Origin of the sequence: Bacillus sp. L75 (genome assembly GCF_003676355.1) — a bacterium.
In the GTDB taxonomy this organism is placed as follows: domain Bacteria; phylum Bacillota; class Bacilli; order Bacillales; family Bacillaceae; genus Bacillus; species Bacillus velezensis.
Genome location: NZ_ML064903.1, coordinates 115,343 through 173,013, shown reverse-complemented (window position 1 = coordinate 173,013; position 57,671 = coordinate 115,343). Strand labels below are relative to the sequence as shown.

Annotated in this window: 54 protein-coding genes, 3 tRNA genes, 1 riboswitch and 2 other annotated features (1 of these 60 cut by a window edge); of the genes, 4 read left to right on the top strand and 53 right to left on the bottom strand. The window is 47.2% G+C overall.

What is annotated here, in order from left to right:
* From D5S11_RS07010 to D5S11_RS06950, 13 genes are all read right to left on the bottom strand, one after another.
* On the bottom strand, nt 1-316 hold the beginning of the coding sequence (locus D5S11_RS07010) for a M50 family metallopeptidase (protein WP_020956150.1). The gene continues 551 nt to the left of window position 1, outside the view; 316 of the gene's 867 nt are visible here — the first part of the coding sequence; the start codon lies at nt 314-316; its stop codon lies off the left edge, out of view.
* The gene (locus D5S11_RS07005) at nt 309-1,112 is read right to left on the bottom strand and encodes a M23 family metallopeptidase (RefSeq protein WP_007408168.1); all 804 of its coding nucleotides are present in this window, start codon (nt 1,110-1,112) and stop codon (nt 309-311) included. Before D5S11_RS07005 ends, D5S11_RS07010 begins: the two co-directional genes overlap by 8 nt.
* Nucleotides 1,113-1,239: 127 nt before the next feature.
* Nucleotides 1,240-2,043, bottom strand: a complete 804-nt coding sequence (gene minD / locus D5S11_RS07000; RefSeq protein WP_003152655.1) for a septum site-determining protein MinD — start codon at nt 2,041-2,043, stop codon at nt 1,240-1,242.
* Between the two features lie 2 nt (nt 2,044-2,045).
* Nucleotides 2,046-2,726, bottom strand: coding sequence for a septum site-determining protein MinC (gene minC / locus D5S11_RS06995; RefSeq protein WP_003152653.1), 681 nt, complete (start codon nt 2,724-2,726; stop codon nt 2,046-2,048).
* Between the two features lie 53 nt (nt 2,727-2,779).
* Entirely contained in the window at nt 2,780-3,298 is a 519-nt protein-coding gene (gene mreD / locus D5S11_RS06990) for a rod shape-determining protein MreD (protein WP_007408167.1), read from the bottom strand.
* Nucleotides 3,295-4,158: a rod shape-determining protein MreC gene (gene mreC / locus D5S11_RS06985; RefSeq protein ID WP_007408166.1), complete on the bottom strand. Its 864-nt coding sequence runs from the start codon at nt 4,156-4,158 to the stop codon at nt 3,295-3,297. The genes mreD and mreC overlap by 4 nt, the downstream gene beginning before the upstream one ends.
* A gap of 30 nt (nt 4,159-4,188) precedes the next feature.
* Entirely contained in the window at nt 4,189-5,202 is a 1,014-nt protein-coding gene (gene mreB / locus D5S11_RS06980; RefSeq protein ID WP_003152647.1) for a cell shape-determining protein MreB, read from the bottom strand.
* A gap of 91 nt (nt 5,203-5,293) precedes the next feature.
* The gene (radC, locus tag D5S11_RS06975; RefSeq protein ID WP_007408165.1) at nt 5,294-5,989 is read right to left on the bottom strand and encodes a RadC family protein; all 696 of its coding nucleotides are present in this window, start codon (nt 5,987-5,989) and stop codon (nt 5,294-5,296) included.
* 31 nt (nt 5,990-6,020) lie between these two features.
* The gene (locus D5S11_RS06970; protein ID WP_007408164.1) at nt 6,021-6,590 is read right to left on the bottom strand and encodes a Maf family protein; all 570 of its coding nucleotides are present in this window, start codon (nt 6,588-6,590) and stop codon (nt 6,021-6,023) included.
* Nucleotides 6,591-6,730: 140 nt separating this feature from the next.
* Nucleotides 6,731-7,732, bottom strand: a complete 1,002-nt coding sequence (locus D5S11_RS06965) for an SPOR domain-containing protein (RefSeq protein WP_039254352.1) — start codon at nt 7,730-7,732, stop codon at nt 6,731-6,733.
* A gap of 125 nt (nt 7,733-7,857) precedes the next feature.
* Nucleotides 7,858-8,610: a prepilin peptidase gene (locus tag D5S11_RS06960; protein ID WP_007408162.1), complete on the bottom strand. Its 753-nt coding sequence runs from the start codon at nt 8,608-8,610 to the stop codon at nt 7,858-7,860.
* A gap of 140 nt (nt 8,611-8,750) precedes the next feature.
* Nucleotides 8,751-10,043, bottom strand: a complete 1,293-nt coding sequence (locus D5S11_RS06955) for a bifunctional folylpolyglutamate synthase/dihydrofolate synthase (RefSeq protein WP_047935993.1) — start codon at nt 10,041-10,043, stop codon at nt 8,751-8,753.
* 58 nt (nt 10,044-10,101) lie between these two features.
* Nucleotides 10,102-12,744, bottom strand: a complete 2,643-nt coding sequence (locus D5S11_RS06950) for a valine--tRNA ligase (RefSeq protein WP_047935994.1) — start codon at nt 12,742-12,744, stop codon at nt 10,102-10,104.
* Between the two features lie 58 nt (nt 12,745-12,802).
* Nucleotides 12,803-13,024 (bottom strand) — a binding site (T-box leader).
* Between the two features lie 172 nt (nt 13,025-13,196).
* On the opposite strand from D5S11_RS06950, the gene D5S11_RS06945 reads away from it, so the two are divergent.
* Nucleotides 13,197-13,388, top strand: coding sequence for a hypothetical protein (locus D5S11_RS06945; RefSeq protein ID WP_003152639.1), 192 nt, complete (start codon nt 13,197-13,199; stop codon nt 13,386-13,388).
* A gap of 14 nt (nt 13,389-13,402) precedes the next feature.
* Here D5S11_RS06945 and ysxE read toward each other — a convergent pair whose 3' ends face one another.
* The 8 genes from ysxE to hemA all read right to left on the bottom strand — a co-directional run bounded on the left by ysxE (nt 13,403) and on the right by hemA (nt 22,684).
* Entirely contained in the window at nt 13,403-14,425 is a 1,023-nt protein-coding gene (gene ysxE, locus D5S11_RS06940) for a spore coat protein YsxE (RefSeq protein WP_012118110.1), read from the bottom strand.
* A 33-nt stretch (nt 14,426-14,458) separates the two neighbouring features.
* On the bottom strand, nt 14,459-16,303 hold the full coding sequence (locus D5S11_RS06935) for a LysM peptidoglycan-binding domain-containing protein (RefSeq protein ID WP_128424606.1): 1,845 nt from the start codon (nt 16,301-16,303) through the stop codon (nt 14,459-14,461).
* Nucleotides 16,304-16,435: 132 nt separating this feature from the next.
* Nucleotides 16,436-17,725: a glutamate-1-semialdehyde 2,1-aminomutase gene (gene hemL, locus D5S11_RS06930; protein ID WP_021494394.1), complete on the bottom strand. Its 1,290-nt coding sequence runs from the start codon at nt 17,723-17,725 to the stop codon at nt 16,436-16,438.
* A gap of 28 nt (nt 17,726-17,753) precedes the next feature.
* Nucleotides 17,754-18,728: a porphobilinogen synthase gene (hemB, locus tag D5S11_RS06925; RefSeq protein ID WP_015240312.1), complete on the bottom strand. Its 975-nt coding sequence runs from the start codon at nt 18,726-18,728 to the stop codon at nt 17,754-17,756.
* 5 nt (nt 18,729-18,733) lie between these two features.
* Nucleotides 18,734-19,513 (bottom strand): uroporphyrinogen-III synthase, encoded by a 780-nt coding sequence (locus D5S11_RS06920; RefSeq protein WP_020956156.1) that lies wholly within the window; start codon nt 19,511-19,513, stop codon nt 18,734-18,736.
* The gene (hemC, locus tag D5S11_RS06915) at nt 19,503-20,444 is read right to left on the bottom strand and encodes a hydroxymethylbilane synthase (RefSeq protein WP_007408155.1); all 942 of its coding nucleotides are present in this window, start codon (nt 20,442-20,444) and stop codon (nt 19,503-19,505) included. Before hemC ends, D5S11_RS06920 begins: the two co-directional genes overlap by 11 nt.
* A gap of 34 nt (nt 20,445-20,478) precedes the next feature.
* Nucleotides 20,479-21,309 carry a cytochrome c biogenesis protein gene (locus D5S11_RS06910; RefSeq protein WP_015417935.1) on the bottom strand — a complete coding sequence of 277 codons (831 nt, stop codon included), beginning with the start codon at nt 21,307-21,309 and terminating at the stop codon, nt 20,479-20,481.
* 7 nt (nt 21,310-21,316) lie between these two features.
* Entirely contained in the window at nt 21,317-22,684 is a 1,368-nt protein-coding gene (gene hemA / locus D5S11_RS06905) for a glutamyl-tRNA reductase (RefSeq protein WP_003152628.1), read from the bottom strand.
* A 194-nt stretch (nt 22,685-22,878) separates the two neighbouring features.
* Here hemA and D5S11_RS06900 point away from each other — a divergent pair, with 194 nt between their 5' ends.
* Nucleotides 22,879-23,370 (top strand): hypothetical protein, encoded by a 492-nt coding sequence (locus D5S11_RS06900; protein WP_020956158.1) that lies wholly within the window; start codon nt 22,879-22,881, stop codon nt 23,368-23,370.
* Between the two features lie 32 nt (nt 23,371-23,402).
* Here the strand turns inward: D5S11_RS06900 and yihA are convergent, their stop codons facing one another.
* From yihA to ilvB, 13 genes are all read right to left on the bottom strand, one after another.
* On the bottom strand, nt 23,403-23,990 hold the full coding sequence (yihA, locus tag D5S11_RS06895; protein WP_003152626.1) for a ribosome biogenesis GTP-binding protein YihA/YsxC: 588 nt from the start codon (nt 23,988-23,990) through the stop codon (nt 23,403-23,405).
* The gene (lon, locus tag D5S11_RS06890; RefSeq protein ID WP_007612896.1) at nt 23,987-26,311 is read right to left on the bottom strand and encodes an endopeptidase La; all 2,325 of its coding nucleotides are present in this window, start codon (nt 26,309-26,311) and stop codon (nt 23,987-23,989) included. The genes yihA and lon overlap by 4 nt, the downstream gene beginning before the upstream one ends.
* Nucleotides 26,312-26,509: 198 nt before the next feature.
* On the bottom strand, nt 26,510-28,168 hold the full coding sequence (lonB, locus tag D5S11_RS06885; protein ID WP_012118116.1) for an ATP-dependent protease LonB: 1,659 nt from the start codon (nt 28,166-28,168) through the stop codon (nt 26,510-26,512).
* 149 nt (nt 28,169-28,317) lie between these two features.
* Nucleotides 28,318-29,580 carry an ATP-dependent protease ATP-binding subunit ClpX gene (gene clpX, locus D5S11_RS06880; protein WP_007408149.1) on the bottom strand — a complete coding sequence of 421 codons (1,263 nt, stop codon included), beginning with the start codon at nt 29,578-29,580 and terminating at the stop codon, nt 28,318-28,320.
* A gap of 271 nt (nt 29,581-29,851) precedes the next feature.
* Nucleotides 29,852-31,126, bottom strand: coding sequence for a trigger factor (gene tig, locus D5S11_RS06875; RefSeq protein ID WP_003152618.1), 1,275 nt, complete (start codon nt 31,124-31,126; stop codon nt 29,852-29,854).
* A gap of 216 nt (nt 31,127-31,342) precedes the next feature.
* Nucleotides 31,343-32,347, bottom strand: coding sequence for a DNA damage checkpoint antagonist DdcA (gene ddcA, locus D5S11_RS06870; RefSeq protein WP_059368019.1), 1,005 nt, complete (start codon nt 32,345-32,347; stop codon nt 31,343-31,345).
* Nucleotides 32,348-32,464: 117 nt separating this feature from the next.
* On the bottom strand, nt 32,465-33,064 hold the full coding sequence (gene leuD, locus D5S11_RS06865) for a 3-isopropylmalate dehydratase small subunit (protein ID WP_007408146.1): 600 nt from the start codon (nt 33,062-33,064) through the stop codon (nt 32,465-32,467).
* Between the two features lie 15 nt (nt 33,065-33,079).
* Entirely contained in the window at nt 33,080-34,498 is a 1,419-nt protein-coding gene (gene leuC, locus D5S11_RS06860; protein WP_007408145.1) for a 3-isopropylmalate dehydratase large subunit, read from the bottom strand.
* 49 nt (nt 34,499-34,547) lie between these two features.
* A complete protein-coding gene (gene leuB / locus D5S11_RS06855; protein WP_085342234.1) occupies nt 34,548-35,645 on the bottom strand; it encodes a 3-isopropylmalate dehydrogenase in 1,098 nt (365 codons plus the stop codon).
* Nucleotides 35,646-35,665: 20 nt separating this feature from the next.
* Nucleotides 35,666-37,222 (bottom strand): 2-isopropylmalate synthase, encoded by a 1,557-nt coding sequence (locus tag D5S11_RS06850; RefSeq protein WP_108724800.1) that lies wholly within the window; start codon nt 37,220-37,222, stop codon nt 35,666-35,668.
* A complete protein-coding gene (gene ilvC / locus D5S11_RS06845) occupies nt 37,209-38,237 on the bottom strand; it encodes a ketol-acid reductoisomerase (protein ID WP_007408142.1) in 1,029 nt (342 codons plus the stop codon). The genes D5S11_RS06850 and ilvC overlap by 14 nt, the downstream gene beginning before the upstream one ends.
* A gap of 22 nt (nt 38,238-38,259) precedes the next feature.
* Nucleotides 38,260-38,778 carry an acetolactate synthase small subunit gene (ilvN, locus tag D5S11_RS06840; protein ID WP_025285067.1) on the bottom strand — a complete coding sequence of 173 codons (519 nt, stop codon included), beginning with the start codon at nt 38,776-38,778 and terminating at the stop codon, nt 38,260-38,262.
* The gene (gene ilvB / locus D5S11_RS06835; RefSeq protein WP_032866714.1) at nt 38,775-40,499 is read right to left on the bottom strand and encodes an acetolactate synthase large subunit; all 1,725 of its coding nucleotides are present in this window, start codon (nt 40,497-40,499) and stop codon (nt 38,775-38,777) included. Before ilvB ends, ilvN begins: the two co-directional genes overlap by 4 nt.
* Before the next feature lie 119 nt (nt 40,500-40,618).
* Nucleotides 40,619-40,870, bottom strand: a binding site (T-box leader).
* Between the two features lie 422 nt (nt 40,871-41,292).
* Here ilvB and D5S11_RS06825 point away from each other — a divergent pair.
* Nucleotides 41,293-41,643, top strand: a complete 351-nt coding sequence (locus D5S11_RS06825; protein WP_164833840.1) for a DNA helicase — start codon at nt 41,293-41,295, stop codon at nt 41,641-41,643.
* A 39-nt stretch (nt 41,644-41,682) separates the two neighbouring features.
* Here the strand turns inward: D5S11_RS06825 and D5S11_RS06820 are convergent, their stop codons facing one another.
* The 15 genes from D5S11_RS06820 to sdhC all read right to left on the bottom strand — a co-directional run bounded on the left by D5S11_RS06820 (nt 41,683) and on the right by sdhC (nt 51,331).
* A complete protein-coding gene (locus tag D5S11_RS06820; protein ID WP_007408136.1) occupies nt 41,683-41,868 on the bottom strand; it encodes a hypothetical protein in 186 nt (61 codons plus the stop codon).
* Between the two features lie 249 nt (nt 41,869-42,117).
* A tRNA-Arg gene (locus tag D5S11_RS06815) sits at nt 42,118-42,191 on the bottom strand.
* A 124-nt stretch (nt 42,192-42,315) separates the two neighbouring features.
* A tRNA-Arg gene (locus tag D5S11_RS06810) sits at nt 42,316-42,389 on the bottom strand.
* 124 nt (nt 42,390-42,513) lie between these two features.
* Nucleotides 42,514-42,587 (bottom strand) — tRNA-Arg (locus D5S11_RS06805).
* Nucleotides 42,588-42,700: 113 nt separating this feature from the next.
* A complete protein-coding gene (locus D5S11_RS06800; protein ID WP_007408135.1) occupies nt 42,701-43,210 on the bottom strand; it encodes a YfcE family phosphodiesterase in 510 nt (169 codons plus the stop codon).
* Between the two features lie 15 nt (nt 43,211-43,225).
* On the bottom strand, nt 43,226-43,822 hold the full coding sequence (locus tag D5S11_RS06795) for an XTP/dITP diphosphatase (RefSeq protein ID WP_096335143.1): 597 nt from the start codon (nt 43,820-43,822) through the stop codon (nt 43,226-43,228).
* An 11-nt stretch (nt 43,823-43,833) separates the two neighbouring features.
* Entirely contained in the window at nt 43,834-44,571 is a 738-nt protein-coding gene (gene rph / locus D5S11_RS06790) for a ribonuclease PH (protein WP_007408134.1), read from the bottom strand.
* A 109-nt stretch (nt 44,572-44,680) separates the two neighbouring features.
* Nucleotides 44,681-45,766, bottom strand: coding sequence for a GerMN domain-containing protein (locus tag D5S11_RS06785; protein ID WP_012118124.1), 1,086 nt, complete (start codon nt 45,764-45,766; stop codon nt 44,681-44,683).
* A gap of 106 nt (nt 45,767-45,872) precedes the next feature.
* Complete coding sequence (racE, locus tag D5S11_RS06780; RefSeq protein ID WP_108724798.1) at nt 45,873-46,691, bottom strand: glutamate racemase; 819 nt, start codon at nt 46,689-46,691, stop codon at nt 45,873-45,875.
* 7 nt (nt 46,692-46,698) lie between these two features.
* A complete protein-coding gene (locus D5S11_RS06775) occupies nt 46,699-47,139 on the bottom strand; it encodes a MarR family winged helix-turn-helix transcriptional regulator (protein WP_108724797.1) in 441 nt (146 codons plus the stop codon).
* A gap of 186 nt (nt 47,140-47,325) precedes the next feature.
* Nucleotides 47,326-47,550, bottom strand: coding sequence for a spore germination transcription factor GerE (gene gerE, locus D5S11_RS06770; RefSeq protein WP_003152579.1), 225 nt, complete (start codon nt 47,548-47,550; stop codon nt 47,326-47,328).
* Nucleotides 47,551-47,670: 120 nt separating this feature from the next.
* The gene (locus D5S11_RS06765) at nt 47,671-48,108 is read right to left on the bottom strand and encodes an acyl-CoA thioesterase (RefSeq protein WP_007408130.1); all 438 of its coding nucleotides are present in this window, start codon (nt 48,106-48,108) and stop codon (nt 47,671-47,673) included.
* A 59-nt stretch (nt 48,109-48,167) separates the two neighbouring features.
* Nucleotides 48,168-48,926, bottom strand: coding sequence for a succinate dehydrogenase iron-sulfur subunit (gene sdhB / locus D5S11_RS06760; protein WP_003152575.1), 759 nt, complete (start codon nt 48,924-48,926; stop codon nt 48,168-48,170).
* 2 nt (nt 48,927-48,928) lie between these two features.
* Nucleotides 48,929-50,689, bottom strand: coding sequence for a succinate dehydrogenase flavoprotein subunit (gene sdhA / locus D5S11_RS06755; RefSeq protein WP_007408129.1), 1,761 nt, complete (start codon nt 50,687-50,689; stop codon nt 48,929-48,931).
* Between the two features lie 33 nt (nt 50,690-50,722).
* Nucleotides 50,723-51,331, bottom strand: a complete 609-nt coding sequence (gene sdhC, locus D5S11_RS06750; RefSeq protein WP_003152571.1) for a succinate dehydrogenase cytochrome B558 — start codon at nt 51,329-51,331, stop codon at nt 50,723-50,725.
* A 296-nt stretch (nt 51,332-51,627) separates the two neighbouring features.
* On the opposite strand from sdhC, the gene D5S11_RS06745 reads away from it, so the two are divergent.
* A complete protein-coding gene (locus D5S11_RS06745) occupies nt 51,628-52,074 on the top strand; it encodes a YslB family protein (protein WP_007612940.1) in 447 nt (148 codons plus the stop codon).
* 46 nt (nt 52,075-52,120) lie between these two features.
* Here the strand turns inward: D5S11_RS06745 and D5S11_RS06740 are convergent, their stop codons facing one another.
* From D5S11_RS06740 to D5S11_RS06720, 4 genes are all read right to left on the bottom strand, one after another.
* A complete protein-coding gene (locus tag D5S11_RS06740) occupies nt 52,121-53,350 on the bottom strand; it encodes an aspartate kinase (RefSeq protein ID WP_007408127.1) in 1,230 nt (409 codons plus the stop codon).
* Nucleotides 53,351-53,475: 125 nt separating this feature from the next.
* Nucleotides 53,476-53,655: riboswitch (Lysine riboswitch) on the bottom strand.
* Between the two features lie 61 nt (nt 53,656-53,716).
* On the bottom strand, nt 53,717-55,489 hold the full coding sequence (gene uvrC, locus D5S11_RS06730) for an excinuclease ABC subunit UvrC (protein ID WP_032866574.1): 1,773 nt from the start codon (nt 55,487-55,489) through the stop codon (nt 53,717-53,719).
* 142 nt (nt 55,490-55,631) lie between these two features.
* Nucleotides 55,632-55,946, bottom strand: coding sequence for a thioredoxin (trxA, locus tag D5S11_RS06725; protein WP_003152560.1), 315 nt, complete (start codon nt 55,944-55,946; stop codon nt 55,632-55,634).
* A gap of 152 nt (nt 55,947-56,098) precedes the next feature.
* On the bottom strand, nt 56,099-57,589 hold the full coding sequence (locus D5S11_RS06720) for an alpha-N-arabinofuranosidase (RefSeq protein ID WP_020954259.1): 1,491 nt from the start codon (nt 57,587-57,589) through the stop codon (nt 56,099-56,101).
* Between the last annotated feature and the right edge of the window lie 82 nt (nt 57,590-57,671).

Here is a 57,671-nt window from a genome sequence, read left to right as displayed (position 1 = left end):
TGAAAAAGAGCCAGGCTGCCGCCTGAAGCCACACATGCTGAAGCGGGCCCGCCAGAATGACCGCGAATTCCTCTTTAAGCGGCCGGTTTCCGTGCTCCTCCACCTCAACCGTCCCGCCGAAAGGGAGCAGAAAGATGCGTTTAATGCGCCACGAAAAAAACACAGCCAGAGCAGCATGCCCCAGCTCATGAACGGATACGACCAGCAAAAGACACAGCAGCGCTTTGATGTGCCCCGTCATAAGACCAAGCCCCATGATAATCCAAAGAAAAGGATGGACATGAATTTTAAAAAGGAGGATGAGCCATTTATTCATCAAATGTGATCACCTGGATCGGATCTATGAATTTATCGCCATCCTGGATCGCGAAATAGTACTGGCCTTTACTTTTATCGTTGAGCTTGATCGAACCGATCTTTTTCCCTTTATCGACAAAGTCGTACAATGAAACATTAACATCTTTTAGCCGGCCGTAAATGCTGCTGGTATTGTCGGCGTGCTGCACCTTCACCGTCAGTCCTGTTTTTTTATCTTTGCTCACTTCCATAATGTAGCCTTCTTTTACGCTGTCAATGGCTTCGCTGGCGGTTTCGACGACGACGCCTTCTCCGTTATTTTGAAAGTCCTGCTGGATTTTCCCCGCGGCAGGAACGGCCATATCCTGACTGACCGCCACCTGACCGTCCTTCTTTTTCGTTCCCGGCGTAAGAAAAGCGAGTGGGTTTCCGAAGGAAGATACGAACCAATTGCTTACGGCAGCAAACTGAAATTCTTTTTGAAAGGTTTGTGCGATCGCCGGTTTGATCTGACTCAGCGGCTGTTTGTCAGTTTTATAGGCAATAGCGGAGATCAGTACGAGACAGGCGGCCAGCAGGCATTTTAAAATAATAGAATGAGCACTGATCAATGGATGCCGTCCGTTAAATTCGGGCGGGTGTTCCGTTTGATATTCGTAGTCCGGTAGAAGCTTGTGCTTTTCCTGCTCCTTGACCGTCTGCCACGCGGGAAAATTCTGCGTTTGGGCGTTTTGAACGAAAGTCCGTTTTGATTCAGGCCGCTGTTTTCTTCTTTTGGCCAGTCTTTTTCTAATTTCATCAGCTCTGTGACTCATCGCCATCATCCTTTGCAATCGTTGGGTTTGTACATCCTATGTCTTGTCCATTGCAAATATGCGCTCTTGAAAAACAAAAAAGACCTGATAAGCTGGGCTTCATCAGATCTTTGTATTCTGGTATATATTATGAACGCACGCCGAAAAATGACTTGATTTTCGCCATCATCCCTTTTTGCTGCTCTTCAAGCACCTGCAAAGGAACGGATTCTCCTAAAATGCGCCGGGCGATATTGCGGTACGCAATGCTGGCGCGGTTTTTGGAATTCATGGCAATCGGTTCGCCGATATTTGAAGCCCTGATCACTTCATCATCGTCAGCAACGATTCCGAGGAGATCAATAGACAGATGATGAACAACTTCATCCACATCCATCGTGTCACCGTTTTTCACCAGATGATTTCTGATGCGGTTCACGATAAGGCGCGGCGGTTCGATATCTTCCTGCTCCAAAAGTCCGATAATGCGGTCAGCGTCCCGCACCGCTGATATTTCCGGCGTCGTCACAACAATCGCCTTATCAGCTCCGGAGACGGCATTTTTATAGCCTTGTTCAATTCCGGCCGGACAATCAATAATGACATAATCAAATTCCTGCTTAAGCTCCTGCACAAGCGATTTGATCTGCTCAGGGACAACAGCCGTCTTGTCGCTTGTCTGGGCAGCCGGCATTAAATGAAGCAGATCATCAAAACGTTTGTCTTTGACAAGCGCCTGATGCGTCTTGCATCTGCCTTCAATTACATCTACTAAGTCGTAAATAATTCTGTTTTCAAGACCCATTACGACATCAAGGTTGCGCAGTCCGATATCTGTGTCCACCAAACAGACGCGCTTCCCTAAAATGGCTAAGGCGGTACCGAGGTTTGCAGATGTTGTTGTTTTACCTACTCCGCCTTTTCCCGAAGTTATTACGATAGCCTCACCCAATTTCACATTCCTCCCTCAAGCCTTGTTAGATCAGGTCTTAAATGAGCCAATTGCTGAAGGCGTTCAATGACCATATTTCCGTCAGTATCTAAATAAGCACATTCCATGTCGTTCCCTTTTTGAATGTGGTCTGGGGAGCGATTTAACACGTGATTGATCCTCAATTGTGTCGGCATCATTTCTGATGCGGCGATCACAGCCCGGTTATTTCCGTTATAACCCGCGTGGGCAATCCCTTTTAATGAACCGAGAACAAATATATTTCCTCCGGCTCTGATCGTACCGCCGGGATTCACATCTCCGATTAAAAGCAAATCTCCCGTCACGTGAAGCACCTGGCCCGAACGGACGATTTTGGAAACAGAAACAATTTCCTGCTCCTCTTTCATCCGCTGCGCTTCTTCTTTGGCGATGACTTCACTGTCAATTGAATGCACGACTAAATCTTTCTTTGACGCGATCAGATCAGTCAGCTGCTCTGCCTGTTCCTGATACAGATACCGATGCCCGAGTTTAATATGAACACTGATTTTTTGGCCTTTGCCATCAGTATATTGTTCAATCGACAGCATGTTTTGAAGACCATCGAGAAGCTCATCAAAAGAACACGCATCATCCAGATGCAATGTTAAGCCGTTTTTTGTTCCTTTTATTGTTACATATTGCTGCTTTTTGGTCTTCATCAATGTTCACCTCAACAACATACTCTTTTCGTCAAAAAAAGATAAAATCCTTTTTACTCATCTCTTAATTCTTTCTTCAGACTTATATAAAACAGCCTGAAGGGCAGGACTAATATAACGGCTCCCGCAATATTCAGCAAAGCGGTCGGCAAGAACCTCTGAATGACAAAATCGTTAAATGTCATTGTGCCGCTGCGGATTAACGTCTGAATGCCGTAGACGTAAAATTCAAGCACACATACGCTCAGCACCGCGACCAGAATGACCATCAGGGCGTTTGTCTGCAGCACTTTAAACGCTTTGGCCGCCAGATAGCATAAACCGGCAAAACCAAACATATAAACGCCTAAAACACCCGTATAATTGATGTCATAAAGAAATCCGAAAATCAAACCGTAGATCACCGCATGCTTTTGGTTGATATAAGCGGACATAAAAATCAGCGCAAGCAAAAGAAAATGCGGAACGACCTGCTGCTCGACGGAAACGAAAGGAAAACGCACCAGATCGGTATAGATGCTTTCCGCACAAAAGACCAAAATCATAATCAAAGGGAGAAGGAAACGTTTCACGATCCTTCCTCCCCTGTTGCTACGCTTCGGTTCACGACGATGACATGGTCAAGATCGTACAAGTCGGCAGCCGGTTTCACGTAAGCGATTTTCGTCAGGCCGTAAGCATCTGATTCTACATCGGTCACTTCCCCGACCGTCAGCCCTTGAGGAAATACGCCGCCCGTTCCGGATGTCTCCACGAGGTCGCCTTTTTTCACTTCACGTTTTTCATCCGGCTCAAGGATGGTCATTTTCAGAGTCTGTTTCTTTTTATCATACCCTTCAATTAAACCGTAGCCTTTGCTTCCCTTTTTGCCGGAGATTTTGGTGGCCACTCTGTTATTGCGGTCAACATCGCTCAGCAGCTGAACGGCGGATGTGAAACTGTTGAGTCCGCTGCTTTTGATCTTCCCGACCAGCGCACCCTTTTCGTTCGTGACAGCCATGTCTTTGGCCACTTTCTGCTTCGTTCCCTTATTGATCATGATCTGCTTGTACCATTGATCAGGGTTTCTGGCGATAACGGTCGCTAAAATCGGATCATAGTCGGAAATTGATTTGACATGCCCGAGTTCATCACGCAGCTTCTTGTTTTCATCTTTGAGTTCTTGGAGCTTCGCTTCATATTGTGTCTGTCCGTCCAGCTTTTGTCTTAAGCGTTCGTTTTCTTTGTACGTGTTTTTCAGGTCTTTTATGTCCCCGAAGAACCCTGCAAAATATTCGGCAGGCGTGTGAAAAATGTTTTGAAATACTCCCGTCGTATCACCGATCAGCTTTTCAGGCCAGGTGGTATTACGGCCGTTCTTCAGCGAGAATCCAATCATAGCCACCAATATGATAATACACAGAAGTAATAGCATTAACCGTTTGTTCGGCATCGTGATACACCTCTTCTATTTAACTCCTGATTATCTTGTTTTTCCTTTGAAAAGATGGATGTGCTCCAGTGCTTTTCCAGTGCCGATCGCAACACAATCCAGCGGATCTTCAGCGATAAGAACAGGCATTTTCGTTTCGTCGCTGATGACTTTGTCGAGATTGCGGAGCAGGGCGCCTCCCCCTGTTAATACAATACCTCTGTCCATAATATCAGCGGCCAGCTCAGGCGGTGTTTTTTCAAGCGTGCTCTTCACCGCGTCAACGATTGAGAGAACTGTATCACGCAGTGCATTTGCAATTTCCGTTCCCGTAATTTCGATCGTTTTCGGCAGACCTGTCAGAAGATCGCGGCCGCGGATTTCCATTGACGCATTTTCTTCACCGGTTTCTGCTGAACCGATTTCCATTTTAATGGCTTCCGCCGTACGGTCACCGATCATCAGATTATATGTTTTTCTGATATAGCTGATGATTGAGTCGTCCATTTCGTCACCGGCTACGCGGATTGACTGAGACGTGACAATGCCGCCTAAAGAAATGATCGCCACTTCAGTTGTTCCGCCGCCGATATCAACGACCATGCTGCCCGTCGGCTCCCATACCGGAAGATTCGCGCCGATTGCTGCTGCAAACGGTTCTTCAATCGGATAAGCGTCACGTGCGCCCGCTTGTCTTGTCGCGTCGATGACCGCCCGTTCTTCAACGGCCGTAATACCTGACGGCACACACACCATAACGTAAGGCTTTCTCGCAAACAATCCTTTATTTTTCACAGCCTGATTAATGTAGTATTTCATCATTGTCGCAGTTGTTTCATAGTCAGCGATAACGCCGTCTTTCATCGGACGGAGCGCAACCACGTTGCCCGGAGTTCTTCCGATCATGTTTTTCGCATCGTTACCGACCGCAACGATGGACTTCGTATCCGTTTGCAGAGCAACGACAGACGGCTCTCTCACTACGATTCCTTTTCCTTTAACAAACACAAGCGTATTCGCGGTTCCCAAATCTATACCAAGGTCTCTTGTACCAATTCCGAACATATGTATGTATCTTCCTTTCTTAAAGCAAAAATACCCTAAAGGGAAAAACTCATAAAATCTATTATATCTTAAATCAACGAAAAAAAAAGTGTTACAAATATCCTTTTTCCTTTAAACTCACAAATTTTTTGTCACCAATGACCAAATGATCCAGCAGCTCGATGCCGATTAAATTTCCGCACTCAAAAAGCCGCCGGGTTACCTCTATATCTTCCCTGCTCGGTGTAGGATCTCCTGAAGGATGATTGTGAACGCAAATGAAGGACGCGGCGGATCGTTTGAAAGCTTCTTTAAACACCTCCCGCGGGTGGACAATAGATGAATTCAGACTTCCGATAAAAACGGTGCGTTTATGAATGACTTGATTTTTGGTATTTAAATATAAACAGACAAAATGCTCCTGGGATAAAAAGCGCATATCCTCCATCACATACTTCGCCCCGTCTTCCGGAGAGCGGATGACGCAATGCTCCCCGGCGGATGTCTTATGAATGCGGCTCCCCAGCTCAATTGCGGCAAGAATCTGAACGGCTTTCACCGTGCCGATTCCCGGAATGCTGGAAAGCTCCTGGGCAGAGGCGCCTTTTAACAGTCGCAGCCCGTCAAACGTCCGCAGCAGCCGGTGAGCGAGGTTCATGACGGACTCATGTTTCGTTCCCGTCCGCAGCAGGATGGCGAGCAATTCATTGTTAGAGAGATGTTCGGCTCCGAAGTGCAGAAGCCGCTCTCTCGGTTTTTCTTTTTCGGGGAAATCTCTTAATTTTAACGGCAGATCACGGATGATCAACCCCTCCTTGTTCCCCTTCCCGGTTTGAACATCAAGCTTTTATATTAAATTCTTTCAAGGCTCTCATTGTTTTAGCGACAGGAAGCCCGACGACAGAATAAAAATCACCGTCTATTTTTTTCACTAAAAGCGCGCCTTTTCCTTGGATGCCGTATGCACCTGCTTTATCCATCGGTTCTTTTGTTTCAATGTAGAGCTGTATGTCGTCTTCACTGAGCGGCCAAAACGTCACTTCCGTCGTGTCACAGAACGTTTCTTTCCGGTCATGCGTCTGAATGCTGACCGCCGTAATGACTTGATGGCTTCGGCCGGAAAGCCTCCGCAGCATGTGTGCCGCTTCTTCTCTGTCATGCGGTTTGCCGAGGCATTCGCCGTCTATGCACACCATCGTGTCAGCCCCGATAACGACTGCATCGGGATTTTCGGCCAATACAGCACCGGCTTTTTGCTCGGCCAAACATTGGACGTTTTCTTCCGGCGAAAGGTTTCGATTTAATTTTTCTTCTGTGCGGCTTGCAATAATGCTGTAAGGAATCTGAAGAAGAGTAAGGAGTTCTTTTCTTCGCGGAGATTGTGATGCGAGTATTAAGCGTTTTGTCATGATTGTCATCCTTTCAGGGTTTGCTTAAGAAAAAAAGATACTTGTCTATCCTACCAAATCAAACGGGCAACCACAATTTCAGAAAAATAACTTTTTGATGACAAAATAAAAAATCCCGCCGGATGACGGGAAATGAGATACTATTTTACAACACTTAAAAGCTCTTTTTGGGCTTTCCAGCCGGATTCCGAACCCGGCGTTTCCAGTTCTTTCAGCGCTTGAAGCACGGCCTCTTTCTGCTTTTTGTCAGCGGCGTCTGCACCGTCTGCCGCTTTTGCCGCTTCAGCCACTTCCGTTTTTGAAAGATCTTTGCCGGTAATCGCTTTGGCGGAGAGCTCAGATGCTTGTTTAAAAGAGTCTTCCAGTCCTGAATCGACCGCAAAGCTGAGCTCTTTTCCGCCCCAAGCCTCAAAATCATGGTCTATCAGTGTCTGACCCAATTGCTGTGATAGGCTTTTTTCCGCTGCAAGCCCGGCGATCACGTATGTGTATCCGTCTTCTTTAGCCAGAGAGACGGCCGAGTATCCTTTTTCAGTCAGCTGGTCAACAAGGGTTTGCGCTCCTTTTTCTGATGAAAATTTTCCGGCCTGCACCGCATATGTTTTATAGTTTCCCTCTGAAGATTCCGCATCTCCTGTGCCGGCTGTTTCAGATTTGTCTTTAGAAACATCTCCCGCTTTCGCCGTCTGCCCTTGTGAACCTTTGTCAGCTGATGCTGGAGCGGAGGCTTCTTTACTTCCCGACATATTTAAGGCGACAAGGCCGAGCCCGGTGCCTAAAACAGCCGCAACAGCAATTGTCGTGACCGCTTTTTTAACTGGAGAAGACGGCTGCTTTTTTTTCGGAAAATGAGGGCCGTTTTTTTTCTTCTGGTATGGCGGAACGACTTTCGGGTCATCTTCAAATACCTCAGAATTCTTCTCATGATCCCAATTGAAATCTTCTTCTTTCGGATCTTCATGGGATGCAGCGGTCTCCTGCTCCGCCTTTTTTGTTTCTTCCCAATTTGAAAATGTGACGGTTTTCTCCCCGCCTTCTTTCACATCTTCTTGTCCATACATCGTTTCTTCTTGTCCGTTAATGGTTACTTTAAGGGCATTGTTTTTTGCGTTGCTGTGCTTTTTGCTCTTCCTTTTTTTCAACGTCTCTTCCCCCTTGCATTCGTCTTGGCCGTACTTTGAACTGATCATGGTTCACACTTTAGCATAGGCGAAAAAAAAAGAACAAGACTTTTGTCGTCTTGTCCAAAAAACGTTCGCCAAATTTTTCAAGCCCCGCCTGAAGCGAGCTTGATGTAAAACGAAAACAGCTCTTCACCGTATAAATAACTCAAAGCGCTCCCGGCTGAGATGGCCGGCGCAAACGGAAATGGCTGCTTTTTACCAAGCCTGCCCCGGGCTGCGGCGCACATACCGTATACGGCTCCGATCATAACGGAAAGAAAGAATGCAATGAGCACGAGCTTCACGCCGAGCGTCAGGCCGATCACCCCAAACAGTTTCACATCACCTGCGCCGATGCCTCCTTTACTGACAAACATGATAAAAACAAGCAGAAAAAATCCGCAAACGGCTCCGGCAAACCCTGCATACCATGAATCCAGCGGAGAAAACATACGGCCGGCGATAAAAAGCGGAAGAAAAAACAGCAGAACCTTGTCAGGAATCAGCATATATTGCAGATCCGTCACGGTAACAATCATGAGCAGAGACAGAAATAACAGCGCGACTAACAGTTCTTTTGAGAAACCGAAATGAATGCCTGCAGCCGTGAATAAACACGCCGTCCAGCATTCCGCCGCCGGATACATAACCGACAGCTTTGCACGGCAGTTTCTGCATCTGCCTCTTTGCAGAATATAGGAAACGACGGGCACAAGCTCCCCCCAAGAGAGCGGCAAGCGGCAAAACGAACAGGCTGAACGCGGCGAAATAACCGAAATTCGAAGCGGGATACGGCACGCTGCTGTATAAAAAAAAGAACCGAAAATCAAGCCGAGAAAAAACAGAATTAAAAGCACTCAGACCACACCTTTACTTATCAATCTGGCTCAGATTATAGCAAAGAAAAACACCATGACTGAAATGGCTGAAAATATATTTTCAGCATAAAAACACCCGGCAAAACCGTAAAATGGTCCGCCGGGCATCCGAGGGGCTGTCAGATAAGCCGCTTTCTCATTTCTGAAATAAAATATAAGGAGCCGGTAATGATGATGACATCATCCGCCCCGTCTTTTTGTTCTATCCATTCTTTCACACTGTCCGGGTTCTCATCGAAGCTCTTATCCGCTAGACTGCTTGCGTTATAAAGGGCTTCGGCGCTTGAAGCACGCGGAAAGTCAAATGATACAAAGTGAATGGAATCCGCTTCGGTTTCAAGCTTTTTAATCATTTCCTGATACGGTTTGTCTTTTAATGCGCTGAATACCACATGGACGTTTTTACCGGCAAAGCGCTGCCGGATCGTTTCTGTCAGCGTTTCAACGCCCTCTTCGTTATGCGCGCCGTCCGCAAACACTAAAGGGCGGCTTTGAAGACGTTCAAACCGGCCCGGCCACGATGCTTTTTTCAGGCCGTTTCGTATCGCTTCTTCAGTAATGGCTGCGGCTTCCATGCGATTCAGCCATTCAGCGGCCAATATCGCCAATGCCGCATTCTGTCTTTGGTGAATGCCGATCAGCGACGTTTGAATGTTTTCATAGCATTTCGTTTCCGTTTCCAGCGAAAAGCTTTCACCGGACGGAAGCGCCGCTTCATTAAACAGTCTGCACGTTTTATATAGTGACTGATACGGAGCCTGCTTTTTTTCGGCTTCCGCTTCAATGACGCCGAGTGCTTCCGGCTGATTGACGCCCGTAATGACCGGAATGGAATTTTTAATGATACCGGCTTTCTGCCCGGCGATCTCCTCGATGGTATTTCCTAAAATCGCCATATGGTCATGTCCGATACTTGTAATGACCGACAGGAGCGGATTCACAATATTGGTTGAATCAAATGTGCCGCCGAGCCCCGCTTCAAAAATGACAAAATCGATATCAGCCCGCTTCGCAAAATATAAAAATGCACACGCTGTAATGATTTCAAATTCTGTCACCGTTCCGGCATCGGTCTTATCAAGCTCATCGACTATCGGTTTTATGTCATTAACGAGCGTTCTCCATTCCTCATCAGAAATCGGCGTGCCGTTGACGCTGATACGCTCATTAAACGTAATAATGTAAGGCGATGTGAACGTGCCGACCGTATAACCGGCTTCTTGAAGCACGGAACGGATAAAAGCGACGGTCGATCCTTTGCCGTTTGTGCCCGCCACATGAATGGCGCGAATGTTCTTTTCCGGGTGTTCCAGTTTTTCCATCAGCTTTTCCATACGGAGAAGGCCCGGCTTAACGCCGAACTTGAGTCTGCCGTGAATCCAGCTGATCGCTTCTTTGTACGTATTAAACAATGAAATCCCCTCTTTTATACGACAAGGCGGTTTCTTAGGAAACCGCCCCGCTGTTTTATCAGCCTTTCAGCTCTGCAATCCGCTGCCGGACAGCTTCGCGTTTTGCCGTGTAGTCTTTCTCTTTTCCGCGTTCTTCTTCAATGACATGCTCAGGAGCTTTTTTAATGAATCCTTCGTTGCCGAGTTTTTTCTGAACGCGTTCGACCTCTTTTGTCAGCTTGTCGAATTCTTTTTGCAGACGGGCGATCTCCTCATCAATGTTAATCAGCCCTTCAAGCGGCAGAATGACTTCCGCTCCGGTGACGACCGCTGTCATCGCTTTGTCTGCCGCAGTGATATCCGTCCCGATTTTCAGCGTGCTCGGATTCGTAAAGCGTTCAACGTAAGAACGGTTCTTCTCAAGGCGGCCGGCAATGTCTTCGGTAGCTGTTTTAATGTAAAGCTCAACCTGCTTGCTCATCGGCGTGTTGACTTCGCTCCGGATATTGCGGACAGAACGGATTAATTCAACGAGCAGTTTCATATCCGCCGCTGCCTCTTTATCCGTATGTTCCGGCACCGGAACCGGCCAAGAGCTGATCGTGATTGACTCGCCTTCATGAGGAAGGTGCTGCCAGATTTCTTCCGTTAAGAATGGCATAAACGGGTGAAGAAGACGCATCGTCTGGTCAAGCACATATGCCAGAACAGAACGGGTTGTTTTCTTCGCCGCTTCATCTTCCCCGTACAGCGGAAGCTTTGCCATTTCGATATACCAGTCGCACACATCGTCCCAGATAAAGTTGTACAGGTGGCGTCCGACTTCGCCGAATTCATAACGATCCGCAAGCTGGGTTACGTCTTCTATCGTTTCATTCAGTCTTGTGAGGATCCACTTATCAGCAACTGATTTTTCACCGGACAGATCAAGCTCGTCATACGTCATGCCGTCCATGTTCATTAATGCAAAACGGGAGGCGTTCCAAATTTTATTTGCGAAGTTCCATGTGGATTCCACTTTTTCATAGCTGAAACGGAGATCCTGTCCCGGTGAACTTCCGGTTGCCAGGAAATAGCGCAGTGAATCCGCTCCGTACTTGTCGATGACATCCATCGGGTCCACGCCGTTCCCAAGGGATTTACTCATTTTTCTGCCCTGCTCGTCACGGATTAAGCCGTGAATCAGCACGTCTTTGAACGGACGCTCACCGGTAAACTCAAGACCTTGGAAAATCATCCGGGATACCCAGAAGAAAATGATGTCATATCCCGTCACAAGAACATCGGTTGAGTAATACCGCTTAAAGTCTTCAGCGTTTTCATCAGGCCAGCCCATTGTAGAAAACGGCCAAAGCGCGGAGCTGAACCATGTATCAAGCACGTCTGAATCCTGTTCCCAATTTTCGCTGTCCTCAGGCGCCTCAAGGCCGACGTACACTTCTTTTGTTTCTTTATGATACCAAGCCGGGATGCGGTGGCCCCACCACAGCTGACGGGAAATACACCAATCACGGATATTTTCCATCCAGTGCAGGTACGTTTTCTCGAAACGGTCAGGAACGAAGTGAACTTTCTCTTCTTTTGACTGAAGGTCAACCGCAGCATCGGCCAGCGGCTGCATTTTGACAAACCATTGCGTGGACAGGTACGGCTCAACAACGGCGCCGCTTCTCTCACTATGTCCGACAGAATGCATATGGTCTTCGATTTTAAAGAGAACACCGGATTCCTGAAGATCTTTGACGAGTTTTTTGCGGCATTCAAACCGGTCCATGCCGTTATATTGCAGCGCTTTTTCATTCATTGTTCCGTCTTCATTCATGACGAGAATCCGCTCTAAATTGTGGCGGTTTCCGAGTTCAAAGTCATTCGGGTCATGGGCAGGCGTGATTTTAACGGCCCCTGATCCGAATTCCATATCAACATAATCATCGCCGACGATCGGAATTTCGCGGTTTGTAATCGGCAGAATCACCGTTTTGCCGATTAAGTGCTTGTAGCGCTCATCTTCAGGATGAACCGCGACAGCCGTGTCGCCAAGCATCGTTTCCGGACGGGTGGTCGCGATTTCAATTAAGCCTGAACCGTCTGCTAACGGATAGCGCAAATGATAAAACGCGCCCTGTACGTCTTTGTAAATTACTTCAATATCGGATAAAGCCGTTTTTGTGGCAGGGTCCCAGTTGATGATATATTCGCCTCTGTAAATCAAGCCTTTTTTGTACAGCTTGACGAATACTTCCCGCACGGCTTTGTTCAGCCCTTCATCAAGAGTAAAACGTTCGCGTGAATAATCGAGTCCGAGTCCCATCTTGGCCCATTGGCTGCGGATGAAATCAGCATACTCTTCCTTCCACTTCCACGTTTCTTCTAAAAACTTTTCACGGCCGAGATCATAACGGCTTGTGCCCTGTTCGCGGAGTTTCGCTTCGACTTTTGCCTGAGTGGCGATGCCGGCGTGGTCCATGCCCGGAAGCCAGAGCACGTCATAGCCCTGCATGCGTTTCATACGCGTAACGATATCTTGCAGCGTCGTATCCCACGCATGTCCGAGGTGCAGCCTGCCCGTCACGTTCGGCGGCGGAATGACGACAGAATACGGCTGTTTCGTTTGATCGCCGCCCGCTTCAAAATATTTTCCTTTCAGCCAAAAATCATAGCGGCCTTTTTCAATCGCAGACGGATCATATTTTGTCGGCATTGTTTGTTCGTTTGTATCCATGATAACCCTCCAGCATGTTTAGAAATGGCTGAGCAACTAAAAAAGAGCCTTCATCCTGATAAAGGACGAAAAGCTCTTTCGCGGTACCACCTTTTTTCATGAACAGATTTGTTCATGCACTTAAACGGATAACGGGTGCGGCCCGAATTTCTCTACTGTATGTTCAAGAAATTATGCTCCCGGGCGACCTTCCAATGAGACGGCATAAGAAGCCTTTCAGCACAGTAGCTTCTCTCTCTTCATGCGTCTTTCTTGTACTCTTCCCGTTCAAAGCAGGTGTATTTATATCAGCTCATGATTTTATTTATTATGTTCTTTATTATAGTAAAAGTGTTTTTGATTCGTCAATCATCTTTTCCAAAAACCGCTGCGGTCATACATAAATGGGCATGCACCCCGCCCTTTCCCTTACATACGATACATAGAAAGGCGAATGTGAGGAGGAATTGCCCGTGAGAAAAAAATTCAATTCTTATTCGCTCCCCCAGTGGGCCAGACAGGTCCGCCTTGTATCCGTGCAAGTCATTATCCCGATTACGATCTTTCAGGGGATCAGGACGATTTTCTTTCCGACGACTTTTGATGTCCTGCTGCTTGCCATCCTGCTGTTTTTAGCGTGCGCCCTGCATTTGGAATGGATATAAAAAAACGAGTCCCGTTATGAAGAGGACTCGTTTTCCGCTTTTATTTTTTTCTCCCGCTCAATCTGATGAACCTTCATGAGAAAAGGCTCAACATTTTTCATCTGCCAAAACGCTCTTAATAATTGCGTGCACTCTTCTTTTTCAGAGCCCCTTTGGCCGGTCTGATACCGTTTCAGCACTTTGTACATGGCGGACGGATAAGCCATATAGCTGAGAAACAGACTGATTTCCGCTTCACGGAGCGGGAATGATTTGTGATACGTATAAAACCAGTCCAGACATTCCGGGCATGCTTTCGGATAGCTTCTGAACATTCTGGAGTAAAAGCCGAGCAGGTCGTTTTGCGGAGGGCCCAGCGCAGCTTTCTCGAAATTCGTGAAAAAGCCCGATCCCGCATCATTATACAGAAAGTGGCGGCTCGATAAGCTGCCGTGGTTGATCACCGCTCTCGTCTTGTCATGATCCTTTGCCGCGTCAAACCATTCTTCCAGACGTTCGAGAGCAAAATTGACGGCAGAAACCGTTTCTGTAAGATACGTAACAGCCTGCAGTTCAAAAGGTGAAAGATACCACTCTTTTTCCGCCCGGTCGGCGAATTGTTCATAGACAAGCTTATCATTTTCCCAATCTCTTTTCGTTGCTTCATAAAAGCCGCTGATATCTTCAGTCCGGATTTGGATGTCCCGCACAGTCGCGGAGTGGAGCTTCGCGACCTCTTTAAAAAGGTAAACATGTTTTTGATCCCGTTCCTCTTCCTGATCGTACTGAAGCCAAGGCATTAAATAATAAGAATTCTCCGTCTGTCTTCCCGCAAAAAAATCGCCGGCATACGTGCGGCAGATCGGCACAAATGATCGGTAGCCTTTCTCCTCAATCTCAATCATAAGATCCGTAAATTCACTGCTGCGGGCCGGCTTGAGCTGTTTCAAAGCAAAAATGCCGTAGTTTGAGTAGACCTTCCAAACATGCGGGCTGACAGGCTCAATATACTCAGCCGCCAGCCCGTATTCCTGAAGCACTGATTGGACTGCTTCCATTCCATTCACCACATTTTTACGGCCTCTTTGTGCTTACGCATGGCTGTTATTATATTCAGGTATATACAGAAGCTGACCTTCTTCAAGCTCGTCATCAAACGATAAAGCATTCGTTCTGATGAGCTGCTGGGATGTTATGTCATATCGTTCACACACCCGGTCGATAGTATCTTGCTGCTGTACGATACAAATTTTCATTCTTGAAAACTTTTCTTCTTCCCTTGTAAATAATTTTGTCAAGTAATGAGAGTTGTCATTTTCCTTCTGCTCGGTTCCCGGTGCCGCTTCTTCATTCTTTCTTTCAGACTTAAGCGGCTCAGGCGGTTCAGCTTGCGCCGGCTCCTCAGGCGGCAGTTTGGAAAACTGAAAAGACAAATCGAGAGGCTTTCCGGTTTCCTCCTCCGGCTGCGCCATCTTCCTTACCTCAATTTCAAACCCTTCTTCATCATGAGCCTCTTCTTCAAGCAGCTTAGGAGCGCTGTAAAACTCCTCTTCCTGCCGTTCCGGAACGAACTCGCGATAAACGGGCGCCTGCTCTTCTTGAAAAACCGCAGGCTCATCTTCGTCTTCTGCCGCCTCATGATCACTCTGACGGAGAAGCGGCTCGGCCTCTGGCTGCTCTTCTTTTTGAAGGAAGGGCTGTTCCGCAATTTTTGGTTTTTCTGCATGCGGAGTCAGAGTGAACGCAGGGAAAACCGGCTCGTTATCATCTTTTGGCTCTTCCTGCACTTCTGCTGAATCATCCTCAAATACAGGTTCATTCCTCACAGACGACATGATTGCAGGCTCCTCAGCTTCTTCCGGCTCTTCTTCTTGTTGGAAGGAAACGGGAGGAGGAGGCTCAGTAAAGGAAACAGGTTTCGGCACCTCTTCCTGCTCCCTCAGAACCGGGGCGGTCTCCTCCTCTTCTTCTTCCCGCTCCCTCAAAATCGGGGCAGCTTCCTGCTCCTCTTCTTCTTCCCGCTCCCTCAGAATCGGGGCAGTCTCCCGCTCTTCTTCTTCCCGCTCCCTCAGAATCGGGGCAGTCTCCCGCTCTTCTTCTTCCCGCTCCCTCAAAATCGGGGCTGCTTCCTGCTCTTCTTCTTCCTGCTCTCTCAGAAGCGGGGCAGTCTCCTGCTCTTCTTCTTCCTGCTCTCTCAGAATCGGGGCAGCTTCCTGCTCTTCTTCCCACTCCCTCAGAAGCGGGGCAGCTTCCTGCTCTTCTTCTTCCCGCTCCCTCAGAATCGGGGCTGCTTCCTGCTCTTCTTCCTCCTGCCTGAGTAAAGGCGGGGTTTCTTCCTCGTTCTTCTCGGTTTCTTGTGCTGCTTCTTTTGATACACTCAAAGGTATTTCAGGCTCATGGCGTATCATTAATTCTGGTTCGTTTTCGTCCTCCGAATGATGTCCGGCAAGATTGATCATTTCTTCTCTGGCAAATTCAGGTGCCACGTACAGAGGGATCTCCGGCTCTTTTGGCTCGGATTCCTCAAGCAGCCCTTCAATTGCCAAATCAGCTTGAATGGTTAAGATCCTTGAATCCGTCAGCTGATAATCAAAGGCATCGATAAATACGAAAACATCATTGAGGTGGCTCACTTTATTTTTCGGAATCGTGATGTCCACCGGGAAACAATGAATGAGCTCGGCCGTGCCATCCTCCCTCGCCCTCACTTCCTCTACATGCCTCAGCTCCCTGTCAAGCTCTTCAAAATGACTGCTGTGATCTATGTTGTACTCGCCAGTAAGTTCTAATGATCCTTTAATTGAGACATAATCATTTACTTCCTGCACCCTGATGTCAGGGTCTAATGAAATCGAAAGTAATTCAGAAACTTCCTGTCCTTTTTGGAAACAGATTGATTCTTCAACAGAAAATTGCAATCGGTGATTATGCGGCAAGTTCATATCCTCCTTTCATCTAATCCATACAATTAGATGTCACTAAAGGTGTATGCCGCAATCCGGAAAAATATGATAATGGAGGCATTGAAAAAAGCCGATACAAGTCTTGCTTGCATCGGCTTTTCTGTATCAGCGGCTGATCGCCTGGAACACTTTCTCAGCGGCTTGAATGGTTTTTTCAATATCCTCCATTGTATGCGCAGTGGAGAGAAACAATCCTTCAAATTGAGACGGCGGCAGAAATACGCCTGCATCAGCCATCCCTTTATAATATTTAGCAAACAGCTTTAAATCAGATGATTTGGCTGCTTCATAGTTAATGACAGGCTCATTTGTGAAAAAGAAGCCGATCATTGAACCCGCCCGGTTAAACGTGTGCGGAATGCCATGTGCTGCAGCTGCTTTTGAAATGCCTTCTTCAAGCATATCGCCTTTTTTCACAAATTCTTGGTAAGATTCAGGTGTGAGCTGCTGTAACGTCTCAAGTCCCGCTGTCATGGCAAGCGGATTTCCTGACAATGTTCCAGCCTGATAGATCGGACCGCTCGGCGCGATTCGTTCCATAATGTCAGCTTTTCCGCCGTACGCACCGACAGGAAGACCGCCGCCGATGACTTTGCCGAGACACGTTAAGTCAGGCGTCACGCCGAAATACCCTTGCGCACAGTTATAATCCACGCGAAAACCGGTCATGACCTCATCAAAAATGAGCAGCGCGCCATACTGTTCCGTCATGTCGCGAAGTCCTTGTAAAAAGCCTTCCTGCGGCGGAACAACGCCCATATTGCCTGCTACCGGTTCAACAATGACCCCGGCAATATCTTCACCGTACTCCCGAAATGCGAGTGCAACGCTTTCCAAGTCGTTGTATGGAACGGTGATCGTATTCATTGCTATTCCTTCCGGCACGCCCGGGCTGTCCGGAAGGCCGAGTGTCGCCACTCCGGATCCCGCTTTGATCAGCAGTGAATCACCATGGCCGTGGTAACAGCCTTCGAATTTCAAAATTTTGTTGCGGCCGGTATATCCTCTTGCCAGACGCAGGGCGCTCATTGTCGCCTCTGTGCCGGAGCTGACCATCCGTACGATTTCAACAGACGGCACACGGTCAATGACCAATTTGGCCAGTTCGTTTTCCACCTCAGTAGATGCTCCGAAACTTGTCCCGTTCTCGGCTACTTTTTTCAGGCTTTCAACGACCCGGTCGTTCGTGTGGCCCAAAATGAGCGGCCCCCAGCTCAGGACGTAGTCGATATATTCATTGCCGTCAATATCAAAAATTTTCGATCCTTTTCCGCGCTGCATAAAGATCGGGTCCATATCGACTGATTTAAACGCGCGCACCGGGCTGTTCACTCCGCCCGGCATCAGTTTCTGCGCTTCTTTAAAAGCGGCTTTTGATTTTTCATAGCTTCTCATCTGTCTCAGCTCCCGTCAAATGAAATCGTTACTCAGCAAGCCATTTTGCTGCGTCTTTTGCATGATACGTCATAATCAGATCGGCTCCTGCACGTTTCATGCTCGTTAAAATTTCCAGCACCATTTCTTTTTCTTTAATCCAGCCGTTTTGGGCTGCAGCTTTCACCATGGAATACTCCCCGCTCACATTATATGCGACCAGCGGCAGGTGATGGCGGTTTTTCACATCACGCATAATATCTAAGTATGACATAGACGGTTTGACGATTAAAAAGTCAGCGCCTTCTGCCGCGTCTGATTCAGCCTCACGGAGCGCTTCCAAGCGGTTGGCCGGATCCATCTGATATGTTTTTCGGTCTCCGAACTGCGGCGTGCTGTCAGCCGCGTCGCGGAACGGACCGTAAAATTCACTTGAATATTTTACGGCATAAGACATGATCGGAATATTCGTGAATCCTTCTTTGTCGAGCGCTTCCCTGATCACTGTGACAAAACCGTCCATCATATTTGAAGGAGCGATGATGTCAGCGCCGGCTTTGGCCTGGCTGACGGCTGTCTGAGCCAGCAGTTCAAGCGACTCGTCATTGAGGATTTCTCCGTCTTTCACGACCCCGCAATGGCCGTGATCCGTGTATTCACAGAGACACGTATCAGCGATTACGATCATTTCAGGATAATGCTTTTTAATTTCAGCAATCCCTTTCTGCACAATGCCGTGATCATGAAAAGCCTGGGTTCCGCAGGCGTCTTTTTCTTCCGGCACGCCGAAAACGATGACCGACTTAATGCCGAGCGATATCAGCTCAGCCATTTCATCCTTTAACAAATCGAGTGATACATGATAAACCCCCGGCATGGAAGGAACTTCTTTTTTTCCTTCGAGTCCTTCAACGACAAATAACGGGTAAATAAAATCTGAGGGGTGAAGACGTGTTTCTTTTACTAAATCTCTCATCGCAGCGTTCGCGCGCAAACGGCGGTGTCTGTTAAATGTTTGATTCATCATTATCAATCCTTTCCCGACATGCTGCACATGACGTCCAGCATGCCTTCAATCGTATAAGTGTCAGGCACATGGGATGAGATCCCGTATTCCAAGAGCGCTTTCTCTGTCAAAGGGCCGATGCTGATATAGCTCGCACCGCTGTTTTCCCACGCTTTTTCTCCGTCTCCGACCGCGTGCATAAACGTATGCACCGCCGATGAGCTGGTAAACGTAATAAAATCAAAATGAGAGCGGGATGCAGCCCGTCTCAGCTCGTCCATGCCTTTTTCATCCTGAATGGTATTGTATAACACCCATTCCCTTATTTGATAGCCAAGCGGCTCAAGCTCCGCTTTTATGACATCGCGTGATAAATTGCCCTTTATCACTGAAATGGGTTCGGCAGCTGATGCGTGCCGTTTTAAAGTATCAGCCAGACATTCCGCCACATACTCGTCAGGCATCGCATCCGTCCGGGCTCCCCGCTCTTTCAGGGCGCGCGCAGTCTTTTCACCGACGGCTGCGATTTTTTTCCGTCCCGAAAGCGCAAGACCGTGACGATCAAGATAGGAAAAAAAGAACCGGACACCGTTTACGCTTGTAAACACAAGCCATCCCGGCTCAGAAAGGTCTTCCCGGAGACTGTCCGCACATTCATCCGGGAGCGCTTCCTGAAAAGCGATCAGCGAAGCGGAAACAGCCGTTCCGCCGAGCGCCTCCACTTTTTTTCGGAACGGTGCGGCCTGTCTTTTGTTCCGGGTGACAAGCACGGTCTTTCCTTGTAAAGGAAGGTCATTTGCCATCCTGATCGAGCTCCTGTTTTACACTGTCGATTAATGCTTTGGCTCCTTTTTCAGACATCATCGCCGCACAGCGTTTTCCGATTTCTTCCGGATCATGTCCCGCCGCTGTTTCTTTATAAATCGTCTTTCCGTCCGGAGACGCGACAAGACCGACCAATTCAACCTCATCCCGGTCATTGACGGACGCATACCCGGCTATCGGCACTTGGCAGCCGCCTTCCATCGCGTGTAAGAAAGCCCGTTCGGCTGCCACCGTGCGCTGCGTATACTCATCGGTAAATTGCGCAAACAGCTTCAAAAGCTCCTCATCCGACTCTCTGCATTCAATAGCAAGAGCGCCTTGGCCGACCGCAGGCAGACAGCGGTCCGGTTCGAGAAATTCAGATACGACATCATCTTTCCAGCCCATTCTCGAAAGTCCCGCAGCCGCTAAAATAATAGCATCGTAATCTTCCGTTTCAAGCTTTTGAAGTCTCGTATCGATATTGCCTCTGATCCACTTAATTGTAAGATCAGGGCGTTCAGCAAGAATCTGGGCGCTTCTTCTTAAACTGCTGGTGCCGATGATGCCTCCTTCTTTTATGTCGTCCAGCTTTTGATGCCCTTTTGAAATGAGAGCATCACGCGGGTCCTCACGTTTCGGTATGCAGCCTATGACAAGACCCTCGGGCAAAACGGCGGGCATGTCTTTCATGCTGTGAACCGCCATATCAATCTCCTGATGCAGCAGCGCCTGTTCAATCTCTTTGACAAACAAACCTTTGCCGCCCACTTTTGACAGTGTAACATCAAGGATGCGGTCGCCTTTTGTGACAATCTCCCGGATTTCAAAGTTATAGGAAGGGTTCAATTCCTTCAGTTTGTTAATCACCCATTTTGTCTGGGTCATAGCCAGTTTGCTCCGTCTGGAACCTACCTTAATCGTTCTCATTTTCTTTCCTCCCGAATCTGTTTGGGCGCGTTCGTTAACTGAACCAATGGAATTGCGACAGGCTTCCGAGCAGGAAGTAATTAATCATCAGCACGAGAAAACATGCTGAATTCCATAACGCCGCCACTTTTCCCTGCAGTTCCTTAATCAATCTGATATATAAATAGTAGCTGTATAAAAGCAGCACAATAAACGAGCCGAGCACTTTTGAATCAAACCAGTACAGCGTTTCCAGCGACACATACGCCCAGATCACGCCTAATATCAGGCTCAACAGCAGCATCGGAACCCCGATGACATTTAAAACGTAAGCCATATAATCAAGTTTTGACAAATCTTCAATTCTCAACAGCCATTTTCCCCACTTTTTCTTCTTTAATAAAGAATATTGAAACTGATAAAGAAGCGAAAAGACAAAAGAAAGGGAAAAAGCGCCGTAAGACAGAATCGCCATTGTAATATGAATGACCAAAAGCTCTGAGACCAGCTGGCCGGAAAAAGCGGCCGAATGCTGATCCGTCGGTGAAAACGTATGGATCGCAATCATCGAGAAACCGATGACATTCGTGAAAAACACGATAAAATCAACGCGCAGAATCTGCGTGACCACAAGTGAGAGCGTGACAAGCACCCACGCATAAAAGTAAAGGGCCTCCGTAATATTCAAGACCGGAAATCTGCCCGTCTGCCACATGAAATAAGAAAGATAGACGGTTTGCAGAGTCCAGACAATAGAAAGCAACCAGAAGGCCATTTTCCCAGCCTTCCGGTTGTGTTGAAGAAAATCTATAAAGTAAAAAAGGACGCTTACTGCATAAATAACAATTGTCGCTTCATTAAGTCTTGCCATTGCTGTATCAATCATACAGCCCTCACTCACTTACAAGCGGACGTAAGCCCGTTTTTGCTTCTGCCTTTTGAAACGAATGAACCGTCTGGCGGTTATCCAGGCTTTTGTCCAGCTGACGGCCGGCCTCTTCCTCAATATCGAATATCTGCATAAACAGCTTCAGCTTTTCATCTGAATCCGCTTCAGCCGCAAGCTCTTTCGCTTTCAGAATCGGGTCGCGCAGCATTTGGTTAATGATGCTTTTCGTATGTTTGCTGAGAAGTTTTTTCTCTCTTACCGTCAGATGAGGCAGCTTGCGCTCAATGCTCTGCATCGTATCGGACTGGATGGACAGCGCCTTTTCACGCAGCGCCGAAATGACCGGCACAACGCCGAGCGTATTAAGCCACTGCTTAAACTCAACAATTGCCGCTTCAATGAACAGCTCGACTTTTTCAGCAGTTTCACGGCGTTCTTGTAAGTTGGCTTCAACGATTCCTTCAAGGTCATCAATATCGTACAGAAAAACACCTTCAAGATCGTTCAGCGCCGGATCGAGGTCTCGCGGCACAGCGATATCCACCATAAATAACGGACGGCCTTTCCGCTGTCTGCCCGCTCTCTCCATCATTTCTTTAGACACGACGAAATCACTTGCGCCTGTCGAACTGATTAAAATATCAGCTTCAGCAAGTGCATGTTCAAGCTGGTTTAAGCTGCGCGCTTCTCCGGAGAAACGGTCAGCAAGCGCTTTTGCCTTCAAAAACGTTCTGTTGATGACCGTTACTTTGCCGATGCCCTGACCGTGCAGGTTTTCTGCGGCGAGCTCGCCCATTTTTCCCGCACCGAGAATCAAAATGTGCTTATTTGACAATGAGCCGAAGATTTTTTTCGCGAGTTCAACGGCGGCGTAACTGACGGAAACGGCATTGGCGCCGATATCGGTTTCGGCATGCGTGCGTTTGCCGACGGTCACCGCCTGTTTAAACAGCTCATTGAAAATGGTGCCGATCGTCTTTTCTGCCTGCGCCGTTTTAAAGCTCGAGCGGACCTGGCCGAGTATTTGCGTTTCTCCGATGACCATGGAATCCAAGCCGCACGCCACACGGAATAAATGCTCGATCGCCGCGTCGCTCTCATAAAATTTCAGAAACGGAGACAGCTCTTCTTTCGGCAGCGAGAACCATTCGGATAAAAATGTTTTTATATAATAACGGCCGGTATGAAGCTGGTCGACCACCGCATATATTTCGGTGCGGTTGCAGGTTGACACGATAATGTTTTCAAGAACGCTTTTTTCTTCTTTTAAACGAAGCATCGCTTCTGCAAGCTCATCCGGCTGAAAACTTATTTTTTCGCGTATTTCAATAGGGGCGGATTTATAATCTACTCCCACAACAAGAATATGCATCGCTTTCATGCACCCCCGTACATCGCAATTTATTTATAATCATTCTAACATAGAATTTATTATTTATAATAATTATAACATAGTTTCTTCGGGAAAATGTGAACAGATTTCAAAAATGTTATGCTATAGTATAAAAAGCTCGTTTCCACTGTAATCATCATACTAAAAATCCTTTACTGCGGGTAGGTGACAGGATGAAAAAAACATCAATTTTATTACCGGGACTTCTGCTTGCCGCTTCATTATTCGCATGGCTTCAGAGCGGACAGGTTCACCTGTTTGCGAATCAGGGGGAATGGCCGGTGCTCCTTATGCTTTTGGGCGCTGCGCTCTTGTATCAGGGCAAAAAGGAAGCGGCCGGGCCTCACGTCCTGATCGGCATGCTTCTTTTCGGCATAGGTTTACACTTTTTCGCCAAACCTGAGCTCTCATGGTGGCCGGGAGATTTTGAAATGATTCTCTTCGTCTTCGGATTCTCCTTATTTGCGGCAGCCAGAAAAGAATATGTATACGAAGCGGTTGCCATGATTGGTTTTTCCCTCTTTTTATACTTCTTTAAACAAATTACGGCGTGGCTGGAGTCCGTCCATATTCCGACGGAACACTTCAAAACATACTGGCCGTATGTTTTCATCGGAATCAGCCTTTTATTATTGTTTATCAAGCGGAACAAAACTATACGATAAAACCCAAAACGCACTGCGTTTTGGGTTTTTTATTACCGGCTGATCATTTTTTTAATGGCTCCCCATGCTTCATCTTTGCCTTTTTTCGTTTCAGAGGAAAATAAAATCAGCTCGTCTTCAGGATCCATATCAAGCGTCTGTTTGACAACCTTTAAGTGCTTGTCCCATTTTCCTTTTGGAATCTTATCCGCTTTTGTCGCGATAACGATGACGGGAATGCCGTAATACTTCAGGAATTCATACATGTTCACGTCTTCAGCAGACGGCGCGTGCCTGAGGTCGACAATCTGCACGCAGGCTTTCAGCTCTTCGCGGGTCGTCATATAGGTTTCAATCATTCTCCCCCATGCTTCCCGCTCGCTTTTGGAAACTTTCGCAAATCCGTACCCGGGAACGTCGACAAAATGCAATTCATCATTGATGATGTAAAAGTTTAAGGTCTGTGTTTTCCCCGGTTTTGATGACGTTCTGGCCAAGTTTTTCCGATTGATTAATGAATTGATAAAAGATGACTTTCCTACATTTGATCTTCCCGCCAGCGCGATTTCCGGAAGCCCCCCATCAGGGTACTGTTCGGGTTTGACCGCGCTGATCACGATTTCTGACTTTGTGACTTTCATTTCTTCTCTCCTACTAAGGCATGTTCCAAAACGTCATCCAGGTGAGAAACGAATATAAACTTCAGTCCTTCTCTGACGCTTTCTGGAATATCCTCTATATCTTTTTCGTTATCTTTAGGCGCAATAATAGTGGTCAGGCCCGCTCTGTGCGCGCCGAGCGCCTTTTCTTTCAGTCCGCCGATCGGAAGCACGCGGCCCCGCAGCGTAATTTCTCCCGTCATACCGACTTCGCGTTTTACCGCACGGTCCGTTAATGCTGAAACGAGCGCCGTGGCCATCGTAATTCCGGCAGAAGGGCCGTCTTTCGGCACCGCTCCTTCAGGGACATGGATATGAATGTCATACTTCTCATGGAATTTCGGATCGATTCCGAACTGTTCCGCTTTCGAGCGGACATAACTGAAAGCGGCCTGCGCTGATTCCCGCATGACATCTCCAAGCTTCCCGGTCAGAATCAGCTTTCCTTTTCCCGGTGACAATGACACTTCGATTGACAGCGTATCTCCGCCGACCGTCGTATACGCAAGCCCCGTGACAACCCCGATTTGATCTTCGGTTTCCGCCTGTCCGTATCTGAATATCCGTTTTCCGAGATAGTCGGCCAGATTTTTCTCTGTAACGGTAATGCGTTTTCTCTCCTCAGACACAATGGCTTTTGCAGCCTTTCGGCAAATGGCGGCAATCTGGCGTTCAAGCGTTCTCACGCCGGCTTCCCTCGTGTAGTAGCGGATGATGTCCGTAATCGCCTGGTCCCGAATCTGCAGGTTGCTCTTTGTGAGCCCGTGCTCTTTGATTTGTTTCGGAAGCAGGTGGTCCTTCACGATCTCCAGCTTTTCGTTTTCAGTGTAGCCTGACAGGCTGATAATCTCCATTCTGTCTCTGAGAGGTCCCGGTATGGAAGCAAGGTTATTCGCAGTCGCGATAAACAGCACTTTCGATAAATCGAACGTCTCTTCAATATAGTGGTCGCTGAATGTGCTGTTTTGTTCCGGATCCAGCACCTCAAGCATCGCCGAAGACGGATCGCCTCTGAAATCAGACGACATTTTGTCGATCTCATCCAGGAGAAAGACCGGATTTTGTTTACCGGCTTTTTTCATCCCCTGTATAATACGGCCCGGCATCGCTCCGACGTATGTACGCCGGTGCCCGCGGATTTCAGACTCATCGCGCACTCCGCCCAGTGAAATTCTCACAAAACGGCGCCCCATGCTCGTACTGATTGATTTTGCAAGAGATGTTTTACCGACTCCCGGAGGTCCGGCCAGACAAAGAATCGGCCCTTTCAGCGTTTTCGTCAGCTGTTTCACGGCCAAATACTCCAAAATCCGCTCTTTCACTTTCTCTAAGCCGTGGTGCTCTTTATCTAAGATTTCCCCGGCTTTTTTAATATCAAGTTTATCTTCTGTTTCATCCGACCACGGAAGGGCGATGAGCCAGTCAATATAGTTGCGGATAACAGAGCTTTCCGCTGAGCTTGACGGCACTTTTTCGTAACGGCTTAATTCCTTAAGCGCCGTTTCTTTGACACGCTCAGGCATGCCTGCTTCTTCTATCTTTTCCGTGAGCGACTGAACTTCGCCGGTTTTTCCTTCTTTGTCGCCAAGCTCCTTCTGAATGGCTTTCATCTGTTCACGCAAGTAGTATTCCTTTTGAGTGCGTTCCATCGAACGTTTGACGCGCTGACCGATTTTTTTCTCAATCTCCAGCACTTCTTTTTCATTATGAATGGAACGGATGACCTTATTCAGACGTTCTTTAATATCCGCCGTTTCTAAAATGTCCTGCTTGTCCTTTAATTTCAGCGGGAGATGAGAAGCGACGATATCCGCCATTCTGCCGGGCTCTTCAATATCAGTCACAGCCGCATACGTTTCTGCGGAGATTTTTTTAGAAATTTTTATGTACTGGTCAAAATGGTCCAGCAGCGTCCGCATAAGCGCTTCGTCTTCCACGTCTTTTGAATCATCCTCATGCATCAGCTGTATATCGACCGAAGTATAATCTTCGAGTTCGGTGTATTCAAGGATCTGCGCCCGCTGAATTCCTTCTACAAGCACTCTGATCGTACCGTTGGGCAGCTTCAGCATCTGTTTAATTTTTGTATAAGTGCCGACGGCGAAAATATCCTCTTCACCCGGTTCGTCTATCGAAATATCCTGCTGAGTGGCTAAAAAAATCATATGATCATGCATCATTGCCTGTTCAAGAGCCTGAACCGACTTGTCACGGCCTACATCTAAATGTAAAACCATTGTCGGGTATACCAATAAGCCTCTTAAAGGGAGGAGCGGGATGCTGCGTTTTGTATCTTCTGCCATGTGACTGACACCTCCGTGACTTTAGTATGAACCATTATAATACAACTTTTTCATCGTTGTACAATTCCGGGATCGGGCAAAATCGGCTTATCCGCCTGCCCTGTATATAAAACAGTCTCTTCGTAGTATACCCTTTCTTTCTGTTCTGAAAAAGGAAAAGATGTCCTCCATAAAAAAACCCCATTATAAAAATGGGGTTTATACGGATTCTTTATTCATTTGGATATCAAACGGTTTTTGTTCTGAAGGAGGGTCAACCAATATGACGTCCAGCACTTCCTGGAACGTTTTTACCGCTTTAATGGTGATTCCGTCTATTCGTTTCAGAATGGACTGCTGATTTTCATATGGGATAATGACCGTTTTTGCTCCGGCCTGTTTTGCGGCTTTAATTTTCGGAATGACGCCGCCGATCGGTTTGACAAGCCCCGTCAGGCTGATTTCTCCCGTCATCGCCACCGTATGGTCGATCGGGATGCGGTGAATCGCGGAAAAAATCCCCGCGGCCATCGCGATACCTGCTGAAGGTCCGTCAATCGGGCCTCCGCCCGGAAAATTGACGTGAATGTCATAGTCTGAAGGTTTGATGCCCATTGTGCGCAGAACCGTCAGAACATTTTCCACAGATCCCTTTGCCATGCTTTTGCGGCGGATCGACTTCGATTGGCTGCCGATGCTTTCTTCCTCTGCAATTCCCGTGATATTCAGGCTTCCTTTGTCCTGCGCAGGTGTGACATTCACTTCGATTTCCAGCAATGCGCCGCTGTTCGGCCCGTAGACGGCAAGTCCGTTCACGATGCCGACTTGCGGTTCATCGGCGATTTTCTGCTCATTTTTAGGTGTAAGCTGACTGGAATGAACAACCCATTCTATATCTTCTGTCGTAATTTCTTTTCTGTCCTCAGTCACCGCCATGCCGGCGGCGATCTGGATCATATTGACGGCTTCACGTCCGTTTCTCGTATATGTGGTCAGCACACTGAGAGCTTCGTCAGAAATCTCTTTCTGAATTTTGTCGGCTGCTTTTTTCGCAACGATTTTAAGTTCATCCTTTTCCAGCTCGCGGAAAAATACTTCAAGACAGCGCGAACGGATGGCCGGCGGAATTTCATTCGGCATTCTCGTTGTCGCTCCGATCAAACGGAAATCTGCCGGAAGCCCATTTTGAAAAATATCATGAATGTGATTCGGTATTTGCGTATTTTCTTCACTGTAATACGCACTGTCTAAAAATACTTTTCGATCTTCAAGCACCTTCAGCATTTTATTCATCTGAATCGGATGAAGCTCGCCGATTTCATCAATAAACAATACCCCGCCGTGAGCATGGGTCACAGCCCCCTGTTTCGGCTGCGGAATGCCTGCCTGGCCCATCGCTCCCGCTCCCTGATAAATCGGATCATGCACTGAACCGATAAGCGGATCGGCAATCCCCCGTTCATCAAACCGCGCGGTCGTCGCATCAAGTTCAACAAAAACAGCCTGCTTTTGAAACGGTGACTGTTTATGTTTTTTCGCTTCTTCCAATACCAGCCGCGCCGCAGCCGTTTTACCGACTCCCGGAGGACCGTAAATAATGACGTGCTGCGGGTTCGGTCCGCAAAGCGCTGCTTTTAACGCTTTAATTCCGTCTTCCTGGCCGACAATGTCCTGAAAGCTTTTCGGCCGCACCTTTTCTGATAAAGGTTCTGATAAACTGATGGCGCGCATTTTGCGCAGCTGTTCCATTTCTTTTTTTGATTCTTTATCTATCGTCACTTTTTGTGTACGCTGGTTTTTGAGCAGATTCCAAAAATATAATCCGATGACTATCCCGAAAAACAGCTGTACAAATAATGCGATCCCTGTCCAACTCATGCTGGTCCCTCCTGAAAAAACGATTTATGTATCCAATTCATTCCTCTGTCCGCTAGTATCTCCCAGCAAAGCCCGGAATAAACATTTTCAGAAGGGTCAGGACAAGAAAAAAACCTCCTGATCAATTCGAGTCAGGAGGTTTTGTCATGTTATGCTGATGTTTTATCTTGGCCGACAACTGTGCCGTCTTTTAATACAAGACGCGGTGCTTCACCGTCTGCGACTGTCGCTCCGGTAATGACACATTTTTCAATATCATCGCGGGACGGCAGATCAAACATGACGTCAAGCATGATGCCTTCAATGATAGAACGCAGGCCGCGTGCGCCTGTTTTACGCTCGATCGCTTTTTTCGCAATTTCAGATAATGCCTCGTCTTCAAATTCAAGCTCGACATCATCAAGTTCTAACATTTTCTTGTATTGTTTGACGAGTGCGTTTTTCGGTTTAGTCAGAATTTCAACCAGTGCCGTTTCGTCAAGCTGCTCAAGGCTTGCAATGACAGGAAGACGGCCGATGAATTCAGGAATCAGACCGAAACGGAGCAAGTCTTCCGGAAGAACTTTAGAAAGCAGTTCTTCTTTTTCCAGATCTGCCGCTTTATTATCAGAGCCGAAGCCGATGACTTTTTGTCCGAGACGGCGTTTGATGATTTGTTCGATGCCGTCAAATGCACCGCCGCAAATGAACAGGATGTTCGTCGTATCGATCTGGATGAATTCCTGATGAGGATGTTTGCGTCCTCCTTGAGGCGGCACGCTTGCAACCGTTCCTTCAAGAATTTTCAGCAGCGCCTGCTGAACGCCTTCGCCTGATACGTCGCGTGTAATGGACGGGTTTTCAGATTTTCGCGCTACTTTATCGATTTCATCGATATAAATAATGCCTTTTTCTGCTTTTTCCACATCATAATCTGCTGCCTGAATCAGCTTGAGGAGGATGTTTTCTACGTCCTCACCGACATATCCGGCTTCAGTCAGAGATGTAGCGTCCGCGATCGCAAACGGCACGTTCAGAATACGCGCAAGCGTCTGGGCAAGAAGTGTTTTCCCGCTTCCAGTCGGTCCGATTAAAGAAATATTACTTTTAGAAAGCTCGACATCATCCACTTTACTGTTGGAGTTGATGCGTTTGTAATGGTTGTATACCGCAACCGCAAGTGATTTCTTCGCCTGATCCTGTCCGATGACATATTCATTCAGAATCTCACGGATTTCCTGCGGCTTCGGAACGTCTTTAAATTCGACTTCTTCTTCTGTACCAAGCTCTTCCTCTACGATTTCTGTACAGAGCTCAATACATTCGTCGCATATATATACACCCGGTCCTGCAACCAGCTTACGAACCTGATCTTGCGTTTTTCCGCAGAACGAGCATTTCAATTGTCCTTTTTCCTCGTTGAATTTAAACATTCTTTCACCCCTTAATCTTGTCTCACTTTTTCTTTTACCTGAAGGGCAAAAGAAAACGGTTCTTGCTACGATCGAGTATGTATTGCATTTTACCATACTTTCCAGTAAGACGGTAACAATGTGTTTCGCACTTGCACATTCTATATGTATGACGAAAAACAGCCCGGCAATGACTATCTTGCCCCAAGAAAAAGAGTTATATCATAATTGTACAAAACAAGGCACGAATTAATCGCGCCCTGTTTTATTATGTCTATTATTATGAACCATATTAACGGTTTTCTACAAGAAAATCAATTGCTTTTCGAACTTTTAAATCTTCTTTCATCGCGTCAGTTGAACCGATTGCCTGCTTGATGTTTTCAACCGGCATGTTGTAAGCTTCAGCCATTTTAGTCAGCTCAGCTTCAACTTCTTCGTCCGTTACTTCAAGGTTTTCCGCTTGAGCGATCGCTTCAAGAGTCAGGTTTGATTTTACGCGTTTTGCGGCATCTTCTTTCATTTGCTCTTTTAACGCGTTTTCGTCTTGGCCTGAGAATTGAGTGTAAAGCTCAAGGTTCATGCCTTGCATTTGCAGACGCTGTTCGAATTCTTTCAGCATGCGGTCAAGCTCAGTGTCGATCATCGCTTGAGGAACATCAGCTTCAGCGTTTTCAGATGCTTTCAGAACAAGCTCTTCACGCAGTTTAGCGTCAGCTTCGTTTTCTTTTGCTTCTTCAAGGCGTTTTTTTGTTTTCTCAGTTAATTCAGCAAGCGTTTCAACTTCTTCGTCAATGTCTTTTGCGAATTCGTCGTTAAGCTCAGGAAGCTCTTTCGCTTTGATTTCATGAATTTTCACTTTGAAAACAGCTGGTTTTCCGGCAAGCTCTTCAGCGTGGTACTCTTCAGGGAATGTTACTTCAACATCCTTTTCAGCGCCTGCTTCAAGGCCTGTTAACTGCTCTTCGAAGCCCGGGATGAATGAACCTGATCCTACTTCAAGTGAGTAGTTCTCAGCTTTTCCGCCTTCAAACGCTTCGCCGTCAACGAAACCTTCGAAGTCAAGAACGACTGTATCGCCGTTTTCAACAGCGCCTTCTTCTTTCACGACAAGCTCAGCCTGACGCTCTTGAAGCGCTTTAAGTTCGTTTTGTACATCTTCGTCAGTAACGGCAGTGTCATCTTTTTCGATTCCTAAGCCTTTGTAGTCGCCAAGTTTCACTTCCGGTTTTACAGTCACTTTTGCAGTGAAAATCAAGCTTTCGCCTTTTTCGATTTTTTCAACATCGATTTCAGGGCGGTCTACAGGCTCAATGCCGGCTTCTTCAACCGCTTTAGGGTATTCTACAGGAAGTAAAATATCTAAAGCATCCTGGTAAAGAGCTTCAACGCCGAAACGCTGTTCGAATAAACCGCGGGGAACTTTCCCTTTGCGGAATCCAGGAATAGAAACCTGTTTTACTACTTTTTTAAATGCATCATCAAGAGCTGTTTTGAACGTATCGGCATCAACTTCAACCGTTAATACGCCTTCGTTGCCTTCTTGTTTTTCCCATTTTACAGACATGTGTTTCCCTCCAAAAATCTATTCAGGTTGTGTCGGTCTTCCATTCTAAAGCAATCCGCGGCTTTGTCAAAGAAAAAACCGCTTTGAATCAGAATCATTATGTAATGAACTGGCAGCCTGTCCAACCGTAATTCTCATTTCAGTTAAACCGCTATACATAAATACAACCACTATATTATAACATAACGCCTACCGCTTTCAACTATATGGTGTGATTTACAAATAAGAAATTTCTTCAATATCCTTAATCATCGTGCAGGCTTCTTCAAGTTCGCGGCTGTCAAACTCGTACATCATATGAAGTTCCTCCGGCTCAATGTCAATGCCGTGCATCTCGTAACCGACCTTATGAAGCGCCGCCGCCCATAAATCTGCGTTCAAAAACTTCGGCATAAAAGGGTGCAGGACGTACAGATGCCTTCTCCACAGCTCCTCGACGGCAGCGTATAATGTAGGGTTTTCATTGCCGAGCGTTTCATCAAGCACCCGGAGAACGCGATGCAAAATCGGAGCCGCATCAGGCTGAACCGTTTCACTCGGAACCGCGGTCATTGAATCGCCGAATTTTGTAATATGGACCGGCTTGCTGTAGTCATGGTCCGCCATCAGCGTCAAAATCATCGTCTTGATAAGAGGATGAGCGCCCGGATCTTGAAGAATTGTTTTTAAGAGACCCGTGTATTTTGCAATATTGCGGTCTTTGAGAGAATGAATCAGATTCATTTGTTCAGCGGGGCTGTTCAGCACTTTTTCCGCATCAAGAATGTCCTCGTATTCCTCCTCCCACGCCTCATCCTGCTGATCGGGATCGGTCATTTTGCGGCTGAATTCGAGCAGCCGGTAGAATTGCTCCGCACTTTCTGCGGGCAGCTGGTTTTCTTCCAGCACAGCTTCAATTGTGCTTTTGACTTCTTCATATTGTTTCAGCTGAATTAAAATGGTCATGTACACCTGCAGTACGGTGAAATAATGGCCGTACCCTTCATTCAGCATTTTCTCGCAAACTTGTTTTGCTTCTTCCAATTCCCCGAGTTCCAGAAAACAAATCGCCATGCCTAAATGTACGTCGGACTCGGTATCGCCGTGGCTTACCGCCTCTGAGAACAGTTCGAGGGCCTCCTGATACTGTTTATCCTTCATGGCGGCCATCCCTTTATCAACCAAGCGTTCTTTCAGACGGGGGAAAGGAATGATATCAGCTTTTTTCTTGTCATGCGTCATACTTTATTTCCTTTCAGGCGCTATTTTTTTCAAGTGTATCAACACGCGTCAGGAAACACAAGAAAGGATGGTGCGCACGGTAAAAAAAGCCGCCGGACAGATGCCGGTCGGCTTTTTTCAGGCTTGAAGCCATGAACTTCTTTTCGATTCAAACTGCTGTATGTCGTCTTCCAGCAGAAGCGTTAATGAAATTTCATCATAGCCGTTTATCAGCATTTCCTTCCAGTGAGGATCGACTTCAAATGAAATCTCTTTTCCTTCACTGTCGTGAATGAGCTGGTTTTCCAAGTCAACCGTCATGTTAAGAGACTGATTTTCATATTGACCGGCGAGTTTTTTCCACTGATCATACGGCATACGGATGGGAAGCATACCGTTTTTAAAACAGTTTTGATGAAAAATATCGGCAAATGACGGAGCAATGATGATTTTGAAGCCGTAATCATCCAGCGCCCAAGGAGCGTGCTCACGGGATGATCCGCAGCCGAAATTCTCTCCGGCAATTAATATGGACGCGCCTTCATAGACTTTGCGATTTAATTCAAATTCAGGATCAGGCTCACCGTTCTCAAGGTATCTCCAATCAAAAAACGCGAATCTGCCGTATCCGGTTCTTTCAATTCTTTTCAAAAACTGTTTCGGAATAATCTGGTCCGTATCGACGTTGATCCGGTTTAAGACGGCCGCTTTTCCCGTATGTGTTTTTAAAGGTTCCATCTTTTCGCGCACTCCTTACACAACTGTTTTTTCTTGATAAAACTTTCTTACATCGACGAAATGCCCGTGAATGGCTGCCATTGCCGCCATCGCCGGACTGACAAGGTGTGTTCTCGCGCCTTTTCCCTGTCTGCCTTCGAAGTTGCGGTTGGAAGTGGAAGCGCATCGTTCCCCTTCAGGCACGACATCATTGTTCATACTGAGGCACATGCTGCAGCCTGATTCTCTCCATTCAAATCCGGCCTCGAGAAACACGCGGTGCAGCCCTTCTTCCTCGGCCTGCTGTTTCACGCTTTGAGAACCCGGGACCACAATGGCTCTGACGCTGTCAGCGACTTTTCGGCCTTTGATCATATCCGCAGCCTGGCGAAGATCGGTCATCCGCGAATTTGTACAGGAGCCGATAAACACATGCTCGACTTTAATATCTTCAATTTTTTGATTCGGTGAGATTCCCATGTATTCGTACGCGCGGATGGCTTCTTTTTTACCGTCTTCAGAATCAATCGTTTCCGGCGCCGGTATTTGGGCATCGACCGGAAGAACCATACCGGGATTGACGCCCCATGTTACCATTGGAGAAATCTCGCTGCCGTCTAACACGATGGAATGATCGTATACGGCGCCCGGATCGGTTTTTAACGCTTTCCATTCTGCGGCGGCTTTTTCAAATTCCTCGCCTTTTGGCGCGTATTTACGGTTTTTACAATATTCAATCGTCGTGTCATCAGGAGCGATCAGTCCCGCCCGTGCTCCCGCTTCTATTGACATATTGCAGACCGTCATGCGTTCGTCCATAGACATGTTTCTGAATACTTCCCCGGTGTATTCAATGACATATCCGGTACCGAATTTCACCCCGTATTTTCCGATGACCGACAAGATGACATCCTTCGCGGTCACTCCTTTTTGGAGCGTTCCGTCAACGCGGATTTCAAGCGTTTTCGGCCGCTGCTGCCATAGTGTCTGAGTGGAAAGAACATGTTCCACCTCACTTGTGCCGATACCGAAGGCAAGCGCCCCGAATGCACCGTGAGTCGATGTATGGCTGTCTCCGCAAACGATCGTTTTCCCCGGAAGTGTCAGACCAAGCTCAGGCCCGACTACGTGAACGATCCCCTGGTCTGCGCTGTGAAGATCCGCAAGACGGACGCCAAACTCCTCACAATTCCGTTCAAGCGCGGTTACTTGGCGCTTTGCGACTTCATCTTTAATGTCAAAACGGTTGACGGTCGGAATATTGTGGTCCATCGTCGCGAATGTATTCTGCGGCCGTCTGACCTTTCTCCCCTTCTGTCTTAACCCTTCAAACGCCTGAGGAGACGTCACCTCATGAATGAGGTGCAGGTCAATATAGAGAAGGTCGGGTTTTCCTTCACCGCTTTTTACAACATGCCGATCCCAAATCTTTTCGATGATTGTTCGAGGCATCATCTTTGTTTCCTCCCTCTACCTATGAACTAAGACCGCTTTCTTTAAAGCGTCACACTATAGATTTTGTATTCGAGCCGGCTAATGCGGCTTTTACTTTTTCAGTAATGTCATGCGTTCCGGCATATTGGCCGTCCCGGGCGATATCACGTGTACGGCTGCCGTCTGCAAGCACCTTTGCGACCGCCTTTTCCACCGCCTGCGCTTCGTTTTCAAGTCCGAAAGATGTTCTCAAAAGCATCGCAGCTGATAAAATCGCCGCAAACGGATTGGCCATCCCTTTACCGGCGATGTCAGGCGCAGATCCATGCACGGGTTCAAACAAGTGAAGACCTGAACTTGATAAACTGGCTGACGGCAGCATGCCGAGCGAGCCTGTCAGCATGGAGGCTTCATCGCTTAAAATATCGCCGAACATATTCTCAGTTACGATGACGTCAAATTGGCTCGGAGCGTAGATGAGCTGCATCGCGGCATTATCGACAAGCATATGTTCAAGCGTCACATCAGGAAATTCTTTTGCGATTTCCTCTGCGGTTTCCCGCCACAGCCTGCTTGAAGAAAGCACATTCGCCTTATCAACGGACGTCACTTTTCCTTTTCTGCCGGCAGCCATCTTAAAGGCTTCTCTGACAACGCGTGCGATTTCTTCTTTCTTATAAAAAAGGGTATCGACCGCTTCCTTTTCTCCCGCTTCATTGACATACTGTCTGCTCGGTTCTCCGAAGTAGAGGCCGCCCGTCAGTTCCCTGACGATTACAAAGTCGACGCCGCTGATATATTCTTTTTTCAGCGGAGATGCCTCAGACAAGCTTTCAAATACGGTCACGGGACGCAAATTGGCAAACAGGCCGAGTTTTTTTCTGATGCCGAGCAGGCCTTTTTCCGGTCTGAGCTCCGGAGGATTTTGGTCCCATTTCGGCCCGCCGACTGCCCCGAGCAGGATGGCGTCGGATCTTTCACAAAGAGCCACCGTCTCCTCAGGAAGGGGGTTTTGATGGGCGTCAATGGCCGCTCCCCCGATCAGTCCGTTTTCAAATTCAAATTCATGTCCGAATTGTTCGGCAACGCTTTTCAATACATCTGCCGCTGATTCCGCCACTTCCGGTCCGATTCCGTCACCGGGCAGCAAAGCAATGCGTTTTTTCAAATCAAACGTTCTCCTTTCTATTACGAGCCGACCGCAGTCTGTCTCTTTAATCCGTCTAAATTGCAATCCAGCACCAGCTGCCGGTTCACGGCGTTCAGATAAGCTTTAGCAGAAGCTTCCAGAACATCCTGCGCGATTCCCCGCCCTGATGTTTCTTTTCCGTTCACGGTCACTCTGACAAAAACTTGAGCCAGCGCGTCTTCGCCTTTCCGGTTGGATTGGATGCGGTAGTCTGTCAGTTCAATATTTTTATCGATGCAGCGCCCGAGCGTATTATAAACGGCTTCTACGCTGCCCGCCCCCGTTGCCGCCTCTTGCATCAGCTGTTCGTTTTCCTGATTTTTTAAAGAGACTGTTGCAGTCGGCACCTGAGACGTCCCGTAATGCACTTGCAGAGACAAAAATTCATAGCCGATTTTTTTGTCTGTCACTTTTTCTTCTAAAATAAGAGAAATCAAGTCATCATCAGTGATTTCTTTTTTCTTTGCGGTCAGTTCTTTAAACATCGTAAAATATTTATTGATTTCATCACTATCAAACTGGAATCCAAGCGTATTCAGGCGGTCTTTGAACGCGTGGCGCCCGGAATGCTTTCCGAGTACAAGTGCATCAGCAGTCACGCCGACAAGTTCCGGTGAAATGATTTCATATGTTGATTTTTCTTTCAGGAAACCGTCTTGGTGAATGCCGGACTCATGTGCGAAAGCGTTATCTCCGACGATTGCTTTGTTGCGGGGAACTGCCATACCCGTCAGTTTGCTGACAAGATCACTCGTCCGCTTCAATTCATGAAGATTGAGAGATGAATCGGCTTGATGCGCGTCATTTCTGACATGAAGCGCAACGGCGATTTCCTCTAGCGCGGCGTTCCCGGCTCTTTCTCCTATGCCGTTAATGGCGCATTCAATTTGATCAGCGCCGTTCTCAATTGCCGAAAGTGAGTTGGCAACCGCCATTCCGAGATCATCGTGGCAATGGGCTGATAGCTTTACCCGGCTGATATTCGGAACGTGTTCCTTCATATATTTAAAGATGTTTCCGTATTCAGCCGGCGTCAGGTAACCTACAGTGTCCGGCAGGTTGATGACGCTCGCGCCGGCATCAATCACTTCTTCAACGATTTCAGCCAGAAACGGAAGTTCGGTGCGGCATGCGTCTTCTGCTGACCATTGAACGATCGGAAAGCGTTCTTTTGCATACTTCACCATTTCAACCGCTTTTTCCTTAACCTCTTCCCGCGTCATTTTCAGCTTATGCTTCAGATGAATGTCAGAGGTGGCGATAAAGATGTGAATCCGCGGGCTGGCCCCGTCTTTCAGCGCTTCCCAGGCTGCGTCGATGTCACCTTTGACAGATCGGGCAAGCCCTGTTACCGAACAATTTTTAATCGTTCTTGCGATTTCCTGCACGGCTAAAAAATCACCTCGGGATGAAGCGGGAAATCCCGCTTCAATAATGTCCACCCCGAGTCTTTCAAGCTGCTTGGCTATCGCCAGTTTCTCCCGGGAATTGAGGTTGACCCCGGGGGATTGTTCACCGTCACGAAGGGTCGTGTCGAAAACATTAATTTTGCGCAACGGAGACCACCGCTTCCTTCTTTTTGCCTTGTTTGACAAACGGCATCATTTCACGGAGCTGTCTGCCGACCTTTTCAATCTGATGCTCGTTTTCACTTGCATTGATCGCATTGAAGCGAGGACGGTTCACTTGGTTTTCCACGATCCATTCTTTCGCGAATGTACCGTTTTGAATATCTGTTAATACTTGTTTCATCGATTCTTTTACCTTTGCATCGACTACGCGCGGCCCTGAGACAAAATCTCCCCATTGAGCCGTATCGGAGATAGAGTATCTCATGCCCGCCAATCCTTCTTCATACATCAAGTCTACGATCAACTTCAGTTCGTGCAGACACTCGAAGTATGCGAGTTCAGGCTGGTAGCCGGCTTCTGTCAGCGTTTCAAAACCCGCTTTGACAAGCGCCGTTAAACCTCCGCACAGAACAGCCTGCTCACCGAACAAATCCGTTTCCGTTTCTTCCTTAAATGTTGTTTCAAGAACGCCCGCACGCGCTCCGCCGATTCCTTTTGCATAAGCAAGAGCCGTATCTTTCGCTTCGCCTGATACATCCTGGTAGATGGCAAACAATGCCGGTACGCCCGCGCCTTGTTCATATGTTCTTCTGACAAGGTGTCCCGGTCCTTTAGGGGCGACAAGGAATACATCCACATCAGCAGGAGGCACGATCTGATGGAAATGGACGTTAAATCCGTGTGCGAATACCAATGACTTGCCCGCCGTCAATTCATCTTTGATTTCAGCTTCATATACTTTTTGCTGCTGTTCATCCGGAAGAAGAACCATAATGATATCAGCCTGGGCAGCCGCTTCTCTTACCGAAAAGACTTGATGACCGTCTTCTTGGGCCTGTGTAAATGATTTTCCTTGTCTGACGCCGACAATGACATCAATTCCGCTTTCTTTTAAGTTCAGCGCATGTGCGTGACCTTGTGAACCGTAACCGATAATCGCTACTTTTTTACCTGCCAATACGTTCTCTTTGATATCACCGTTATAATATACTTTTACCATTTTAATCTCTCCCTTTTTTGTGTTATACAATTGAAATTGTTTTATTGGATGACGCCTTCTGCTGGGTTCCCCTCGCAAAAGCCGTTGTGCCCGTTCTCGCGATTTCTTTAATGCCGTAGGGTTTGAGCAGCTCTATGAGCGCTTCGATTTTATTAGATTCGCCGGTAACCTGAACGACGACGCTGTCTCTTGAGACATCAACGACGGAAGCTCTGAACGGCTCAATGATTCCATTGATTTCCGTTCTGGCCGACGGTGCGGAAACAACTTTGATTAATGCCAGCTCACGCTGTACAATCGATTGGTTTGTAATATCCGTCACTTTCAGGACGTCAATTTGTTTGTTAAGCTGCTTTGTCAGCTGCTCTACGTCATTTTCGCCTTCCACATGGACGACAAATGTAATCCTTGAAACACCGCTTGTTTCCGTGTGGCCTACAGTGATGCTTTCGATATTATAGTGTCTTTTTGTAAACAGGCCGGTGATCCGGTTTAATACTCCCGAGCGGTTGACCACCGTTAATGTGATAATGCGTTTCAAGGTTTCACCCCCACCATTTCATGAAGTCCTTTACCCGGCGCAATCATCGGGAATACTTTCTCGCTTTTGGCGACCCGGACGTCAATAACGGCCGGTTCTTTTGATGAAAGCGCCTTTTTAAGCTCTTCTTCCGCCTCTTCCTCCGATGAAATCCGGACGCCTTTAATGCCGTAGGCTTCTGACAATTTGACAAAGTCAGGCTGCGCCGAGAATTTGGATTCAGAATAGCGCTCTTCATAGAAGATTTCCTGCCACTGTCTGACCATGCCCAGACATTCGTTGTTCAAGATAACCACTTTGACAGGAAGATTCAGCTGCCGGATGACATCTAATTCCTGAAGGGTCATCTGAAAACCGCCGTCTCCGAGGATGGCAACGACCGTGGCGTTACGATCGGCCAGCTGCGCTCCGATAGCCGCCGGAAGGCCGAAGCCCATTGTGCCGAGTCCCCCCGAGGTAACCCACTTATCAGCCTTTCGGAAAGGATAAAACTGAGCCGCCCACATCTGGTGCTGGCCGACATCCGTCGCCACAATCGCCTCACCGTTTGTGAATTGGTGAATATACTCAATCAGCTTTTGGGGTTTCAAGCCCTCTTCTCTGTTGTCTGTATACCAAAGCGGATATTCTTCTTTCCATTCTGAAAGCTGCTGTTTCCACTCCTCTGTCTGTCCCTGTTTTCCGTTTTGCTTCAATAATTCCTGAAGGACGATTTTACTGTCGCCGACCACCGGAATCTGCGTTTCGATAATTTTTCCGATTTCAGCAGGATCAATATCGATATGCGCCACTTTGGCCGATTTTGCAAAATGCTTCAGATTTCCGGTCACGCGATCATCGAACCGCGCTCCGATGCTGATCAACAAATCACAGTGGTAAAGCGCCATATTCGCTGTGTATGTGCCGTGCATCCCCGCCATTCCCAGAAAAAGAGGATGGTCTGCCGGGAAACCGCCCAGACCGAGAAGCGTGTGCGCTACCGGGATTTGCTGCTGTTCGGCATAATTTTTTAAATCTTCTGAAGCTTTACCGTGCAAAACACCCGCTCCGGCTAAAATAACCGGCTTTTTCGCACTGCTGACAGCTTCCACGAGCTTTCGGATCTGCAGATAGTTAGGCTCTTTTACAGGCTGATAACCCGGAAGGCTGATCTCGTGATCATATCTGAACTCTCCTTCAAATGCTGCGACATCCTTCGGTATATCAATTAATACCGGGCCCGGTCTTCCCGTCGTGGCGATATGGAACGCCTCTTTAATCACACGGGGGAGATCTTCCGGACGGCGGACTTGGTAGCTGTGTTTCGTAATCGGCATCGTAATTCCTAAAATGTCGGCTTCCTGGAAAGCGTCGCTGCCGATGACCGAAGTGGCCACCTGACCGGTAAACACTACGAGCGGCAATGAATCTATCATCGCATCCGCAAGACCGGTAACTAAATTTGTCGCTCCGGGTCCGGAAGTAGCAATCACAACCCCCGGCTTTCCGGAGACTCTCGCATACCCTTCTGCCGCATGAATCGCGCCTTGCTCGTGGCGGGGCAGGATGTGAACCAATCCTGATTGATACAGTTTATCGTAAATCGGAAGGACGGCTCCCCCCGGATAGCCGAAGATCATCTCGACATTTTCTTTCTTTAATGATTCAATCAGCATCAGAGCCCCGTTCATTGTTTTTGTACATTCGGCAGACAAAGAATCCGCCTGTACATTTGTACCCATTTTCAGTTCCTCCTTTTCAATGTTCCCTTCTAAAATCCAATTCATAAAACGCAGCGCCGGCTGACGCAAATAAAAAAGCCTTCCCACCCACATTCAGCCAAGCATTTCATGCGATAGCCAAAAGGGGCGAAAAGGCTTTGCTTTCCGCGGTACCACCCTTGTTTACGGTCATATGCAGACCGTCTCATGGATAATGAATATCCGTTTTGATAACGAGTAAACATTGCGTTCACTCGGCCGAGTCCTACTCTTCATATTTCAGACCGGCACTCTGAGGGGAGTTCACTTTGATTTGTTTTACCGGCTCTCAGCGTTACCGGCTCTCTGTGAAAAACTTCAGCAAAGCTACTTATCCTCTTCTGCGCTTTTTATTATGGCAGCTCTTTTATTAAAAAAGAACCTTCATTTGTTTGTTTTTTCAGTGTTTTATGATTTTTCTTTTTAGCGTGAATCATTTATTTGTTTTTGTTTGAACTCATATTACGCCCGTTTGCAGACAGTGTCAACAGCATTTTTATAATTATTAGACAATTTAGATTAATCAATCTATTTTGTATACGCTTTCATTACTGGTACAAAGGGATCTGTAAATGTTAAAAGTTTTTATCATTTTTTTATTAATCTCTCAAGATTACATGAAATTTTTCCGTTCATATACGAATATGTCACATTTTATTACACAATTTTTCTCTGTCCTTCCGGCATGCTTGTCAGATATTCCGTTCGATTGAACAGGCTCTTTCTACAGACATACGCATACACTGTTCTTATCTCGTAAGAAATGAGTGATGTCATGAATAAGATGTTATCAGGCATGCAGGGCCTGCCTCCTGGATTTCCGCCTTTACCGGTCTTACCGCCGCAGTCTTACTATCCTCCGGCCCCGATGCATACAGCACCAAATCAAGGCGGCCCTTCTTTTCAGCAGGGATTCCCGTCATCCGGATACGGACAGCAGACCCCGCAAAGCACGCTGTCATTCGCCGGGCAGCAATTCGTTCCGTACCCTTATACAACCGGGTACTACGGCCAATCCTTCAGTGACGTCGGCGGAAGCCTCGGCGCCGGGGCGCATCCCGGCGCGCTCGGGGGCGGTTTCAGCGGCCATGCCGGGGGCTTCAGCGCTCCGAGCGGATTCAGATGATACAAAAACCGGCCTCCCACGGCCGGTTTCTTTTCTTATTCACAGAGTATAACGGTCATTCCATTGATTCATTTCCTGCTCCGTATAGTAATCAGCCCTTGAAACCTCAACAATGATTAAACCGCATTGAGTGATTAAAAATTGCTTCAGTTCCTCAAACAGCTCGTCTTTTCCGCAAAAGATCGTTTCTATATTGTGATTTTTATATGCAAATGCGTACTTCAAAAGCTAATTCCTCCTGCTGTCTTTCTATCATTCATTGACAAAATGTATGATAGAAATTAGATAATTTATCACTCAAGGGCGCCTTAAGTATCTTTATACATATATTTATTACGATAAATATTACATTAAGTTTCATTTATATTAAAATTACTTTACAATTTTCATCAAATACGGAACTTTTGTTTCGTAAAACAAAAAATAAAATACAAAAAAACCTCAAACCCATTGTCAGGGCTTGAGGTTTTTATACGTCCCAGGAGAGATTCGAACTCCCGACCGACGGCTTAGAAGGCCGTTGCTCTATCCGGCTGAGCTACTGGGACATGAAAATCAAATTGTTCTGCTGATCATTTTACCATGATATCAGCGAATTGACAATATAGTCATCCGATAAAAAAGGCCAGCGGCATCAGTTTTCACTCTGATGTCACCAGCTCTTTTTTTATACGTCCCAGGAGAGATTCGAACTCCCGACCGACGGCTTAGAAGGCCGTTGCTCTATCCGGCTGAGCTACTGGGACATGAAAATCAAATTGTTCTGCTGATCATTTTACCATGATATCAGCGAATTGACAATATAGTCATCCGATAAAAAAGGCCAGCGGCATCAGTTTTCACTCTGATGTCACCAGCTCTTTTTTTATACGTCCCAGGAGAGATTCGAACTCCCGACCGACGGCTTAGAAGGCCGTTGCTCTATCCAGCTGAGCTACTGGGACAGCTTTTGCTTTATGTATCAGCGACAAGATTTATTATATACAGGTTCAAATCATAAGTCAATATTTTTTTAAAAACTTTTGATGGGGAAGAATGAAATCTCCCCCATCACTTGTTAAAAACTGATTGTATTCCCAAAGTCCTTCAATTCCCGACCCGTTTCATCGTAAAATGTCACGGCGCCTTCTCTTTCTGTAAGAGTAAGAATGGCATAGCTTTTCACATTGCGGACTCTCGGAAGACGGATGCTGCCCGGATTAATCAAAAGCTTGCCCCGAAGCTCTTCACTCCCGGCAATATGTGAATGGCCGAAGCAGACGATATCCGCCCCAAGCTCTTCCGCCCGGTAAAAAACAGTTAAAAGTGACTGTTTAATGCCGTGAAGATGCCCGTGAACGGCCAGAATTTTCTTTGAACCTGCGTCCAGAAGAAGTTCATCCTGAAACCCGCCGCCAAAGTCGCAATTGCCTTTTACCGTGTGAAACGGCGTAAGCGCCGGATGTGCGGCGTCAAGCTCTGAATCACCGCAATGAATCATCAGATCCGCTTCGTCTTCGTGCCGCTTTGCAATCGTCTCCAGCTCGTCTTCAAGGCCGTGACTGTCACTTATTATCAGCACTTTCATTGCATACGCTCCCCCTTATGAATCAAGCAGCTTTGACAGTTTCTTGAGCGCCTCAGCCCTGTGGCTGATTTTGTTTTTCTCAGCGCTTGTCAGCTGGGCCATGGTTTTATCTTTATCTTTTACAATAAAAATGGGATCATAGCCGAACCCGTTATCCCCCTCGGGTCCTTCCGCAATATACCCTTCAACATGACCTTCGACCGTTTTTGTTTCCCGCCCCGGCATGCTGACGGCAAGGGCGCAGCGGAAACGGGCCGTGCGCTGCTCTTTTTCGATGCCTTTTAATTCTGACAGCACCTTGTCCATATTCGCTTTATCATCTTTTGCTTCTCCGGCATAACGGGCTGAATAAACGCCCGGTCTGCCTCCAAGGTTGTCCACCGATAAACCGGAGTCGTCTGCAATGACCATTTTGTTGACGGCTTTTGCCACGGCTTCCGCTTTTAAGATGGCGTTTTCTTCAAAGGTATGTCCGGTTTCTTCAATTTCTTCCGTAAATCCGATTTCCGCCAAAGAAGAGACGCTGTAGCCTTTCGGTTCGAGTATTTCCTTGAATTCTTTCACTTTTCCCTGATTGTGTGTCGCAATAATGGCTTCTTTCACGCTGATCAGGCCTCTCTTTCTTATTTCAGTTCAGGCAATGTTTCTGCCAGCACTTCTTTTTGCTTTTGAATAAGCGTCTGGATTCCTTTTTCGGCAAGACTTAACAGTCCGTTTAAATCTTCACGGGAGAATGTGGCTTCTTCGCCCGTCCCTTGAAGCTCTACAAAACGTCCGCTTCCCGTCATGATGATATTCATGTCGACTTCAGCCGCCGAATCCTCTTCATAATTCAGATCCAAAAGAAGGCCTTCTTCTTTATCCATCCCGACAGAAATGGCCGCGAGATAATCTGTCACAGGAGAGGTTTTGATAACGCCGCTTTTTACGAGTTTGCCGATCGCAATGGCCATTGCCAAGAAGGCGCCGGTAATGGAAGCCGTTCTTGTTCCGCCGTCAGCTTGAATGACGTCACAGTCGATCCAGATCGTGCGTTCGCCAAGCTTCTCCAAATCAACGACGGCCCGGAGCGCGCGCCCGATCAGCCGCTGAATTTCCATCGTTCTGCCGGAGACCTTTCCTTTTGAAGATTCTCTTATCGTTCTTTGATTCGTCGCGCGGGGAAGCATGCTGTATTCCGCTGTGATCCAGCCTTTTCCTCCGCCGCGTAAAAATGGCGGCACCCGGTCTTCCACAGATGCATTACAGATGACCTTCGTATTTCCCGCTGTAATTAAAACAGAGCCTTCCGGGTGAGTGATAAAATCCAAATCAAATGTGATAGGGCGCAGCTCATCGTGCTGTCTTCCGTCGTGTCTCATATTTTACCTCCGATTATATGTACATAAACCTTTTGTTCCGGATTGTGAATAAAGAAAGAGGCAGCCGGAACGCTAACCTCTTTTTTACTAGTATATCAAAAATCGCAAATTAAAAACTACCCGTATTCACTTGTGACGGCCTCGAAACAGGTTTTGAAAGGGATTCTCCTTTTTCATTCACCAGTTCTGATTTTCCGTTTACTTTTATAGAAACACTTTTAATCGACGGCTGTTCGGTTAACGTGAGAACGATGCTGTCCAATACGCCCGATGATACCATTTTTGTTTTTTCGTCGGCGCTTCCGTAAATGGAGCTGTTAAAGTCCAGTGTAACCTGGCCGTCTTTCACTTTCGGCTTGCTGAGAAGCTTAACATCGTTATTAAAGTCCGTCAAAAGCCCGCTTGCTTTGCCCGGTCCGTCGGCGAGCTGTTCAACGGCAGCGGTGATGTCATCTGTTTCCGAATTGTCAATCCGCTTTGTGACAGGCACGTAGTATTCGCTTGTCTCTGTTTCCGCCAGATAATAGACAGTCAGCGGATGGGTGTCTGTCAGATCATTCACTCCGGCCGTTTCAATATTAATCCCGTCTTTTCTGCTTAAGTCGCCCGTAATCGGAGTGCCGCCCACAGGCATTTCTTTCAGTTCGTGCCCGTTGATTCTGATTTTGACTTTATCTATTGAGCTGAATTGGGTAAGCGTCCATGTAATCGATTGCAGGATTTTTTGTTCGTCTTCTTTTTTATAGTTTTTAAATTCCTTCGAAAAATCAGCGACGGCAGTGCCGTCTTTTTTAATATCGACATTTACCGTCGTATCCGCAGGGAGCACCGCTCTGAAGCCGTTCGGCAGGATTTCTGACACAGGCCCTCCCTGAACCAAATACTCAAGGGCCTGCTTTGCGGTTCCCTCACTGTTCGGAAGAGGCAGTGTCTGTGCTGCGACATAGCCGTTTTTATCAATCAGATACAGCTCTCGCATGACTGTATTGGCCGGCTGGTCGGCTTTAGAAGTGCCGTTTTTCTCTGACTGCTTTGGTTTTGCCTGAATTCCCGCTTCATCCTTTACATATGAAATGTCTTGAGGCGGGTCAATTTCCCCGGCTGTTTTATCGGATTGAAACAAACCGCATCCAGATAACACAAAAGCCGAAGTAAGACATGTTGCAGCAATGACTGCAGGTCCTTTTTTCAGCATACTTTTCCCTCCTAAGGCTGTTTGTACTATGATGTATACGAGCCCTGTCCGGGAAATAGACCGGGAAGCGCAAAAAAACCCGCCGTAAACAGCGGGTTTTTTTGATTTATTTTCTGACCGGCTCTTGAAGGGAGATGCACTCGACATGGCCGATTTCGTGGCCGAACCAGTCTTCGGCAATTTTTGCGAAACCGTTCCGCTCTCCCGTTGTAAGAAATTGATGCTCCGGTGCATGTTTCGATTGGTTTAACAAACCTTTATAAGACAAGATGGTGCTCACTTCTCTCGCCGTCTCGTCTCCGGAGGAAATGATTTTCACATGCTCTCCCATATAGTTCTGAATCGGATCTTTTAAAATCGGATAATGCGTACATCCTAAAATCAAGGTGTCAATTGATGTACCTTTTAAAGGCTCAAGCGATGCTTCAACCGCTTCCTCCGCTGATTCCTGAAGAAACCGTCCGCTTTCCACAAACGGCACGAGCAGCGGACAAGCCGTGTTCTTAACTTGAAGTTCTGCGTTTAATCCGAGCAGCGCCTGCTCATACGCTCTGCTTTTAATGGTATTGACCGTGCCGATGACGCCGATATGCTGGTTTTTCGTGACCTTTATCGCCGTTCTTGCACCCGGCTGAATGACGCCGACAACCGGAATATCCGTTTTGCGCTGAATATCCTCCAAGGCAATGGCCGTGGCCGTATTGCAGGCGATTACGAGCATTTTGATATGGTGGTTTTCCAGCAGGTAATCGGTCATTTCCCACGTGTATTGAAGAACTTCTTCTTCAGGACGCGGGCCGTACGGGCAGCGTTTTGTATCTCCCACATAGATGATATTTTCCTTCGGTAGCTGTCTCATGATTTCCTTAGCAACGGTTAACCCGCCAACCCCGGAATCAATGACTCCTATCGGCTGTTCCAACAAAATCGCCTCATTTTCTTTTCATTTCATGCTGCAGTTTCAATAATGATTTTTCGAAAGCGGCTGTTTCTTCTTCGGAAAATGTCGCAAACATATCCCTCAAATAAGCCTGTCTTTTCAAAATCACTTCTTGGATAATGCGCTCTCCTTCAGCGAGAAGATGAATTCTGACGACCCGTCTGTCGGCCGGGTCTTTCACCCGCTCGACAAGCTTATTTTTTTCCATGCGGTCTATCAGATCCGTCGTCGTGCTGCAAGCCAAATACATTTTGCCTGATAATTCGCCTATTGTCATATCCCCCAATTCATAAAGCCATTGAAGCCCCACGAATTGCGGCGGTGTAATTGCATATTGGTTAAGGATTTCTCTTCCTTTTTGTTTAATGATCACAGCGATATGGCGGAGTGATTTTTCGATATCCGCAACATGCTCTACAGATTTTGATGTCATTTGTCCATCCCTCACTCAAGGATCTTTCTGGGCTATGCGCTCCGTGTCTATTTTCCTTCTTTTTTTAAGAAAATGCAAGACTGACGGAGAAAAAGGAAAAACCGGGATTTTCACCGCATGCCCATCAGCCCGGGCGCCAACGCAAATAACCGGCTCCTTCTCGAAAAGAAGGAAAACCGGCAAGAATCAGAGCTCTAGCTCACCCATTCTAAGAAGCTCGACAACAGCTTGCGAACGCCCTTTCACACCTAACTTCTGCATGGCATTTGAAATGTGATTCCGTACAGTTTTTTCACTGATAAATAGCTCGCTTGCAATTTCCTTTGTTGTCTTGTCTTGAACGAGCAATTCGAATACTTCTCTTTCTCTTTTGGTCAGCAGCGGCTTTGATTGAAAATCTTTCTCCTTCAAGTATTGTAACCCTCCTTGCTAAGGTGAGAGCGAATCTGAAACGAATGGGTTTATATAGTCAAGATATCATATGTAAAGGGCGCTTCGGAGGTGACGTCTCTTAGAGAAATAGTTATCCGTTCAGGCGAGCAGAATGCCTTTCTCCCGCTCCGTCCAGCTGACCGCTTTGCCGCTTTTCTTCGACACTTGAACCATAACGACGGAACCTGTAAAGCACGGCAGGCCCGACTCATTTTCTCCAAGGTAATGAAGGGTGACGGACGCATTTCCGGCAGCGCTTGCTTTCACATAAATCCGCAGATTTTCATACGGCATCACCTGACGCATATAGTCGCACTGCTGGCTTGCGACGACCGTCATCGTTTCCGAGTTTTGCGCCGTTATGCCTCGCTGTTTGAAATAAGCGATCCGCGCTTCTTCAAAATAGATGAAAGGGGTTACATTATTCATATGGCCGAACATATCCGTTTCTGAAAAACGAACCGATACTTCAGTAAAGAAAGAAAACGACTGTCTCCATTCTTCAAACGGGACATCAATATATTGCGGTTGTTTCATCACCTTCAGCTCCTTATAAAAAAACCTCTCCCGTGCGGAAGAGGCTCTTTTTCTCTTTCTTATACTCTGTCGCTTCCGAAGAAATTACGGAATGCTTGTAAATTGGTATCTCTGTTCAAAGCGGCGATTGAAGTCGTAAGCGGAATGCCTTTCGGGCAGGATTGAACACAGTTTTGTGAATTCCCGCAATCTCCGAGGCCGCCGTCTGTCATTAACGCTTCTAAACGTTCTGCTTTGTTCATCGCGCCCGTCGGATGGGCGTTAAACAGACGAACTTGCGACATCGGGGCAGGCCCCATGAATTTCGACTTGCTGTTGACGTTCGGGCAGGCTTCGAGGCAGACGCCGCATGTCATGCATTTAGACAATTCATATGCCCACTGGCGGCGTTTTTCCGGCATTCTCGGCCCCGGCCCCAAATCGTAAGTTCCGTCAATCGGCACCCATGCTTTCACTTTTTTCAGTGAATCAAACATTCTGCTGCGGTCAACCTGAAGGTCACGGACAACCGGGAATGTTTTCATCGGTTTCAGACGGATCGGCTGTTCCAGCTTATCAATCAGCGCCGTACATGACTGGCGCGGTCTCCCGTTGATGACCATGGAGCAGGCGCCGCATACTTCTTCAAGACAGTTCATGTCCCATGCGACCGGAGTAGTTTTCTCTCCTTTTGCATTCACGGGATTTCTGCGGATTTCCATCAGGGCGGAAATCACGTTCAGGTTCGGGCGGTAATTGATTTCGAATTCTTCATCGTATGGCGCGCTTTCGGGCGTATCCTGACGTGTAATGATAAACCGTATCTTTTTCTCACTCATGATTATTTCGCCACCTTCTTCTTCGAGTAGTCGCGTTTACGGGGCGCAATCAGTGATACATCGACATCCTGATATTCAAATTCCGGAGCTTCAAACGGACCGGCATGTTTAGCCATCGTCGTTTTGAGCCACTCATCGTCATTTCTTTCAGGGAAATCCGGTTTATAGTGCGCTCCCCGGCTTTCATTTCGGTTATATGCGCCGAGCGTGATGACTCTGGCAAGCTGAAGCATATTGGAGAACTGGCGGGTGAACATCGCCCCTTGGTTGCTCCATTTTGTCGTATCGTTGATATTGATTTTCTTAAAGCGTTCCATCAGCTCTTGGATTTTGTCATCCGTTTTCAAAAGCTTGTCGTTGTGGCGGACCACCGTGACGTTGGCCGTCATCCATTCTCCGAGCTCACGGTGAAGCACGTAGGCATTTTCGTCGCCGTCCATCTTCATAATATCGGCCCATTTTTCTTCTTCTTTTTTCACATAGGAATCAAATAATGAAGAAGGCAGGTCTTCCGCTGATGTTTCAAGTCCGGAAACATATTTCACCGCATTCGGTCCGGCCACCATTCCTCCGTAGATGGCGGAAAGCAGAGAGTTCGCCCCTAAACGGTTTCCTCCGTGCATTGAATAATCACATTCACCCGCTGCGAACAGTCCGCGGATGCTTGTCATCTGATCATAATCAACCCACAGTCCGCCCATCGAATAGTGAACGGCAGGGAAAATTTTCATCGGAAGCTTGCGCGGGTCATCGCCCATGAATTTTTCATAGATTTCGATAATGCCGCCCAGCTTAACGTCAAGCTCTTTCGGATCTTTGTGCGACAGATCAAGATACACCATGTTTTCTCCGTTGATGCCGAGTTTCTGATTCACGCACACGTCAAAGATTTCACGTGTCGCAATATCCCGCGGCACGAGGTTTCCGTAAGCCGGATATTTTTCCTCGAGGAAGTACCAAGGTTTTCCGTCTTTATACGTCCAGACTCTTCCGCCCTCGCCGCGCGCCGATTCACTCATCAGACGCAGTTTATCGTCCCCCGGGATTGCTGTCGGGTGAATTTGGATAAATTCGCCGTTTGCATAATAAGCGCCCTGCTGATAGACGATTGATGCGGCAGATCCCGTATTGATCATGCTGTTTGTTGATTTTCCGAATACGATTCCGGGTCCTCCCGTCGCCATGATAACGGCGTCAGAACGGAATGACTCGATTTGCATATTGGTCAGATTTTGGGCTACGATACCGCGGCACGTGCGCTCATCGTCAAGCACGGCGCCGAGGAATTCCCAGCCTTCGTATTTTGTAACGAGACCCGCCACTTCATATCTGCGCACCTGCTCGTCCAGTGCGTAAAGAAGCTGCTGACCCGTCGTCGCTCCCGCGTATGCGGTTCTGTGATGCTGTGTACCTCCGAAACGGCGGAAGTCCAAGAGCCCTTCCGGCGTTCTGTTAAACATAACCCCCATGCGGTCCAATAAGTGGATAATGGACGGCGCCGCTTCACACATCGCTTTTACAGGAGGCTGGTTTGCCAAAAAGTCGCCTCCGTATACCGTGTCATCAAAATGCTCAAACGGAGAGTCTCCTTCCCCTTTTGTGTTGACAGCTCCGTTTATCCCGCCCTGCGCGCAGACCGAGTGAGAGCGTTTGACCGGAACGATGGAAAACAATTTAACGGCCGTGCCTGATTCCGCTGCTTTAATTGTCGCCATGAGGCCGGCAAGACCCCCGCCGACTACGATAATGCTTGATTGACTCATGATAGCCCCTCTCCCTCTAGTAATCTAGTTCTCTTACACAAACGCAAAAATCGCTTTTAAACCTACGTATGAAAGCGCTAAAAATATAATCAGCGTCACGTAAGTCGAAATTCTTTGAGAACGCGGCGTGACCGTGATCCCCCATGTGACCGCAAAAGACCATAAGCCGTTTGAAAAGTGAAAAATGACCGATAAAACGCCTACAATGTAAAAACCGAGCATAAACGGCGAGCTCAAAATATTCGCCATCATATCGAAGTTGACTTCAGCGCCCATCTGCGCGGCAATCCGCGTCTGCCATACATGCCAGCTGACGAAAATAAGGGTGAGAATACCAGTGACACGCTGAAGCACAAACATCCAGTTTCTGAAATAACTGTAGTGGCCAGCGTTGTTTTTCGCAGTAAATGCTATGTACACACCGTAAACCGCATGATAAATTAAAGGTAAGAAAATAATAAAAATTTCTAACGCATACCTGAACGGCAGACTGTCCATAAAGCCGGCCGCCTTGTTAAACGCATCCGCTCCCCTTGCGGCAAATTGGTTGACGACTAAATGCTGGATCAAAAAGATGCCGACCGGAATAACACCGAGCAAGGAATGCAATCTTCGAAAATAAAACTCTCTGTTCCCAGACATTACTTTACCCCCTGTTTGATTTAAGTGCGAAATGTACTAAAATCTCTGCCCCCACTTCGTTTCAATTGTAAGCACTTTATTAAAATTTATTGACAATTTCATTTTACTCCTCCCTCAAAAGGGCGTCAAGAAAACGTGTACATAAATTATAATTTTCGGAATTGATTATCTGGAGGGAAAATTTTATTTTCCTGCGATATCTTTCTCACTTTTTTTCACGTGTTTTATAGGATCATCCTGTAATCCTCCCCCTTGTTTAAGCTATAATAAACGAAGGAGAGAGGGGAATACATAATATGAAGAATAATTATGAAGCAGCTTTAGAACCTTTAACTGAACTCGACGTCAGCGCATACGGCTACGAATTAATCCGGGAAATCGTGCTTCCGGATATCCTCGGCCCGGAGCATTCATCCATGATGTATTGGGCGGGAAAACGCCTCGCCCGCAAATTTCCTCTTCAATCGTGGGAAGAAATCCCCGCCTTTTTTGAAAAAGCCGGCTGGGGAACTTTGACAAACGCAGGATCAAAAAAACAAGAATTGGAATTTGAACTGGAAGGCCCGCTCGTATCCAGCAGACTCAAACATCAGAAAGAGCCTTGTTTTCAGCTTGAAGCCGGTTTTATAGCCGAACAGATTCAATTGATGAACGATCAGATCGCAGAATCTTATGAACAGGTAAAAAAGAGAGCGGATAAAGTCGTCCTGACCGTAAAATGGGATATGAAGGACCCTGTATAATTGAAAAAAGGCGGTGACTCCAAGTCCCGCCTTTTTGCCTGCCCGTTTACACGGCAGACGGCTGTTTAGAAAGCTCAAACGCATCATGAAGCGCTTCGACCGCTTTCACCATATCATTTTCGCTGACAACCGCTGATACTTTTATTTCAGATGTGCTCACCATTTTGACTTGTACATTTTTTTCCGCCAGTACGGCAAACATGTCCGCGGCGACGCCGGGATTTGAAACCATGCCCGACCCGACAATGGAGACTTTTGCCAGTTTTCTTTCGGTTTCAATTTTTTCATAGTCAAGCGCGTTTTTATATTCTTCAAGCACGGCGACCGTTTGCGCGGCATCTTCCGTTTTCACTGAGAAAGAAATATCCGCTTCCCCATCGTCCGACTGTGTCTGAATAATAATGTCAACGTTGATGTTTCGTTTTGCCAGCGCGGTGAAGATTGTTGAAAGAGTAGTCAGTCCGCTTGTCAGGCCCGTAACGGACACCCTCGTGATCTGGTCTTCAAATGCAATTCCTCTGACGATTAAATTCTGCTCCATTGATGATTCCTCCTCAATTAATGTTCCCGCTTCATGTTCCGTACTTGACCGCACTTCTAAAGGCACTTGGTAGTTTTTCGCGAACTCAACCGCCCGCGGGTGAAGAACACCCGCTCCCAGATTTGCAAGCTCCAGCATTTCATCATAAGAAATTCCCGCCAGCTTTCTCGCTGACCGGACATACCGCGGATCTGTCGTAAATACGCCCGGAACATCTGTATAAATGTCGCATTTATCCGCTTCCAGCGCTGCGGCAAGAGCGACCGCCGTCGTATCGGAACCGCCCCGTCCGAGCGTCGTGATGCCTCCGTCTTCCGTTACGCCCTGAAAACCGGCAACGACTGTAATCCTGCCTTCTGCAAGCTGCGAACGAATCGCCGTGATATCAATATCCGTAATTCTCGCATTGCCGTGAACGGCTTCCGTGCGGACACCCGCCTGCCAGCCCGTATAAGAGACGGCGTCATATCCTTTTTCCTGAAGCGCCATGGCCAAAAGCGAAATCGTGACCTGCTCTCCCGTAGACAAAAGCATATCCATCTCGCGTCTGCTTGGTTCAGATGTGATTTCAGCCGCGAGGTTAACGAGCGCGTCGGTTGATTTTCCCATTGCCGAAACGACGACTACGACGTCATGGCCTTTTTGCTTTTCAGCAATGGCGCGATTTGCGGCATTTTGAATTTTTTCGGCAGAGCCGACGGAAGTGCCTCCGAATTTTTGTACGATAAGACCCATACTAGACCACCCTTTACATTTTGGTTCGTGCGGGTGAGGAGAAAAGAGCGTTTTGTCCACAATAAAAAAAGCAATGAGAGGAATAGCTCTCATTGCTTTTTCATATCATTACGATTGATTATGAACAACGAGATAGCCCTCCAAGAAAATGAATTCTTGACAGCCTTACATTTATTTAATGCAAGGCCAGCAAATCACACCGATGGGATGTGATACACTTCGGCGACGCTCCCCTTTCAGCCTTTTTCGCAGAATCCATCATTCTCCAAAGGCTTACTAATGAAGTTCGCACCTCTATCTTCACCATATAACACGATCTTATGAAATTAGTTCACATTCTAGCAGATTTTTCAGAAAAGCACAATACTATTTTTTTAATTTTTCAAACAGCAGCTGGGCCGCCGCGGCCGGCACACCCGCTTTTTTGATATCGTCAAGGCTTGCTTCCTTCATCTTTTTGACAGATCCGAAATGTTTTAAGAGCATTTTTTTGCGTTTTTCACCGATTCCGGGGATATCATCCAGAACGGATTGAAAGACGCTTTTTCCCCGGATCTGTCTGTGAAAGCTGATCGCAAAACGGTGAACTTCGTCCTGAATACGCTGAAGCAGGTAAAACTCTTGGCTGTTCCGCTCCAGAAACACCGGTTCAAGCGGGTCGCCGATCAAAAGGTTGGATGTTCGGTGTTTATCATCTTTCGCCAATCCCGCTACCGGGACATCAAGGCCGAGCTCATTCTCGAGCACGTCGCGCGCCGCGTTAATCTGCCCTTTTCCGCCGTCAATGATGATTAAATCCGGCAGCGGAAGATTTTCGCGGAGCACCCTCGTGTACCTTCTTCTGATGACTTCCCTCATTGAGCCGTAATCATCCGGCCCTGTTACGGTTTTAATTTTATATTTGCGGTATTCCTTTTTATTCGGTTTTCCGTCAATAAAGACAATCATGGCCGATACGGGGTTTGTGCCTTGAATATTGGAGTTGTCAAACGCTTCAATCCGATGCGGCGTATAAATATTCAGCGCTTCGCCGAGCCGTTCGGCTGCACCGATTGACCGTTCCTCATCCCGCTCGATTAACGAGAATTTTTCCCGCAGGGCGATTTTCGCATTTTTGTGCGCAAGCAAAAGCAGCTCTTTTTTCGGGCCTTTTTTCGGCTGATGCACGGCGGTTTCCAACAGCTCGGTGATCATGTCCCTGTCAACGCTGTCAGGCACCAGAATTTCCTTAGGCAGAAAGTGATTGTTTTTAGAGTAGAACTGGCCGATGAAGGTCAGAAATTCTTCATCCGCTTCCTGATACATCGGAAACATGCTGACGTCGCGTTCGATCAGTTTTCCTTGGCGTATGAAAAAGACTTGGACGCACATCCAGCCTTTATCGTAGGCATATGCAAACACATCGCGGTCCAGAAGGTCATTCATGGTCATTTTTTGCTTCTCCATCGTCGATTCGATGTGAGCAAGCTGGTCGCGGAATTCTTTAGCCCGTTCAAATTCAAGCTTTTCCGCCGCTTCTGCCATTTTCGCTTCGAGCTCTTTTTTGATTTCGTTATGCCCTCCCTTTAAAAAACGGGTGATGTCTTCAACAATCTCGCGGTTTGTCTCCTCAGATATATCCTTTACACATGGGGCGAGGCATTGTCCGAGATGATAATAGAGACAGACGCGGTCCGGTAGCTTTGAGCATTTCCTGAGCGGGTAAAGGCGGTCCAGCAGTTTTTTCGTTTCCCGCGCCGCCTGCACATTCGGATACGGGCCGAAATAGCGTCCTTTGTCTTTTTTGACATTCCGGGTGACAATCAGCCGCGGATGGCGTTCATGGGTGATTTTAATAAAGGGATAGGTTTTATCATCTTTCAGCATGACATTGTATTTCGGATCGTATTTTTTAATCAGATTCATTTCCAAAATTAGCGCTTCAAGATTGGAGGAAGTCACGATATATTCAAAGTCCTCAATCTCCGACACAAGCCGTTGGGTTTTTGCGTCGTGAGAACCGGTGAAATAAGATCGCACCCTGTTTTTCAAGACTTTCGCTTTCCCCACGTAGATGACTGTTTTTTGACGGTCTTTCATTAAATAACAGCCCGGCTGATCGGGAAGGAGGGCCAGTTTTTCTTTCAGTTGTTTATTCATACGTTACCCTTCCTTACATTCATTTCTCGTGTCCATTCAGTGTATCACGAACACTTGTTTTTCTCCATTCTCAGCTTTTGGAAGGTCAAAAAAAGGCGATTCCCTTCAAAGGAATCGCCCTGCCGTAACGGAAGCTTTCGGCTTACAGATGTTTGTTTACAAGCTCTTCAAGAGCTTCTTTCGGTTTGAAACCGACAGATGTTTCAACGACTTCTCCGTCTTTCAATACGAGAAGTGTCGGGATGCTCATGACGCCGTATTTACCGGCAGTTTCTTGGTTTTCATCCACGTCGATTTTGACGATTTTCAGTTTGTCTCCCATTTCTTGATCAAGCTCTTCAAGAACGGGCGCGATCATTTTACAAGGTCCGCACCAAGGAGCCCAGAAATCAGCCAATACGACACCTTCACTTGTTTCAGCTGAGAACGATTGATCAGTTGCTTTTACGATAGCCATTTGTTATTCCTCCAATTGTCAAATGATGATTTTTAGTATAGCATCTCCCATTCGTTCATGCTAATTTAATGCTTATATTATTTTCTCCCGATCCCGCCGAAAATAATCTTATTTATACAGTGTATTATAACCGGGCGGCAGGCGTTCAAAACTTAAGATGGATTCGCAGGCAGCGTGATTAGTACAACCGCCATCGGAGGAAGCTCCGCCTCAAGTTTTCCGCCCTTTTGAGAAAACCCGGAAAACGGCTTAGGTTTGACGTTTTCCGGACTGCTGAATGTATTATGGGCATTCATTTTTTCCGCGTGCAGAATCGTTCCCGAAGGCTTCCCTGCCTTTTTCATGCCCCGCAGTTCAATCTTCACATCAGCTTTGTGCAGATGATCGATATTGCAAAGGCTGATATGTATGTCTCCGTTTTGCTGTTTGGACGCTGAAATGCTGACTTGCGGGAGCCGGCCGTCATTCCATTCGTACCCGGCTGCTTTTGTTTCTGTCGCCAAAAGAGAAGCGTCCTGATGCACCTTAAACATATCAAACACATGATACGTCGGCGTCAGCAGCATGTCTTTCCCTTCTGTCAGGATCATTGCCTGAAGCACGTTGACGGTTTGCGCGATATTGGCCATCTGTACGCGGTCTGCGTGCTGATGAAAAATGTGAAAATGCGTGGCTGCGACAAGGGCGTCGCGGATCGTATTCTGCTGATACAGAAAGCCCGGATTCGTGCCTGGCTCAGGATCAAGCCACGTGCCCCATTCATCAATGATCAGCCCGACTCTTTTTTCGGGATCGTACTGATCCATGATGGCGCTGTGCCTTGTGATCAATTCATCCATATGCGCCGCTTTTTTCATCGTGATGAACCATTCATCTTCCGTAAACTCCGTCGCTGATCCTTTCCCCTTCCAGAAGTCGCCCGGTATTGTGTAATAATGCAGGCTCAGCCCGTCCATGAGATCAGCGGCTTTTTTCATTAAAGTTTCAGTCCAGCGGTAATCGTCGACATTCGCGCCGCCGGCAATTTTATAGATTTCATTACCGCTGTAATTGCGGACATAGGTTTGAAAGTTTCTGTAAAGGTCGGCATAATACTCAGGATGCATGTTTCCGCCGCAGCCCCAGTTCTCATTCCCTATTCCGAAATATGTCAGCTTCCACGGTTTTTCCCGCCCGTTTTCTTTTCTCCAGTCGGACATCGGCGTGCCCGCTTCAAACGTCATGTATTCAATCCAATCAGCCATTTCTTTAATCGTTCCGCTGCCGACGTTTCCGGCGATGTACGGTTCGCAGCCGAGCAGTTCACAAAGCATCATAAACTCGTGCGTGCCGAATTCATTGGAATCAATCGTCCCGCCCCAATGGGTATTCAGCATGGTTTTGCGTTTCCCTACGCCGTTTGCCCAATGGTATTCATCTGCAAAACAGCCGCCCGGCCATCTGAGGACGGGAATCTGAAGCTGTTTGAGGGCGGCGGCGACATCCGTCCTGACCCCGCCGGTATTCGGAATATCGGAATCTTTTCCGACCCAGATGCCCTCATATATGCCTCTTCCCAGGTGTTCCGCGAAATGTCCGTATATGTTTTTATTAATGGTTCCCCGTGTGATATCAGTTTGAATGACTGCCGTATTGTGAGACAAACTTGATCATTCCTTTCCCTTAATAAGAATGAAAGCACTACAGCCGATCTATGTATCTGGGATGTATGCTGAATGGATAAGT

Excerpts from the sequence above, each read along its gene's own strand:
- D5S11_RS07005 (WP_007408168.1), bottom strand. The coding sequence starts at position 1,112 with ATGAGTCACAGAGCTGATGAAATTAGAAAAAGACTGGCCAAAAGAAGA.
- minC (WP_003152653.1), bottom strand. The coding sequence starts at position 2,726 with ATGAAGACCAAAAAGCAGCAATATGTAACAATAAAAGGAACAAAAAAC.
- mreC (WP_007408166.1), bottom strand. The coding sequence starts at position 4,158 with ATGCCGAACAAACGGTTAATGCTATTACTTCTGTGTATTATCATATTG.
- mreB (WP_003152647.1), bottom strand. The coding sequence starts at position 5,202 with ATGTTCGGAATTGGTACAAGAGACCTTGGTATAGATTTGGGAACCGCG.
- D5S11_RS06970 (WP_007408164.1), bottom strand. The coding sequence starts at position 6,590 with ATGACAAAACGCTTAATACTCGCATCACAATCTCCGCGAAGAAAAGAA.
- D5S11_RS06950 (WP_047935994.1), bottom strand. The coding sequence starts at position 12,744 with ATGGATACAAACGAACAAACAATGCCGACAAAATATGATCCGTCTGCG.
- ysxE (WP_012118110.1), bottom strand. The coding sequence starts at position 14,425 with ATGGAAGCAGTCCAATCAGTGCTTCAGGAATACGGGCTGGCGGCTGAG.
- hemL (WP_021494394.1), bottom strand. The coding sequence starts at position 17,725 with ATGAGAAGCTATGAAAAATCAAAAGCCGCTTTTAAAGAAGCGCAGAAA.
- hemB (WP_015240312.1), bottom strand. The coding sequence starts at position 18,728 with ATGAATCAAACATTTAACAGACACCGCCGTTTGCGCGCGAACGCTGCG.
- D5S11_RS06920 (WP_020956156.1), bottom strand. The coding sequence starts at position 19,513 with ATGGCAAATGACCTTCCTTTACAAGGAAAGACCGTGCTTGTCACCCGG.
- hemC (WP_007408155.1), bottom strand. The coding sequence starts at position 20,444 with ATGAGAACGATTAAGGTAGGTTCCAGACGGAGCAAACTGGCTATGACC.
- D5S11_RS06910 (WP_015417935.1), bottom strand. The coding sequence starts at position 21,309 with ATGATTGATACAGCAATGGCAAGACTTAATGAAGCGACAATTGTTATT.
- hemA (WP_003152628.1), bottom strand. The coding sequence starts at position 22,684 with ATGCATATTCTTGTTGTGGGAGTAGATTATAAATCCGCCCCTATTGAA.
- D5S11_RS06900 (WP_020956158.1), top strand. The coding sequence starts at position 22,879 with ATGAAAAAAACATCAATTTTATTACCGGGACTTCTGCTTGCCGCTTCA.
- yihA (WP_003152626.1), bottom strand. The coding sequence starts at position 23,990 with ATGAAAGTCACAAAGTCAGAAATCGTGATCAGCGCGGTCAAACCCGAA.
- lon (WP_007612896.1), bottom strand. The coding sequence starts at position 26,311 with ATGGCAGAAGATACAAAACGCAGCATCCCGCTCCTCCCTTTAAGAGGC.
- lonB (WP_012118116.1), bottom strand. The coding sequence starts at position 28,168 with ATGAGTTGGACAGGGATCGCATTATTTGTACAGCTGTTTTTCGGGATA.
- clpX (WP_007408149.1), bottom strand. The coding sequence starts at position 29,580 with ATGTTTAAATTCAACGAGGAAAAAGGACAATTGAAATGCTCGTTCTGC.
- tig (WP_003152618.1), bottom strand. The coding sequence starts at position 31,126 with ATGTCTGTAAAATGGGAAAAACAAGAAGGCAACGAAGGCGTATTAACG.
- ddcA (WP_059368019.1), bottom strand. The coding sequence starts at position 32,347 with ATGACGCATGACAAGAAAAAAGCTGATATCATTCCTTTCCCCCGTCTG.
- leuD (WP_007408146.1), bottom strand. The coding sequence starts at position 33,064 with ATGGAACCTTTAAAAACACATACGGGAAAAGCGGCCGTCTTAAACCGG.
- leuC (WP_007408145.1), bottom strand. The coding sequence starts at position 34,498 with ATGATGCCTCGAACAATCATCGAAAAGATTTGGGATCGGCATGTTGTA.
- ilvC (WP_007408142.1), bottom strand. The coding sequence starts at position 38,237 with ATGGTAAAAGTATATTATAACGGTGATATCAAAGAGAACGTATTGGCA.
- ilvB (WP_032866714.1), bottom strand. The coding sequence starts at position 40,499 with ATGGGTACAAATGTACAGGCGGATTCTTTGTCTGCCGAATGTACAAAA.
- D5S11_RS06825 (WP_164833840.1), top strand. The coding sequence starts at position 41,293 with ATGAATAAGATGTTATCAGGCATGCAGGGCCTGCCTCCTGGATTTCCG.
- D5S11_RS06800 (WP_007408135.1), bottom strand. The coding sequence starts at position 43,210 with ATGAAAGTGCTGATAATAAGTGACAGTCACGGCCTTGAAGACGAGCTG.
- rph (WP_007408134.1), bottom strand. The coding sequence starts at position 44,571 with ATGAGACACGACGGAAGACAGCACGATGAGCTGCGCCCTATCACATTT.
- D5S11_RS06785 (WP_012118124.1), bottom strand. The coding sequence starts at position 45,766 with ATGCTGAAAAAAGGACCTGCAGTCATTGCTGCAACATGTCTTACTTCG.
- D5S11_RS06775 (WP_108724797.1), bottom strand. The coding sequence starts at position 47,139 with ATGACATCAAAATCTGTAGAGCATGTTGCGGATATCGAAAAATCACTC.
- D5S11_RS06765 (WP_007408130.1), bottom strand. The coding sequence starts at position 48,108 with ATGAAACAACCGCAATATATTGATGTCCCGTTTGAAGAATGGAGACAG.
- sdhB (WP_003152575.1), bottom strand. The coding sequence starts at position 48,926 with ATGAGTGAGAAAAAGATACGGTTTATCATTACACGTCAGGATACGCCC.
- sdhA (WP_007408129.1), bottom strand. The coding sequence starts at position 50,689 with ATGAGTCAATCAAGCATTATCGTAGTCGGCGGGGGTCTTGCCGGCCTC.
- sdhC (WP_003152571.1), bottom strand. The coding sequence starts at position 51,331 with ATGTCTGGGAACAGAGAGTTTTATTTTCGAAGATTGCATTCCTTGCTC.
- D5S11_RS06745 (WP_007612940.1), top strand. The coding sequence starts at position 51,628 with ATGAAGAATAATTATGAAGCAGCTTTAGAACCTTTAACTGAACTCGAC.
- D5S11_RS06740 (WP_007408127.1), bottom strand. The coding sequence starts at position 53,350 with ATGGGTCTTATCGTACAAAAATTCGGAGGCACTTCCGTCGGCTCTGCC.
- uvrC (WP_032866574.1), bottom strand. The coding sequence starts at position 55,489 with ATGAATAAACAACTGAAAGAAAAACTGGCCCTCCTTCCCGATCAGCCG.
- trxA (WP_003152560.1), bottom strand. The coding sequence starts at position 55,946 with ATGGCTATCGTAAAAGCAACTGATCAATCGTTCTCAGCTGAAACAAGT.